The 56,404-nt window shown below is 73.5% G+C and carries 53 protein-coding genes (2 of these 53 cut by a window edge); 23 read left to right on the top strand and 30 right to left on the bottom strand.

Annotated features, from left to right (window positions below; translation table 11 throughout):
* The 3 genes from ACSNN8_RS41485 to ACSNN8_RS41495 all read right to left on the bottom strand — a co-directional run.
* A protein-coding gene (locus ACSNN8_RS41485; protein WP_436656621.1) for an N-acetylmuramoyl-L-alanine amidase crosses the window boundary here: on the bottom strand, positions 1-819 show its 5' end (the start). It extends 1,428 nt beyond the left edge of the window; 819 of the gene's 2,247 nt are visible here — the first part of the coding sequence; its start codon is at positions 817-819; its stop codon lies off the left edge, out of view.
* Positions 820-917: 98 nt separating this feature from the next.
* Positions 918-3,446, bottom strand: a complete 2,529-nt coding sequence (locus tag ACSNN8_RS41490; RefSeq protein ID WP_436656623.1) for an FtsX-like permease family protein — start codon at positions 3,444-3,446, stop codon at positions 918-920.
* Positions 3,443-4,198 carry an ABC transporter ATP-binding protein gene (locus ACSNN8_RS41495; RefSeq protein WP_436656755.1) on the bottom strand — a complete coding sequence of 252 codons (756 nt, stop codon included), beginning with the start codon at positions 4,196-4,198 and terminating at the stop codon, positions 3,443-3,445. Before ACSNN8_RS41495 ends, ACSNN8_RS41490 begins: the two co-directional genes overlap by 4 nt.
* 148 nt (positions 4,199-4,346) lie before the next feature.
* Here ACSNN8_RS41495 and ACSNN8_RS41500 point away from each other — a divergent pair, with 148 nt between their 5' ends.
* From ACSNN8_RS41500 to ACSNN8_RS41525, 6 genes are read left to right on the top strand one after another with little or no spacing between them, the layout of a single operon-like run.
* Positions 4,347-5,519, top strand: coding sequence for a sensor histidine kinase (locus ACSNN8_RS41500; RefSeq protein WP_436656625.1), 1,173 nt, complete (start codon positions 4,347-4,349; stop codon positions 5,517-5,519).
* Positions 5,516-6,154, top strand: a complete 639-nt coding sequence (locus ACSNN8_RS41505; RefSeq protein ID WP_436656627.1) for a response regulator — start codon at positions 5,516-5,518, stop codon at positions 6,152-6,154. Before ACSNN8_RS41500 ends, ACSNN8_RS41505 begins: the two co-directional genes overlap by 4 nt.
* A 48-nt stretch (positions 6,155-6,202) precedes the next feature.
* Complete coding sequence (locus tag ACSNN8_RS41510; RefSeq protein ID WP_436656629.1) at positions 6,203-7,000, top strand: alpha/beta fold hydrolase; 798 nt, start codon at positions 6,203-6,205, stop codon at positions 6,998-7,000.
* 1 nt (position 7,001) lies between these two features.
* Positions 7,002-8,069, top strand: a complete 1,068-nt coding sequence (locus ACSNN8_RS41515; RefSeq protein ID WP_436656631.1) for an SDR family oxidoreductase — start codon at positions 7,002-7,004, stop codon at positions 8,067-8,069.
* 18 nt (positions 8,070-8,087) lie between these two features.
* Positions 8,088-9,170 carry a DICT sensory domain-containing protein gene (locus ACSNN8_RS41520; RefSeq protein WP_436656633.1) on the top strand — a complete coding sequence of 361 codons (1,083 nt, stop codon included), beginning with the start codon at positions 8,088-8,090 and terminating at the stop codon, positions 9,168-9,170.
* Between the two features lie 2 nt (positions 9,171-9,172).
* Positions 9,173-10,135: an NAD(P)H-dependent flavin oxidoreductase gene (locus ACSNN8_RS41525; protein WP_436656635.1), complete on the top strand. Its 963-nt coding sequence runs from the start codon at positions 9,173-9,175 to the stop codon at positions 10,133-10,135.
* Positions 10,136-10,190: 55 nt separating this feature from the next.
* Here ACSNN8_RS41525 and ACSNN8_RS41530 read toward each other — a convergent pair whose 3' ends face one another.
* Positions 10,191-10,487 (bottom strand): hypothetical protein, encoded by a 297-nt coding sequence (locus tag ACSNN8_RS41530; RefSeq protein WP_436656637.1) that lies wholly within the window; start codon positions 10,485-10,487, stop codon positions 10,191-10,193.
* Between the two features lie 183 nt (positions 10,488-10,670).
* On the opposite strand from ACSNN8_RS41530, the gene ACSNN8_RS41535 reads away from it, so the two are divergent.
* Positions 10,671-10,874 carry a hypothetical protein gene (locus ACSNN8_RS41535; protein ID WP_436656639.1) on the top strand — a complete coding sequence of 68 codons (204 nt, stop codon included), beginning with the start codon at positions 10,671-10,673 and terminating at the stop codon, positions 10,872-10,874.
* Positions 10,875-11,072: 198 nt separating this feature from the next.
* On the opposite strand, the gene ACSNN8_RS41540 is transcribed toward ACSNN8_RS41535, so the two are convergent.
* Both ACSNN8_RS41540 and ACSNN8_RS41545 read right to left on the bottom strand, forming a co-directional pair.
* Positions 11,073-13,028 carry a GTP-binding protein gene (locus ACSNN8_RS41540; RefSeq protein ID WP_436656641.1) on the bottom strand — a complete coding sequence of 652 codons (1,956 nt, stop codon included), beginning with the start codon at positions 13,026-13,028 and terminating at the stop codon, positions 11,073-11,075.
* Positions 13,029-13,148: 120 nt separating this feature from the next.
* Positions 13,149-13,952 (bottom strand): helix-turn-helix domain-containing protein, encoded by an 804-nt coding sequence (locus tag ACSNN8_RS41545; protein ID WP_436656643.1) that lies wholly within the window; start codon positions 13,950-13,952, stop codon positions 13,149-13,151.
* Positions 13,953-13,996: 44 nt separating this feature from the next.
* On the opposite strand from ACSNN8_RS41545, the gene ACSNN8_RS41550 reads away from it, so the two are divergent.
* Positions 13,997-14,389 (top strand): nuclear transport factor 2 family protein, encoded by a 393-nt coding sequence (locus tag ACSNN8_RS41550; RefSeq protein ID WP_436656645.1) that lies wholly within the window; start codon positions 13,997-13,999, stop codon positions 14,387-14,389.
* On the opposite strand, the gene ACSNN8_RS41555 is transcribed toward ACSNN8_RS41550, so the two are convergent.
* The gene (locus ACSNN8_RS41555; RefSeq protein WP_436656647.1) at positions 14,386-15,564 is read right to left on the bottom strand and encodes an MFS transporter; all 1,179 of its coding nucleotides are present in this window, start codon (positions 15,562-15,564) and stop codon (positions 14,386-14,388) included. The two genes, ACSNN8_RS41550 and ACSNN8_RS41555, sit on opposite strands and share 4 nt — an antisense overlap.
* 49 nt (positions 15,565-15,613) lie before the next feature.
* On the opposite strand from ACSNN8_RS41555, the gene ACSNN8_RS41560 reads away from it, so the two are divergent.
* Positions 15,614-16,012 (top strand): MerR family transcriptional regulator, encoded by a 399-nt coding sequence (locus ACSNN8_RS41560; protein WP_436656649.1) that lies wholly within the window; start codon positions 15,614-15,616, stop codon positions 16,010-16,012.
* Here the strand turns inward: ACSNN8_RS41560 and aceB are convergent.
* Positions 15,983-17,596, bottom strand: a complete 1,614-nt coding sequence (aceB, locus tag ACSNN8_RS41565) for a malate synthase A (protein ID WP_436656651.1) — start codon at positions 17,594-17,596, stop codon at positions 15,983-15,985. The genes ACSNN8_RS41560 and aceB overlap by 30 nt on opposite strands.
* A complete protein-coding gene (aceA, locus tag ACSNN8_RS41570) occupies positions 17,596-18,885 on the bottom strand; it encodes an isocitrate lyase (protein ID WP_436656653.1) in 1,290 nt (429 codons plus the stop codon). The genes aceB and aceA overlap by 1 nt, the downstream gene beginning before the upstream one ends.
* 111 nt (positions 18,886-18,996) lie before the next feature.
* Between aceA and ACSNN8_RS41575 the strand changes: the two genes are divergently transcribed.
* On the top strand, positions 18,997-20,445 hold the full coding sequence (locus ACSNN8_RS41575) for a helix-turn-helix domain-containing protein (protein WP_436656655.1): 1,449 nt from the start codon (positions 18,997-18,999) through the stop codon (positions 20,443-20,445).
* 1 nt (position 20,446) lies between these two features.
* On the opposite strand, the gene ACSNN8_RS41580 is transcribed toward ACSNN8_RS41575, so the two are convergent.
* The 4 genes from ACSNN8_RS41580 to ACSNN8_RS41595 form a co-directional block, all read right to left on the bottom strand.
* Complete coding sequence (locus ACSNN8_RS41580) at positions 20,447-21,148, bottom strand: NUDIX hydrolase (RefSeq protein ID WP_436656657.1); 702 nt, start codon at positions 21,146-21,148, stop codon at positions 20,447-20,449.
* Complete coding sequence (locus tag ACSNN8_RS41585; protein WP_436656659.1) at positions 21,145-21,666, bottom strand: hypothetical protein; 522 nt, start codon at positions 21,664-21,666, stop codon at positions 21,145-21,147. Before ACSNN8_RS41585 ends, ACSNN8_RS41580 begins: the two co-directional genes overlap by 4 nt.
* Positions 21,663-23,174: a hypothetical protein gene (locus ACSNN8_RS41590; RefSeq protein WP_436656661.1), complete on the bottom strand. Its 1,512-nt coding sequence runs from the start codon at positions 23,172-23,174 to the stop codon at positions 21,663-21,665. Before ACSNN8_RS41590 ends, ACSNN8_RS41585 begins: the two co-directional genes overlap by 4 nt.
* 64 nt (positions 23,175-23,238) lie before the next feature.
* Positions 23,239-24,207: a helix-turn-helix domain-containing protein gene (locus ACSNN8_RS41595; RefSeq protein WP_436656663.1), complete on the bottom strand. Its 969-nt coding sequence runs from the start codon at positions 24,205-24,207 to the stop codon at positions 23,239-23,241.
* Positions 24,208-24,325: 118 nt separating this feature from the next.
* On the opposite strand from ACSNN8_RS41595, the gene ACSNN8_RS41600 reads away from it, so the two are divergent.
* Complete coding sequence (locus ACSNN8_RS41600) at positions 24,326-25,441, top strand: FAD-dependent monooxygenase (protein WP_436656665.1); 1,116 nt, start codon at positions 24,326-24,328, stop codon at positions 25,439-25,441.
* A 60-nt stretch (positions 25,442-25,501) separates the two neighbouring features.
* The gene (locus ACSNN8_RS41605) at positions 25,502-26,386 is read left to right on the top strand and encodes an SMP-30/gluconolactonase/LRE family protein (RefSeq protein ID WP_436656667.1); all 885 of its coding nucleotides are present in this window, start codon (positions 25,502-25,504) and stop codon (positions 26,384-26,386) included.
* 4 nt (positions 26,387-26,390) lie between these two features.
* Here the strand turns inward: ACSNN8_RS41605 and ACSNN8_RS41610 are convergent, their stop codons facing one another.
* The gene (locus ACSNN8_RS41610) at positions 26,391-27,638 is read right to left on the bottom strand and encodes a sensor domain-containing phosphodiesterase (RefSeq protein ID WP_436656669.1); all 1,248 of its coding nucleotides are present in this window, start codon (positions 27,636-27,638) and stop codon (positions 26,391-26,393) included.
* A gap of 136 nt (positions 27,639-27,774) precedes the next feature.
* Here ACSNN8_RS41610 and ACSNN8_RS41615 point away from each other — a divergent pair, with 136 nt between their 5' ends.
* The 3 genes from ACSNN8_RS41615 to ACSNN8_RS41625 are packed head-to-tail and all read left to right on the top strand — an operon-like array spanning position 27,775 to position 29,619.
* Positions 27,775-28,548, top strand: a complete 774-nt coding sequence (locus tag ACSNN8_RS41615) for a lytic polysaccharide monooxygenase (RefSeq protein ID WP_436656671.1) — start codon at positions 27,775-27,777, stop codon at positions 28,546-28,548.
* Entirely contained in the window at positions 28,533-29,087 is a 555-nt protein-coding gene (locus ACSNN8_RS41620) for a DUF305 domain-containing protein (protein ID WP_436656673.1), read from the top strand. Before ACSNN8_RS41615 ends, ACSNN8_RS41620 begins: the two co-directional genes overlap by 16 nt.
* 16 nt (positions 29,088-29,103) lie before the next feature.
* On the top strand, positions 29,104-29,619 hold the full coding sequence (locus tag ACSNN8_RS41625) for a GNAT family N-acetyltransferase (RefSeq protein WP_436656675.1): 516 nt from the start codon (positions 29,104-29,106) through the stop codon (positions 29,617-29,619).
* Here the strand turns inward: ACSNN8_RS41625 and ACSNN8_RS41630 are convergent.
* Positions 29,598-30,479, bottom strand: coding sequence for an alpha/beta hydrolase family esterase (locus ACSNN8_RS41630; protein ID WP_436656677.1), 882 nt, complete (start codon positions 30,477-30,479; stop codon positions 29,598-29,600). The two genes, ACSNN8_RS41625 and ACSNN8_RS41630, sit on opposite strands and share 22 nt — an antisense overlap.
* A 75-nt stretch (positions 30,480-30,554) precedes the next feature.
* On the opposite strand from ACSNN8_RS41630, the gene ACSNN8_RS41635 reads away from it, so the two are divergent.
* The 4 genes from ACSNN8_RS41635 to ACSNN8_RS41650 all read left to right on the top strand — a co-directional run bounded on the left by ACSNN8_RS41635 (position 30,555) and on the right by ACSNN8_RS41650 (position 35,339).
* Positions 30,555-31,127, top strand: a complete 573-nt coding sequence (locus ACSNN8_RS41635) for a TetR/AcrR family transcriptional regulator (RefSeq protein ID WP_436656679.1) — start codon at positions 30,555-30,557, stop codon at positions 31,125-31,127.
* A gap of 478 nt (positions 31,128-31,605) precedes the next feature.
* A complete protein-coding gene (locus ACSNN8_RS41640) occupies positions 31,606-32,730 on the top strand; it encodes an SCO6745 family protein (RefSeq protein ID WP_436656681.1) in 1,125 nt (374 codons plus the stop codon).
* 182 nt (positions 32,731-32,912) lie between these two features.
* Positions 32,913-34,394, top strand: a complete 1,482-nt coding sequence (locus tag ACSNN8_RS41645) for a mannitol dehydrogenase family protein (protein WP_436656683.1) — start codon at positions 32,913-32,915, stop codon at positions 34,392-34,394.
* Between the two features lie 222 nt (positions 34,395-34,616).
* On the top strand, positions 34,617-35,339 hold the full coding sequence (locus ACSNN8_RS41650) for a hypothetical protein (RefSeq protein ID WP_436656685.1): 723 nt from the start codon (positions 34,617-34,619) through the stop codon (positions 35,337-35,339).
* Positions 35,340-35,343: 4 nt separating this feature from the next.
* Here ACSNN8_RS41650 and ACSNN8_RS41655 read toward each other — a convergent pair whose 3' ends face one another.
* The 4 genes from ACSNN8_RS41655 to ACSNN8_RS41670 form a co-directional block, all read right to left on the bottom strand.
* Positions 35,344-36,033, bottom strand: coding sequence for a phosphatase PAP2 family protein (locus tag ACSNN8_RS41655; protein WP_436656687.1), 690 nt, complete (start codon positions 36,031-36,033; stop codon positions 35,344-35,346).
* Positions 36,034-36,063: 30 nt separating this feature from the next.
* Complete coding sequence (locus tag ACSNN8_RS41660) at positions 36,064-36,765, bottom strand: phosphatase PAP2 family protein (RefSeq protein ID WP_436656689.1); 702 nt, start codon at positions 36,763-36,765, stop codon at positions 36,064-36,066.
* A 67-nt stretch (positions 36,766-36,832) separates the two neighbouring features.
* On the bottom strand, positions 36,833-37,402 hold the full coding sequence (locus tag ACSNN8_RS41665; protein ID WP_436656691.1) for a redoxin domain-containing protein: 570 nt from the start codon (positions 37,400-37,402) through the stop codon (positions 36,833-36,835).
* An 88-nt stretch (positions 37,403-37,490) separates the two neighbouring features.
* The gene (locus ACSNN8_RS41670) at positions 37,491-39,002 is read right to left on the bottom strand and encodes an MFS transporter (protein WP_436656693.1); all 1,512 of its coding nucleotides are present in this window, start codon (positions 39,000-39,002) and stop codon (positions 37,491-37,493) included.
* Between the two features lie 101 nt (positions 39,003-39,103).
* On the opposite strand from ACSNN8_RS41670, the gene ACSNN8_RS41675 reads away from it, so the two are divergent.
* A complete protein-coding gene (locus ACSNN8_RS41675; RefSeq protein WP_436656695.1) occupies positions 39,104-39,592 on the top strand; it encodes a CGNR zinc finger domain-containing protein in 489 nt (162 codons plus the stop codon).
* Here ACSNN8_RS41675 and ACSNN8_RS41680 read toward each other — a convergent pair.
* The 8 genes from ACSNN8_RS41680 to ACSNN8_RS41715 all read right to left on the bottom strand — a co-directional run bounded on the left by ACSNN8_RS41680 (position 39,563) and on the right by ACSNN8_RS41715 (position 49,223).
* The gene (locus tag ACSNN8_RS41680) at positions 39,563-40,810 is read right to left on the bottom strand and encodes an RNA polymerase sigma factor (RefSeq protein WP_436656696.1); all 1,248 of its coding nucleotides are present in this window, start codon (positions 40,808-40,810) and stop codon (positions 39,563-39,565) included. The genes ACSNN8_RS41675 and ACSNN8_RS41680 overlap by 30 nt on opposite strands.
* 4 nt (positions 40,811-40,814) lie before the next feature.
* Entirely contained in the window at positions 40,815-41,231 is a 417-nt protein-coding gene (locus ACSNN8_RS41685) for a YciI family protein (RefSeq protein ID WP_436656697.1), read from the bottom strand.
* Between the two features lie 167 nt (positions 41,232-41,398).
* The gene (locus ACSNN8_RS41690) at positions 41,399-42,721 is read right to left on the bottom strand and encodes a 6-phospho-beta-glucosidase (protein ID WP_436656698.1); all 1,323 of its coding nucleotides are present in this window, start codon (positions 42,719-42,721) and stop codon (positions 41,399-41,401) included.
* A complete protein-coding gene (locus ACSNN8_RS41695) occupies positions 42,711-43,727 on the bottom strand; it encodes a carbohydrate kinase family protein (RefSeq protein ID WP_436656700.1) in 1,017 nt (338 codons plus the stop codon). Before ACSNN8_RS41695 ends, ACSNN8_RS41690 begins: the two co-directional genes overlap by 11 nt.
* A gap of 69 nt (positions 43,728-43,796) precedes the next feature.
* Positions 43,797-46,067, bottom strand: coding sequence for an alpha-xylosidase (yicI, locus tag ACSNN8_RS41700; protein ID WP_436656702.1), 2,271 nt, complete (start codon positions 46,065-46,067; stop codon positions 43,797-43,799).
* Positions 46,068-46,076: 9 nt separating this feature from the next.
* Positions 46,077-46,961, bottom strand: a complete 885-nt coding sequence (locus ACSNN8_RS41705; RefSeq protein ID WP_436656704.1) for a carbohydrate ABC transporter permease — start codon at positions 46,959-46,961, stop codon at positions 46,077-46,079.
* Positions 46,958-47,848, bottom strand: a complete 891-nt coding sequence (locus tag ACSNN8_RS41710; RefSeq protein ID WP_436656706.1) for a carbohydrate ABC transporter permease — start codon at positions 47,846-47,848, stop codon at positions 46,958-46,960. Before ACSNN8_RS41710 ends, ACSNN8_RS41705 begins: the two co-directional genes overlap by 4 nt.
* A 58-nt stretch (positions 47,849-47,906) precedes the next feature.
* Positions 47,907-49,223 carry an ABC transporter substrate-binding protein gene (locus ACSNN8_RS41715; protein ID WP_436656708.1) on the bottom strand — a complete coding sequence of 439 codons (1,317 nt, stop codon included), beginning with the start codon at positions 49,221-49,223 and terminating at the stop codon, positions 47,907-47,909.
* Between the two features lie 306 nt (positions 49,224-49,529).
* On the opposite strand from ACSNN8_RS41715, the gene ACSNN8_RS41720 reads away from it, so the two are divergent.
* The gene (locus ACSNN8_RS41720; protein ID WP_436656710.1) at positions 49,530-49,976 is read left to right on the top strand and encodes a DUF4362 domain-containing protein; all 447 of its coding nucleotides are present in this window, start codon (positions 49,530-49,532) and stop codon (positions 49,974-49,976) included.
* Here ACSNN8_RS41720 and helR read toward each other — a convergent pair.
* Positions 49,966-52,107 (bottom strand): RNA polymerase recycling motor ATPase HelR, encoded by a 2,142-nt coding sequence (gene helR / locus ACSNN8_RS41725; RefSeq protein ID WP_436656712.1) that lies wholly within the window; start codon positions 52,105-52,107, stop codon positions 49,966-49,968. The two genes, ACSNN8_RS41720 and helR, sit on opposite strands and share 11 nt — an antisense overlap.
* Positions 52,108-52,172: 65 nt before the next feature.
* Here helR and ACSNN8_RS41730 point away from each other — a divergent pair, with 65 nt between their 5' ends.
* Entirely contained in the window at positions 52,173-52,616 is a 444-nt protein-coding gene (locus tag ACSNN8_RS41730) for a helix-turn-helix transcriptional regulator (protein WP_436656714.1), read from the top strand.
* A gap of 10 nt (positions 52,617-52,626) precedes the next feature.
* On the top strand, positions 52,627-53,037 hold the full coding sequence (locus ACSNN8_RS41735; protein WP_436656716.1) for a VOC family protein: 411 nt from the start codon (positions 52,627-52,629) through the stop codon (positions 53,035-53,037).
* On the opposite strand, the gene ACSNN8_RS41740 is transcribed toward ACSNN8_RS41735, so the two are convergent.
* Together ACSNN8_RS41740 and ACSNN8_RS41745 are read right to left on the bottom strand one after the other, a co-directional pair.
* Entirely contained in the window at positions 53,034-54,044 is a 1,011-nt protein-coding gene (locus tag ACSNN8_RS41740; protein WP_436656718.1) for a LacI family DNA-binding transcriptional regulator, read from the bottom strand. The two genes, ACSNN8_RS41735 and ACSNN8_RS41740, sit on opposite strands and share 4 nt — an antisense overlap.
* 1,661 nt (positions 54,045-55,705) lie before the next feature.
* Positions 55,706-56,404: the end of a glycoside hydrolase family 3 C-terminal domain-containing protein gene (locus tag ACSNN8_RS41745; RefSeq protein ID WP_436656720.1), read on the bottom strand. It continues 2,202 nt past the right edge of the window; 699 of the gene's 2,901 nt are visible here — the last part of the coding sequence; the start codon falls outside the window, past its right edge; it ends in the stop codon at positions 55,706-55,708.

Here is a 56,404-nt window from a genome sequence, read left to right on the forward strand (position 1 = left end):
GGTCGCCGGCGCCTTGACCAGCTTCTCGTCGGCGCCCCACTGGGCCCGGGTGACCATCTTGGGCAGGACCGCGAGCTTGCCGCTCTCCATCGGCTTCTCGATGGGCCTCGGGGTGGCCGAGGGCGCCGGGCTGCGCGTCGCGGACGAGGGCGTGAGCTGCGCGGGCGCGGTGGCGCCCGGGGACAGGGCGGGCGGCGCCCCGGCCGGGCCCTCGGGAGCGGGCGTGGTCGGCTCGGCCAGCATGCCGCCGCCCGCGCCGCCGGTCGTCACCGGCGCGTCCGGGTCGATGAGCGTCAGCCGCAGCCCCGCAGGCAGGGCCTTCGCGCCGGCGCCGGCCCCGGCGAGGCGGGCGGCCACGCCGTTCGACGGTCCCGCCCAGAGCGGCTCGGTCCGGCCGCGGACGCCCGCCTGCTCGCCCTTGTCGGCCGCGTCCTCGGCGACGGCAAGCGACTTCCACCCGCTCCAGGCGCCGGTCCGCGCGCTGCGGGTGCGCACCTGCACGGTGCCGGCGGGCTCGTCCGCGGGGTTCTGCCAGCTGACGCTCACCATGCTGAACCGCTTGGTGGCGCGCTGCGGCAGCGAGGCCGACGCGAGGGCGATCCGGTTGACGGCGGTGCTGACGGCCGGCGCCTTGACCGGGCTCGTGCCCGTGCCCGTGCCCGGGGCGCCGGCCGAGGCCGAGGCCGGCGGCGCGGACGGGACGGTGGCCGGCAGCGACACGGGAACCGGGTCGTCGGGCCAGCTCAGCACGGCGATGCCGCCCGCCGCCGCGAGCACCGCGACAGCGGCGCCCGCTCCTACGACCGCACGACGTCCCACGTGATCCCCCCGTTGATCTTCTTGCGAGCCGCGCGTGAGGGTAGCGGATGGACGGTCGCCCGGCCACCCCGTGATCGGCGAGGGTGGCCGGGAGCCGCCTACTCGGCGCCCAGGGCCGCCACCGGGCTGACCTTGGCGGCGCGGCGGGCGGGCAGCACGCCGGCCAGCGCGGTCAGCGCGACGAGGATCGCGAACACCGCCGCGAGCTGGCCCACGGGCACGGCCAGCGGGGCGTTGACGCCCAGCGCCTTGACCGCCATCCACGCGTACGGCACCCCGAGCACCAGCCCGAGCGCGGCGCCGATCACCCCGTACAGCGCGGACTCGGTCGTCAGCATCGTCCGCAGGCCGCGCCGCGAGAGGCCGACCGCGCGCAGCACGCCGGACTCGCGGACCCGCTCCACCACCGACAGCGCGGTCGTGGTGCCCACGCCGACCACGGCGATCACGACCGTGAGCCCGACCAGGCCCACCGCGATGACCAGCAGCAGCGTCACGTTGTCGTTGATCTGGTCGCGCTGGTCGGCGAGCACGTCGACCTTCCACCTGCCACCGGCGGCGGCCTGCGTCTCGTTGATCGCCCGGTTGCCGGCGGTGCGCGCCTGTTCCCCGCTCGCGGCGGCGTCGGCCAGCACCCCGGAGTACGTCGCCGGGGCGCCCAGCCGGGTCAGGTCGGCCGGGTCGAGCATCGCGGCGGCGTGCAGCGGAGCGTCGCCGTTGAGCTGCGCGACGACGGTCAGCCGTACGGTCCGCTTGCCCGCGGTCAGCTCGAGCTGATCACCGACGTGCTTGCCCGTGAGGTCCGACGCGAAGCCCGAGATCGCCACCTTGCCCGGCCCGACGTCCCCCAGCGAGCCGGCGCTCAGGTCCAGCTTCGCCAGCTGGGGCAGCGCCCGCGCCGCCAGGTCGGTGGCGGCCAGCCCCTCGGTGCCGCCGATCGTGATCTCCATCCGCCGGTACGGGGTGACGTGAGTCAGCTCGTCGCGCGCCCGCAGCTGCTCGGCCAGCGCGACCGGCACCGGGTCGAGGTCGACGCCGGTCAGCTCGTAGTCGGCGGGCGACGACGCGGCCATCTCCCGGTCGGCGAGGACCCGGAACGACGCGCCGCCGACCAGGGCCCCGGCGATGAGCGTGACGCCCAGCGCGACCACGACCGAGACCGCGGCGGCGCGGCGCGGGGCGGCGCCCACTCCCCCGGCGGCCAGCCGGCCCACCGGCCCGGAGCGGCGGATCGGCCAGCCCAGCAGCGCCAGCACCGGGCGCACCAGCACCGGGCCGAGCGCCACCAGCGCGAAGAACGCGAACGCGCCGGACGCGACGGTGGCGAACAGCATCGGCTGCGGGTCGTAGTTCTCCGGGTCGCGGCCGGGGAAGTTGGCGACGACGTACGCGGCGAGCAGCACCGCGCCGGCCGTGAGCAGGATGCCGGTGGCCCAGCGCAGCCGGCCGATGTCGCGGCGCGCGCCGGTGGTGCCCGCCCCGCGCAGCGCCTCCAGCGGCGACACCCGCGCGGCCGACGCCGCCGGGGCGAGGACCGCGAGCACGGTCAGGACGACGGCGAGCAGGATCGTGCCGAGCGCGGCGGGCACCGGCAGGCCGGGCGACGCGATGTGCGCGCCGGACCAGCCGGCCACCAGCGGGACCAGGTGGCCGGCGCCCAGCGCGAGCAGCACGCCCGCTGTGCCGGTGGCCAGCCCGGTCAGCGCGCCCTCGGCGGCCAGCGCGCCGGTGATCGAGCGGCGGCCGGCGCCGACCGCGCGCAGCAGCGCGAGCTGGCGCATCCGCTGGGCGAAGACGATGCGGAAGGTGGAGGTGGCGACCAGGCCGGCGGCGACCACGGCGATCGCGACGAACATGGCGATCACCGCGAAGACCGCGTTGACGTCGGACACCTTCTCCTCGGCCTCGTCGTGCCGCACGGTCGCGCCGTCGAGCACCTCGGGACGCTGGTCGGCGGGGACCTTCGGCGCTGCCACCACGGCGGTGATCCGCTGCTGCACCGCGGCGGGGTCGGCGCCGGGCGCGAGCCGTACGTCGATCCGGTTGAGGAAATCGGCGCGGGTCAGCTGCGCCAGCGCGCCCGCCGGGGCGTACGCCTGGAAACCGTAGTCGTCGCGGGCCGAGACGATGCCGACCACGGTGAGCGGCGACGGCGCCAGCGGCTTGCCGTCGTCGGCGTAGTTGAGCTGCGCCTTGACCTGGGCGCCGAGCTTCAGGCCCATCCGCTCGACCGTGCGCGGGGTGACCGCGACCTCGCCCGGCTTCGACGGGTAGCGGCCCTGGGTCACCGAGGCGAGGGCGAGCGGGCCGGAACCCGGGTCGGCGAGCAGCTGCAGGTACTCGCCGCCGACCTGCCCGCCGTACTCCATGCGGCCGGCCGCCTCGGCGACGCCCGGCACCCGGCGCACCGCGGCGAGCTCGGCCGAGGTCATGGCGCCGTCGCGCACCACCACGTCGACGCTCTCCGGGGTGCCGCTCAGCCCGTCGAGGAGGCTACGCTCGGTGATCTGCTGGGCGAGCACGGTGGCGTACACGACGAACGAGACGACAAGCACGGCCAGGCCGGTCAGCAGCAGGCGCGCGGGGCGGCGGGCCACGCCGCGCAGCTGGGTGCGCAGCACGCTCATCGGGCGACCGCCAGGCTCTGCAGGGCGTCGGTGACCGACGCGATGTCGGGGCGCTCGAGCTCGCCGGCGACGCGGCCGTCGGCGAGCAGCACCACCCGGTCCGCGTACGCGGCGGCGCCGGGGTCGTGGGTGACCATGACGATCGTCTGGCCGAGCTCGCGCACGGAGTTGCGCAGGAACAGCAGCACCTCGGCGCCCGAGCGCGAGTCCAGGTTGCCGGTGGGCTCGTCGGCGAACACCACCTCGGGCCGCGACACCAGCGCGCGGGCGAGCGCGACCCGCTGCTGCTGGCCGCCGGAGAGCTCGCCCGGCCGGTGGTCGAGCCGCGCCACGATGCCCAGTGTCTCGGTCAGGTGGGCGTACAGGTGCGGGTCGGGACGCCGGCCGGCGAGCTCCAGCGGCAGCGCGATGTTCTGCGCGGCGGTCAGCTGCGGCAGCAGGTTGAACGCCTGGAACACGAAGCCGATCCGCTCGCGGCGCACCTTGGTGAGCACCTTGTCGCTCTGCCTGGTCAGGTCGGTGCCGCCGAGCAGGGCCTGCCCCGAGGTCGCCGTGTCCAGGCCGGCCAGGCAGTGCATCAGGGTCGACTTGCCGGAGCCGGACGGGCCCATGATGGCGGTGAACTGGGCGCGGGCGAAGCCGACGGTCACGCCGTCCAGCGCCCGCACCGCGGTGTCCCCGCTGCCGTAGACCTTGACCAGGTCGACGGCGGCGACCGCGGCCAACGTGTCCACGCTCTGCGTCTGCATGATTTCTCCACTCGATGGCGATCTCGTCGCCGCAGATTCTGGGCGGAGCCGGCCGACCGGCACATCGGCCGCGGGCCGGGGCGGCCGATCACGGCGGATCTGTCTTTCGGCCGATGAGGGGCCCGGTACCAGCGCATACGCTGGGGTCACGATGCAGAACACGATTCTTCGCCGTGCGGCCCAACTGCTCGCGCTGTTCGCGATGGCGGTGCTCGGCCTGTTCGACGTCGCCCAGGGGCTGCTGTCGCGCTCCGAGCCGCTGGGCCTGGCGCAGATCGCGCTGGCGATGGCCGCGGCCGCCGTCTGGCTGCCCGCGCACCGCTCCGGGTCGACCCGGCTGCCCAACGCCGCGCTGGTGCTGGGCGGCTTCTCGCTGCTGGCCACCTTCGTGATCGCGGCCTCCCCGACGAACGGCTTCGCCGGCGGCACGAGCTGGGGTCTCGCCGAGTCGGCCGCGCTGCTGGGCGTCTGCTACGTGCTGGCCCGGCACGCCCCGGCCGGGCGGGCCGCCACCGCGCTGCTGGTGGTCGGCGCGGCGGTGTCGTTCATGCCGCTGCGCGCCGGGCAGACGTACGTCTACGTGATCTTCGGGCTGATCCAGGCCCTCGCGGCGGCCGCGGCCATCGGGCTCGGCATCTACCTGCGCATCGTGGAGGGCTCGCGGCAGCGGGCGGTCGACGCCGTCCGCGCGGAACAGCGCGCCGAGTTCGCGCGGGACCTGCACGACTTCATCGCCCACCACGTCACCGGCATCGTCGTGCAGGCGCAGGGCGCCAAGTTCATCGCCGAGCAGGACCCGCAGCGGGTGCTGCACGCGCTCGACCAGATCGAGCGGGCCGGCGCCGAGACCATGGCCTCGATGCGCCGCATGGTCGGCGTGCTGCGCGACCCCGACTCGAAGCCGGACGCGCCGCTGGCCCCGGTCGCCGGCGTGCACGACCTCGCCGCGCTGCTCGACCAGTTCAACTCCGCCGGCGGCGCCAAGGCCCGGATGCACCTCGACGGCGAGCTCGACGGGCTGCCGGTGGAGGTGTCGACCTCGGCCTACCGGGTGGTGATGGAGGCGCTGACCAACGTGCGCCAGCACGCGCCCGCGGCCACCGCCGCCGACGTGTGGATCCGGCGCACGCCCGAGTGGCTGCTGGTGCGGGTGGCCAACGACGGCGAGGTTCCGACCACGCCGCGCGACCGCCCGGGGTACGGTCTCGTGGGCCTGACCGAGCGGGTCCGCGCGGTCGGCGGCCGCATCACCGCCATGCCGGGCATCGAGGGCGGCTGGGTGGTCGACGCCGCGTTCCCGATCGATCCGAGGACGAGCGAATGATCCGCGTACTGATCGCCGACGACCAGGCCATGGTCCGCACCGGCTTCGGCATGATCATCGGTGCGCAGCCCGACATGGAGGTCGTCGGGGAGGCCAGCGACGGCGTCGAGGCCGTGGCCCTGGCCCGCAAGCTGCGGCCCGACGTGGCCCTGCTCGACATCCGCATGCCCAAGATGGACGGTCTGGAGGCGCTGCGGCTGCTGTCCGGCCCCGGCGTGAGCGACCCCGTCAAGGTCGTCGTGGTCACCACCTTCGACCTCGACGAGTACGTGCACCAGGCGCTGCGCAACGGCGCCGCCGGCTTCCTGCTCAAGGACTCCGGCCCGGCCCTGCTGGTCGAGGCGGTCCGCGCCGCGGTCTCCGGCGACGCGCTGATCAGCCCCTCCATCACCGTACGGCTGCTCGAGCACCTCTCTCCCCCGGCGCCCGCCGGCGACGACGGCGGGCTGTCCCCGCGCGAGCTCGACGTCGTGCGGCTGGCCGCCAAGGGCCTGACCAACGCCGAGATCGCCGCCCAGCTGTTCATCTCGATCGGCACGGTCAAGACCCACGTCGGCAGCGTCATGACCAAGCTCGGCGCCCGCAACCGCGTCGAGATCGCCGCCTGGGCCTGGGAGCGCCGCCTGCTCGGCTGAGCGCCGGACGGCACGTGTACCCCGCGGCGCAGGGGGTAGGCGGCCCCGGTGACGGCGACGACGATGGCCTGGGAGCGCGCCGGTCTGGGCGACCCACTGGTGCTGCTGCACGGCATCGGCACCACGCACGACGACTTCGCCGCGGTGCGCGCGCAGCTCGCGGCGGACTACGAGGTCCTCGCCCCCGACCTGCCCGGGCACGGCCAGTCGCCGCCGCTGCGGACGCGGCCGACCGTGGCCGCGCTCACCGACGTGGTCGCGGCCGACCTCGACGCGCTCGGCCTCGAGCGGGTGCACCTGCTGGGCAACTCGCTGGGCGCGCGGATCGCGCTGGAGCTGGCGTGGCGCGGGCGGGCCCGGTCGGTGGTGGCGATCGCCCCGTCCGGGATGCAGTTCCCGCTCGAGCGGGCCTATCAGGGCCTGGTGATGGGGGCCACCCGGGCGAACCTGCGGGTCTTCCGGCGCTGGATCACCCCGCTGGCCGGGGTGCCGTGGGGCCGCACGCCGCTGCTCGCGACGCTGCGCGCCCGGCCGTGGGACGCCTCCGAGACCGAGGCCCGCGCGGTGCAGCCCGGGTTCGCCGAGGCGCGCCGGTTCTGGGCGACGCTGTGGTGGGCCGTGCTGGCCGACGTGCCGACCGGTCTCGGCGACATCGACTGCCCGGTCGTGCTGGCCCAGGGCACGGCCGACTGGATCTCCGGCGGGCAGACGCCCCGCTTCCTCGCGGCCGTCCCGGGCTCGGTGTTCCGGCCGCTGTTCGGCGCCGGGCACGCTCCGCAGTCGGACGCGCCCGCGACCATCGTGAGCCTCGTGCACGAGGCGACCTCCAGGGCGAAGGAGCAGTGACATGAGTGGACGCCGGCACGTCAAGGACCAGGTGGTGGTCGTGGCGGGCGCCTCGAGCGGCATCGGGCGGGCCGCGGCGCTGCGGTTCGCCGCCGAGGGCGCCCGGGTGGTGGTCTCGGCCCGCAGCCTCGACGGGCTCGACTCGCTGGTGCGCGAGATCAAGGACACCGGCGGGGAGGGCACCGCGGTGGTGGCGGACGTGACCGACCCCGCCGCGATGCGGGCCGTGGCCGACCAGGCCGTCGCGACGTACGGCCGGCTCGACACCTGGGTGCACGTGGCCGGGGTGCTGCTGGTCGCCGCGCTCGAGGACACCACCCCCGAGGAGTTCGCCCGGGTGATCGACGTGAACCTGCTGGGTCAGGTGCACGGCGCGATGGCGGCGCTGCCGCACCTGCGGCGCGACGGCGGCGGGGCGCTCATCCACGTGTCCTCGATGGGCGCCAAGCGCGGCATCCCGCTGCAGAGCGCGTACACCGCCTCCAAGCACGGCGTCGACGGCTTCCTCGAGGCGATCCGCGTCGAGTTCCGGCACGACAAGGTGCCGGTCACCGTCACCAACGTGATGCCCGCGACCATCAACACCCCGCTGTTCGACAACGCCCGCACCAAGCTGGGGGTCAAGCCGATCGCGCCGCCGCCGGTCTATCCGCCCGAGCTGGTGGCCGACGCCATCCTGTTCGCCGCGAGGCATCCGGTGCGCGACATCGTGGTCGGCGGCGCGGCCAAGACGCTGATCACCGCCCAGGCGGCGGCGCCGCGGCTGGTCGACGCGGTCATGCGGCGGGCCGGCTACCGCGTGCACTTCACCGACGACCCCAAGCCGGAGGACGCGCCCGACAACCTGTTCGCGCCGCTGCCCGCGCACGACACGGTGACCGGCACCGTCGGCGACCACGCCCGGCAGCACAGCGTGTGGACGGCGATCGAGACCCGCCCGGCGCTGCGGTATGCGATGCCGCTCGCCGGCGGAGCGGCCGTCACCGCCGCGGTGCTCACCCGGCTGCGCGCCCGCCGCGGCCGCGCCCGGGGAAACCGTCCGCTGAACAGGCTTCTCCGCCGGAGGTGAAACCCCTAAGCTGCCCCGGTGCCCCCATCGAAGAGTGCCGCTCTGCTCACCAAGAGCACGCTGGTGACCGTCTCCCACGCCATCGAACGGGCGGCCCTCGCCGCGGCCGAGGACGGGCCGATGGCGGTGGTGGCGCTCTTCCAGCGGCTGCCCTATTTCGAACGCGAACGGCAGGTGTACGAGCGGATCGCCCGCGCGGCCGCGGTCACGGTCGTGGGGCTGGTCGGCGACCAGGCGCTGGACCTGCCGGCCGGGTCGCACCTGGTGGCGCTGGACGAGCAGGAGCCGTACGCCCGGGAATGGACGGTCGTGGTGCTGACCCCGCGCTTCGGCGCCGTCCTGGAGGCGCGCGACCGCGAGGAGGTGTCCGGTTCGGCGGCGACGCTGGAGGCGGGCCGGCTCTTCGACGGGTGGTGCAGCCTGCGCCGCGACGACGCGCTGCACAAGCTGCTCGAGCTGCAGCAGGCGTTCGCGCAGCGGATGCCGCCGGAGGCGCGGGCGGGCATCGACAAGGTCCTCGCGTACGTCCGGGACGTGCCCGCGGGCGCCGGTGAGAGCCGCGCCGACGCGGTGCTCGACCTGCTCGTCGGGCGGACCGAGCGCGCCGGCACCGAGCTGGCGCGGCTGCGCCGGCAGACCTCCGCGACCGAGACGGTGGCGCCCGAGGAGGAGATCAGCCGCTGGGCGGGCGCCGGCGGCGTGACGGCCTCGGGCACCCTGCCGGTCTCGCTGCTGGCCGTGCGCGTGCCGCCGCCGCACCAGCTGCCCGAACAGGCGGGCCGCCGCACCGGGGCGCTGCGCAACGAGAGCCTCATCGCGGTGTTCTCCGGGGTGCTGCGCGACGCCGACCGGATCACCCGGCTCGGCGAGAACGACTTCCTGCTGATGCTGCCCGCGCTGGCCTTCGACGACGCCGTCAAGACGGCCCAGCACCTGCACGCGGAACTGCAGGCCGCGGGCGCGCAGAACCCGTTCCTGCCGGGCGCCGCGCACATGGTGGTCATGACGACCCGGCAACGCCCGTTCCCGCACGAGCGCATCGTGCAGGCGCTGAGCTGGGCCGAGGGCGAGCAGATCCCGATCGCCCGGCTGGACGACTGACGATGGCGCTGGCCACGGCGTTCACCCGGCTTCTCGGCGTACGGCACCCGATCGCGCTCGCCCCGATGGGCGGCTCGGCCGGAGGCGCACTGGCGGCGGCGGTCTCCCGTGGCGGTGGCCTCGGCATGCTCGGCTCCGGCGACGGCGACGCGCAGTGGCTGGCCCGCGAGGTGCCGCTGCTGACCGCGGGCACCGACCGGCCCTGGGGCGTCGGCTTCCTGACCTGGGCGCTGCGCCCGGGCGTGGTGGAAAAGGCCCTGGAGTACGGTCCCCGGGCCGTCATGCTGTCGTTCGGCGACCCCGGCCCGTACGCGGCGGCGGTCCACCGGGCGGGGGCGAAGCTCATCCTGCAGGTGACCGGCCTCGACGAGGCACGAAAGGCCCTCGACCTGGGCGCCGACGTCATCGTCGCCCAAGGTACCGAGGCCGGCGGTCACGGCGCGCGGCGTGGCCGCTCCACGCTGTCGTTCGTGCCCACCGTCGTGGACCTGGCCGGTCCCGTGCCCGTGCTGGCCGCGGGCGGGATCGCAGACGGCCGGGGCATCGCGGCCGCGCTGACCCTGGGCGCGGCCGGCGCCCTGCTGGGCACCCGCTTCCAGGCGACCGCCGAGTCGCTGGCCGACCCCGCGACCGTCGCGGCCATCCTGGCCGGGCGCGGCGAGGACACCGAGCGCAACAGCGTGCTGGACATCGTGCGCGGCTCCCCCTGGCCCTCGGCGTACACGGCCCGCACGCTCGGCCATCCCCACCTCGAACGCTGGCAGGGCCGCGAGGCCGACGCCGCCGCCGACCCGCAGGCCCGCCGCGACTACGACGACGACCTGGCGCGCGGCGTCATCCCGCCGCTGCCCGTGTGGGCCGGCGAGGCCGTCGACCTGATCGGCGACCGCCCGCCCGCGGCCGGCCTGGTCGAGGCGCTGGCCGGCCAGGCCGAGCAGGCCCTGGCGCGGGCGGGAAGGGGCTGATCCCGGCGGGCCGTGCGGAGACGGCCGGCCCGCCGGGAGCTCGGCGACCGCCGCGTCAGTGGGTGCGCGGGTCGTGGTCGGTCGTGCGGCTGCCGGCCTTGGCCAGGCCACGGCTGATCATGTAACCGATGGTGAGCAGCGTGATGTAGAACCACGCCTTGTCGGCGGCGAAGTAGTCGCTGCCGTTCTCGGCCGCGCCGTCGCCCACGACGTTCGAGGCGACCAGCACGCCGATGACCGAGAGCACGTAGGCGACGAGCTCGCTGGTCTTGAACGACGGCTTGGTCTCTTCACCACGAAGGTGGCGCCGCGAGACGTCGAGGCTGCTCGGGGTGTGGGTGACGCTGGCCATGGGGGGCCTCCTCATTTCAGTCGATGATCATCCCGTGTCCGGGTGCTGAGTCCGAATTACCCGGTTGATCCGCGGGACCCACCCGTTCCCCCGTCGCTCGTTCCGGTGGTTTGAGATCTCGCAGCACCGCTACTTCCGACGCCCGCGGACTCGGCGTGGAGCCTCGCCCACCTCCGACTGGCCATGCCCGAGCTGGTCGGCCGCTTGCTCGAACGCTGCGACGAGACGGCCCGCGAGCTGTCCGCCGCGCCGTGGACCCTGCCGCCCGGCACCGTCCACCCCGGCAACCTGCTGCGTACCTCCGCTGGCCGGGTCGTGCTGTGCGACCTCCAGCTGGCCTCCTACCTGCTGCTCCGCCCACCCGCCGGCCCGCCGCCGCCGAGCTAGCCCACCGCCTCCACACGGTCCTGACCCGCGACGACGACGCCCGCTGGCACCGCTACGAGTCATTCGTCCAGCCGTGACCGCCCACCGGCCTCCGCACGACAAGCGGCTCGCTCGGACACCTTGCCGGCGAGTCGGCGGGGCCGGTCGCGGGTGGCAGCGTCCGAGCGATTCACCGCAGCGTCCGCGGGCAGCACGCCCCTAGCGCGGCACGGCGCGGAACCAGGCGTCGCGGTCGGCGGGGTCGGGGCCGCGCCGGCGCTGGGTGGGTGGCTGTGCGCCGGCCAGTGGGGCGTGGTGGTCGAAGCGGGTCACCAGGACGGCCTCGCCGCCGGTCAGGTCGGGTAGCGCGGCGGCGAGCGCAGGCACCTGGGCGGACGGCAGGTGGCCGGCCAGCCGCACGTACCCGCCGGTGGTTGCGACGTCGAGCACGAGCGCGCCCAGGCGGCCGAGCAGCGCGGTCACCGGGCCGTGCGCGGGGCGCGGCAGGTCCAGCTCGAACCGGTTGACGGGCTGGCACACCCGGGTGCCGGCGCGGCGCAGGATTTCGGCGACCACGACGGGGGCGAGGTTGCGGAAGTCCGCCGCCACGCTGGAGATGGACTTGTCGAACTTCTGGTGCGGCCTGCTCTGCCGCGGCCAGTACTGCGACGACGTCATCGTGACCACGCAGTCGGTGACCGGCCAGCCGTGCGGGCCCTGGCGCAGCGCCGCGCGGACGCCCTCCTCGGTGGCGGCCACGAAGGCGGGCGGCAGCCGTCCCGGTTCGATGCCGGCGGAGAACTCGATGCCGTGCCCGACCGGCGCGGCCTCGACGCGCAGACCGATCCCGGCCAGGTACGGGTTGCCGCGCTCCTTGACCCGTTCGTGCGCCGCGCCCGTGCCGGCCACCCGCTCGATGCACGCGACGGTGGTGCCGGAGAAGCGCGCCTCGACCCCGTACCGGTCCTGCAGCAGCGCGGCGAGGACCTCCTTCTGCACCTCGCCGTGCAGGCTGACCATCGCCTCGCCCGCCTGCTCGTCGAGCCGCAGGTCGATCAGCGGGTCCTCGTCGGCGAGCTCGGCCAGGCCGGCGAACAGGGCGGTCCGCCGTGCCGGGTCGGCCGGTTCCACGAGCGCCTGCAACGTGGCGGGCGGGAAGCGGTGCGTACGCCGCTCGGGCAGCACGCCGAGGGTCTCGCCGATCCGCGCCGACGTGCCGCGCAGCGCGGCGATCTGGCCCGCGCCGGCCGCCCGGTCCACCAGGACCCCGCCGTGCCGGCTGACCGCGACCTCGGTGATCCGCTCGGGCCGGCGGCCGTCGAAGGCGACCCGGTCCCGTACGCGCAGCTCGCCCGCCCACAGCCGCACCCAGGCGCGCCGGCCGTGCTCGTCGCGGTCGACGGCGAACACGCTGCCGGCGGGCGGGCCGTGCTGGTCGCGGGCACGCGGCAGCAGACCGGCCAGGACCCGGCGCAGCTGCGGCACCCCGGCCCCGGTCAGCGCCGAGCCGTGCACGACGGGCGTGAGCGCGCCCCGGCGTACGCCCTGCCGGATGGCCCGCCGCAGCGTGGCGCGCCGGGACCGCTCGCCGTCGACCCACGCGGCGAGGATCCGGTCGTCCACCTCCGCGACCGCCTCCACGACCGGTGGGGCGTTGAGCGGGAGCGCGTTCACCTGGGCGTCGCGCCGGCCCTCGCCGTCGACCGCCGTGAGCGCGACCAGGTGCGGGGTGAGCCGGTGCCGCGCCTGCGCCTCGACCCGCCGTACGTCCGCTCCGGCCCGGTCGACCTTGTTGACGAACAGCACGGTGGGCACGCCGATGCGGCGCAGCGCCCGCCAGATGACGACGGTCTGCGGCTGCACCCCCTCGACGCCGGAGACCACGAGCACCGCCGCGTCGAGCACGGCGAGCGAGCGTTCCACCTCGGCGATGAAGTCGGGGTGGCCCGGGGTGTCGAGCAGGTTGACGGTGAGGTCGCCGATCGCGAACGAGGTCACCGCCGCGCGGATCGTGATGCCGCGCCGGCGCTCGAGCTCCATCGCGTCGGTGCGGGTGGTGCCGGCGTCGACGCTGCCGGGCTCGGCGAGCACGCCCGCCTCGAACAGCAGGCGCTCGGTCAGGCTGGTTTTGCCGGCGTCAACGTGGGCGACGACTCCGAGGTTGAGAAAGGCCAAAACGCATCTCCACGGCAGGACGGTCAGGGGTCCGGGGCGTGGAAGCTGCGCGCATGGTCGTTCTCCTCTCGGCGGTTTGCGGTCCGATGCTGACACGGGCGCGGAGCCCGGTCCACCGATTTATCCGGTGAAGTAGGCGGCGCTCTCGGCGTCGGCCGGGTAGTACGACTCGATCGCGAGCTCCTCGACCGTGATGTCGGCCGGGGTGCCGAACGTGGTGATGGTCGAGAACAGCCGCAGCTCGCGGCCGTCGAGGCGCACGACCATCGGCATCACGACCTCGGCGTCGATCGGCAGGCCAGGCCCGTCGTCGGAGCCGGGCGTGAACAGTTCCTCGTACAGCGCGGTCAGCTCCGGGTCGGGGGCGGCCGCGAGCTGCCGGGCGAGCCGGGTGCGGAACATCGCGCGTACGTCGGCCCGGTTGACCACCAGGCCGCCGAGCCCGCGCGGGTCGAGCCCCAGCCGCACCAGGTTGACCGGCGGCCGCAACAGGACCGGGTCCACCCGCGCGAAGAACGGTTCGACCGCCCGGTTGGTCAGGACGATGTTCCACCGGCGGTCGAAGACCACAGCCGGGTACGGCTCGTGGGCGCGCAGGATCCGGGCGACGGCGTCGCGGACGGCCGCCAGCGCGTCGTCGCCGAGCGGGCGCTCGGCGTACCGAGGGGCGTAGCCCCCGGCGAGCAGCAGCCGGTTGCGCTCGCGCAGCGGCACCCGCAGCTGGCCGGCGAGCCGGAGGATCATGTCGGCGCTCGGCCGCGACCGGCCGGTCTCCACCAGGCTGACGTGCCGGGCGGAGACGTCCGCGGCGATCGCCAGGTCCAGCTGGCTGAGTCCGCGGCGGTGCCGCCATTGCCGCAGAAGCTCCCCGACCGTGTGCACGATCGTGCAGCGTACGCATCGTCGCGCCGGACGCCATGACATGCGGTTTCATCGACACCCCGCGGGGCCGCCGCGACACTGCCTCCATGACCACGGACAACAACAAGGACCTCGTCCGCCGCGCGCTGGCCGGGCTGATCGAGACCGGCGACGTCGAGGCGCTCGCGAGCGTGCTGAGCGACGACTTCGTGCACCGCAGGCCCGACGGCGCCACCTCGACCAGGGCGGAGTGGCTCGCCGCCGTCGGCGCCGCGCTGGGGCCGCTCGCGGGCATGCAGGTCGAGATCCTGCACCTGCTGGCCGACGGCGACCACGTCGTCGTGCACTCGCGGCGCCGGCTGCCCGGCCGCGGCGCGGAGATCGCGGTCGTCGACCTCTGGCGGATCCACGACGGACGGATCGCCGAGGGCTGGGAGATCATCGAGCCGGCGTCCCGCGCGGCCGCCAACCTGACGTGGTGGGAGCCCGCCGGCCTCTAAGGCCGGCGTGGCGCTGCGGGGACGGCGCGGCGGCCCCGGAGCTCGGCCGCCACCAGACCCGCGGCGGCGACGGCGATGACGACGGCGGCGACGGCGGGCAGGGCGGCGGCCTGCCACCGCTGCAGCACCACGCCGCCCAGCAGCGCGCCCGCGGCGATGCCGAGGTTGAGCACGGTGATGCCGATCGCGCTCGCGGTGGCCTCGCGGCCGGGCGGGGCGATGCGCAGCAGGTGGGTCTGGTAGACCGGCGGCAGCACGCCGATCAGCACGCCCCAGCCGGCGATCACGACGGCCGCCGCGGCGACGCCCCGGTCGAGCAGCACCAGCGAGCCCGCTCCGGCGGCGAACGCGACGCTGACCCAGCCCAGCGCCTGCCGGGGGAAGCGGTCGGAGAGCCGGCCGGCGAGCGCGGTGCCGAGCACCCCGGCGGCGCCGAAGACGAACAGCAGCACGCCGCTGGTGGGGGCGTCGTAGCCGCCGAAGTCCTGCAACAGCGGGGCGACGTACGTGTAGAGCAGGAAGTGGCCGGTCAGCACGAGACCCGCGGCGAGCGCGACGCCGAGCACCGTCCACAGTGCCGTGCCGTCGCCCCGGGAACGTGCGGCCGGCTGCGGCGCCTCGGGGAGCCGCAGCGCGCGGATGACCAGCGCCGCGAGCGCCAGCAGCACGGCGAGCACGACGAAGCAGGCCCGCCAGCCGAGGGCGGCCCCGGCCGTGGCGCCCAGCGGGATGCCGACGATGCCCGCGACGGCCGGGCCGGCCAGCACCACCGAGACGGCCCGGCCGATCGAGCCGGGCGCGACGAGCGTGGCCACCGTCGGCACGAGCAGCGACCAGAACAGGCCGTGCCCCGCGGCGGCGACGGTCCGGCCGGCGAGCGCCCAGCCGTACGAGGGAGCGAGCGCGGTGCCGGCGGTGGCCCCGGCGATCACCAGCAGGACGGCCGGGATGAGTACGCGGCGCGGCACGCGCGCGGTGAGGCGGGTCAGCGGGACGCTGGTGGCGGCGATGGTCAGCGCCCACGCGGCGACGAGCCCGCCGGCGGTCGCCGCCGAGACGTGCAGGTCGTGGCCGATCCGCAGCAGCAGGCTTGCCGGCAGCAGCTCGGCGGTGACGGTGGCGAACGCCGCGCCGGAGAGCACGAGCAGGGCGCGCCAGGGCAGTTGAGCGGTCATGCTCAGGACCGTAAAGTCTCACACAGATGTGAGAGTCAAGGAGCGATTCGTGCGCATCGGCGAGCTGTCCAGACGCACGCAGATCCCGGTCCGGATGCTGCGGTACTACGAGGAGCGCGGGCTGCTGACGCCGCAGCGCACGCCGAGCGGCTACCGCTCGTACGAGGAGACCCACGTCGAGCAGGCCGCGCTGATCAGCAGCCTGATCCGGTCGGGCCTGCCCACCAGGCTCATCATCCCGCTGCTGCGCCGCGACCACCCCGGACCGGCGGACGACGGCGAGCTCGCCGGGCTGTTCGCGGCCGAGCTCGAGCGGCTCAACAGCCGCATCGAGTGCATGACGCTGAGCCGCGACGCCGTCCGCAAGCACCTCGACGGCCTGCGGCGCGGCCCCGGCGCACCGGGGCCGCGCCGGAGGTCAGGCGGCGACGGGCGCCGCGACCGGTGAGCCGGCCGACAGGTGCCGCAGGTACGCCGGCAGCGTCAGGAACTCCGGGCAGGTCCGCTCGGTCAGCAGCACGGTCAGCAGCGTGCGGGCCTGGCTGAAGCGCCGCGCGGCGTCCTCGTCGAGGGCGCCGGTCTCGCTGAGCACGTCGAGCTCCTCGCGCAGCATCCGGGTGACCAGCGCGGCGCTGACCGGGATGCCGTAGTCGGTCGGCGTGCCGTTGCGGATCCACTGCCAGAGCTGCGCGCGGCAGATCTCGGCGGTGGCCGCGTCCTCCATGAGCCCGCCCAGAGCGACCGCGCCGCGGCCGTCCAGCCAGGCCGCGACGTAGCGCAGCGCCACGCTGACGTTGGTGCGCAGCGCGACCTCGCTGACCTGCACGCCCACCGCGCGCACGTCGAGCAGGTCCTCGGCGGTGACGCGGACGTCGTCGCGCTTGCGGACGATCTGGTGCGGCTCGTCGCCGAGCCACTGGTCGAACACCTCACGGCAGGTGGCGACCAGGCCGGGGTGCGCGACCCACGAGCCGTCGAAGCCGTCACCGACCTCGCGCCGCTTGTCCTGGCGCACCTGGTTGAGGGCGCGCTTGGCGGCGACCGGGTCGCGGCTGGGCACGACCGCGGCCATGCCGCCGATGGCGTGGGCGTTGCGGCGGTGGCAGGTGCGGACCAGCAGTTCGGTGTACGCCCGCATGAACGGCGCGGTCATGGTGACCTGCGAGCGTTCCGGCAGCACCACGTCGGGCCGGTTCTTGATCATGCTGAACAGGTAGTCCCAGCGGCCCGCGTTCAGCCCGGCCGAGTGCTCGCGCAGCTCGTACAGGATCTCGTCCATCTCGAACGCGGCGGTGATCGTCTCGATGAGCACGGTGGCCCGGATCGTGCCGCGCGGGATGCCGAGCTGCTCCTGGGCGAACACGAACACGTCGTTCCACAGCCGGGCCTCGAGGTGCGACTCGAGCTTGGGCAGGTAGAAGTACGGGCCGCTGCCGCGGTCGAGCTGCCGCTGCGCGCAGTGGAACAGGTAGAGCCCGAAGTCGAACAGCGCGGCCGACACGGCCCGCCCGCCGATGCGCAGGTGACACTCGGGCAGGTGCCAGCCGCGCGGGCGCACCATGATGGTCGGCAGCCGGTCGCCGAGGGAGTACCGGCGGCCGTCGCGCGCGGTGAAGTCCAGCTTGTTGTCGAGCGCGTCGCGCAGGTTGAGCTGGCCGGTCACCACGTTGTCCCAGGTGGGCGACGTGGCGTCCTCGAAGTCGGCCATCCACACCTGCGCGCCGGAGTTCAGCGCGTTGATGGTCATCTTGCGCTCGGGCGGCCCGGTGATCTCCACGCGCCGGTCGAGCAGGCCGGGTGCGGGCGGCGCCACGGTCCACGACGGATCGTCGCGGATGGCGGCCGTCGAGGGCAGGAAGTCCAGCTCGTCGGTGCGGGTGGCGCGCCGGCGGCGGCGCCGCTCGAGCAGCTGCACGCGGCGGGCGCCGAACTCCCGGTCCAGCGCCACGACGAACGCGATCGCCTCGGGGGTGAGGATCTCGGAGTAGCGGCCGTCCTGCGTGCCCGTGATCGTGATCTCCTCGGAGGCCATCAGAACTGCTCCGTCTCGGTCGAGCCCTTGAGGGCAGTCGTGGACGAGGAAGGGTTGAGCGCGGTCGCCACGGCGTCGAAGTAGCCGGTGCCGACCTCCGCCTGGTGCTTGGTCGCCGTGTAGCCGTCGGCCTCCGCGGCGAACTCGGCCTCCTGAAGCTTCACGTACGCGGTCATGCCCGTCTCGGCGTAGCCGCGGGCCAGCTCGAACATCGAGTGGTTGAGCGCGTGGAAACCGGCCAGCGTGACGAACTGGAACTTGTAGCCCATCGCGCCGAGCTCCTTCTGGAACCGGGCGATGTCGGCGTCGTCGAGGTTGCGCTTCCAGTTGAACGACGGCGAGCAGTTGTAGGCCAGCATCTTGCCGGGGTGCTCGCGGTGCACCGCCTCGGCGAACAGCTTCGCGAACTCCAGGTCCGGCTTGCCGGTCTCCACCCACAGCAGGTCGGCGTAGTCGGCGTACGCGATGCCGCGCGCGATCGCCGCCTCGGGTCCGCTGCGGACCCGGAAGAAGCCCTCCGCCGTCCGCTCTCCCGTGAGGAACCGCTGGTCACGCTCGTCGACGTCGGTGGTGAGCAGGTCGGCGGCCAGCGAGTCGGTCCGCGCGATGATCAGCGACGGGACGCCGAGCACGTCCGCCGCCAGGCGCGCCGCGTTGAGCGTACGGATGTGCTGGCCCGTCGGGATCAGCACCTTGCCGCCCAGGTGGCCGCACTTCTTCTCGCTGGCGAGCTGGTCCTCCCAGTGCACGCCCGCCGCACCCGCGACGATCATGGCCTTCATCAGCTCGAACGCGTTGAGCGGCCCGCCGAAGCCGGCCTCCGCGTCGGCCACGATCGGAGCCAGCCAGTCGCGTTCATGCTTGCCGGCCGCGGTGTCGATCTGGTCGGCGCGCATGAGGGCGTTGTTGATGCGGCGCACCACCGCGGGCACCGAGTTCGCCGGGTACAGCGACTGGTCGGGGTAGGTGGCGCCGGCCAGGTTCGCGTCGGCGGCGACCTGCCAGCCGCTCAGGTAGATGGCCTTGAGCCCGGCCCGCACCTGCTGCACGGCCTGACCGCCGGTGAGCGCGCCCAGCGCGTTGATGTAGTCCTCGCTGTGCAGCAGCTCCCACAGCCGCTGCGCGCCGCGCTCGGCGAGCGTGTGCCGCTCCTGCACCGTGCCGCGGAGCTTGACCACGTCGTGCGCGGTGTAGGTGCGCTTGATGCCCAGCCACCGCGGATCGCCGGCCCACGTCCTGGTGAGGTCCGCAGCGGTACCGCCCCTGACTTCGGTCAGCTGATCAGTCATTGCCAGCCCTCCTTGTTGCTTGGGTTGAATTTGACTCTGTCCGAAGCGCCAAGGTCGTTTGAAGGCTTCTGTGAACAGAAGAAATGAAGAATTTCTGCTAGCGTCAAACCCGTGACCGCTTCGCCTTTCTCGCCGGACGTCGATCTCGTGACGCTCGGGCAGCGCCTGCGTCACCTGCGCAAATCGAAGAACCTGACGCTCGAGCAGCTCGGCGAGGCCGTCGGCCGGGCGCCGTCGCAGCTCTCGCTCATCGAGAACGGCAAGCGCGAGCCCAAGCTGTCGGTGCTGCAGGCGATCGCGGGCGCGCTCGGCGTACCGCTGCAAGATCTACTCCGGCCGGAGGCGCCCAGCCGCCGGGCCGGGCTCGAGATCGAGCTGGCCCACTTCCAGCAGTCCCCCGCGTACGCCGGCCTGGGGCTGCCCGCGGTCAAGGGCGGGCGGCGGCTGCCGGCCGACGCGCTCGAGTCGCTCGTCGGTCTGCACCGCGAGCTCAACCGGCTGCTCACCGAGCAGAGCGCGACCCCCGAGGTGGCCCGCCGGGCCAACGCGCAGCTGCGCGCCGACATGCGCGAGCGCGACAACTACTTCGCCGAGATCGAGCAGGCGGCCGCGGAGGTGCTGCGCTCGGTGCGCAACACCACCGGCCCGCTGTCGCAGCGCGGCATCCTCGACATCGCAGCGCAACTGGGCTTCACGTTGCACTACGTGAACGACCTGCCCGGCTCGACACGGTCGGTGACCGACCTGGCGAACCGGCGCATCTACCTGCCGCAGATCGCCAGCGGCAAGGGCCACGACCCGCGCGCGGTGGTGCTGCAGACGCTGGGCCACTTCGTGCTCGGGCACCCCGAGCCGGCCGGCTACGGCGACTTCCTGCGCCAGCGGGTGGAGGCCAACTACTTCGCGGCGGCGCTGCTGATGCCCGAGCACTTCGCCGTCGGCTTCCTGCGCGAGGCCAAGGCCGACCGGGCACTGGCGATCGACGACTTCCGCGACGCGTTCGGGGTGTCCTACGAGACCGCGGCGCACCGGTTCACCAACCTGGCGACCCACCACTTCGGCATCCCCGTGCACTTCACCCGCGTGCACGAGAGCGGCATCGTCTACAAGGCCTACGAGAACGACGGCGTACGGTTCCCGGCCGACGTCACCGGCGCCATCGAGGGCCAGCCCATCTGCCGCCGCTGGGCCTCCCGCACGATCTTCCAGGCCGACGACCCGTACTCGTCGTTCTACCAGTTCACCGACACGTCCGCGGGCACGTACTGGTGCACCGTCCACATCGAGTCGACGCGCTCCGGCGAGTTCTCGGTCACGGTCGGCACGCCGTACGAGCACGCGCGCTGGTTCCGCGGCGGCGACACCACCCGGCGCACGGTCTCGCGCTGCCCCGACCCCGCCTGCTGCCGCCGCCCGCCCGCCGCGCTGGTCGACCGCTGGGCGGGCAACGCCTGGCCGAGCGCGCGGGTGCACTCGCACCTGCTGGCCGCCCTGCCACCGGGCACGTTCCCCGGCGTCGACGCCCAGGACGTCTACGAGTTCCTCGACCGCCGCGCCTGACTCACAGCAGCCCCCGGGCCGTCGCCATCGCGTACGCGGCGAGCAGGAACCCGTCGGTGACCTGCCCGCCGGCGATCAGGCCGGCGAGCTCGGCGGCGGTGACGGGCCGGATCTCGTCCAGCCCCTCCTCGACGGCGTCCGCGGTCAGGCGCGCCCCGTCGATGCGCCCGAGATAGATCTCATCCTGGCCGAGCCGGCCGAGCGGCTGGAGCTCGCGCGCGGTGACGCCCAGCTCCTCGCTCAGCTCGCGCGCCGCGGTTGCCGGGCCGTCCTCGCCGGGCTCCGGGAAGCCGCGCGGCACCTCCCACACCCAGTCGCGCGCCTCGTGCCGGAAGTGGCGCACCAGCACGATCCGGCCGTCGGCGAGGACCGGCAGCACGGCCGCGCCCGGGCCGTCCACCGCGCCGACCACCCGGAGGTACGGCCCCAGCGAGCCGTCGCGGAACCGGACCGCGTCGCGCAGGACGATGAAGTAGCTGTCCTCGTAGACGACGCCCACGTCGGCGTACTCGGCGGGCAGGCCGCGCTGCCGCGCGCGGCCGGCCCAGTCCTCGGCGCAGGCCAGCTGCGTCTCGCGGTCGACCACGATCTCGTACGCGGCCCCCGGCGGGTTGGCGAACAGCCGGGGCCGCTCGGCGCGCAGCCGGTCGTAGCGGTCGAGCCGCCGTTCCCGTCGCTGCCGCTCGTCGTCGTGCGCGGTCACGGGCCCAGCTCCTTGCCGTCGGCTCCCAGCCGCCGCGGGGGGCCGTTGTCGGTGCGGCGCCACAGCCGGCCGTTGACGTCGCGGAACTCGACGCGCCCGGCGACGAACGGCTCCTCGCCGTACGGGGCGTTCATGGTGACCGGCCGCGACTCCTGCGGCTCGAGCACCACGTGACGCGTGACGTCGGTGTCGCGCCCGTCGGTCAGCTCGACCGGGCGGCCGTCGCGGATCAGCTGGACCCGGACGTCGAAGACCGGCCGCGACCCGAAGTTCGTCAGCTTCAGGGTGGCCTTGCCCGAGTTGAGCGCACCCTCGGCGCCGCCGAAGATCACCAGCCCGGCCGCGGCGGCCTCGTCCTCCTGCCGGTGCCGGTCCAGCCGCGCGACGTCCTCGCGGCGGGCCCGCGACTCGCGGCGCAACGCCGACCACGTGACCATCAGCGCGACCAGGGTGGCGGTGGCGCCGGCCGCGGTGGCGATCGCCTCCACCGCGTCCCAGGAGACCGCGGCCACGGTCATACCGACTCGTCCTCGAGGTCCCGCTCCAGCCCGCCGTCGCGGGTGCCCGGCCCCGCGTCGACCCGGCGCGCGCCGGCCTCCTCCAGCCGGCGGACCGCCTCGCGGAGGAACTCCCGGGGGTCCTCGACGTGGAACGGCTTGAGGTCCACGGCCACGATGTGTCCCCCGCGCCGGGCGTCCTGGGTCTCGATGTCGTCGCCGGCGACCACCACCCGCGACATCCCGCGGGTGGGCCGCGGCTCGGACGGTGGCACGCCGACCTGGCGGTAGAGCAGCTGCCCGCCGAAGTACCGGGCCTTGAGCAGCACGCCCGCGAAGTCGAGGTTGAAGCCGAACCCGGTGGAGAAGCGCAGGCTGCGCCGGTGGGCGCCGGCGATCCGGGTCAGCTGCCGCAGCAGGGCGTCGTACGCCTGCCGGAGCGCCTGCGCGCCGCTCTCGAACGTCTCCGGGTGCCCCACCACGTCGGCCAGCGCTGCCATGTAGGCGTGCCACTCGTCGGTGCGCCGGGCCCGGGTGATGTCCGCCAGGCCGAGATCGCCCAGCGGCGGGACGGCGAGCCGGTCGGTCGCGACGTCGAACGCGACCCGGCGCACGACGAGCTGCTCGAGCAACCGGTCCTCTCCGACCACGTCCTCGCGGCGCTCCGTGCGCGGCGTCCACTCCTGCAGCGCCGAGCGGTTGAGCGAGTCCTCCGGGCGCAGCGGGTACCGGTCGAGGGTCTCGGGCAGCGACGTGTTGTACGCCAGGTCGATCAGCAGCTTCAGCTCGGCGGCGAACTTCTTGGACGACGAGTAGCGGCCCTCGGCCGGCTTGCCGTCGACGACGAACTCGGCGTAGAACTCCTCGCGCATGACCCGGTGGCCCGCGGAGAAGGCCCACGCCGCCGCCTCGGTGAGCCGCGAGCCCAGCTCGCGGGCGCGCTCCGGCGGCAGGCCGAGATGGCTGGCGAAGACCTCGTCGCCGCCGTCGTAGCACTTCGAGCGCAGCGACAGGACGAACTCGTGGAACCGCTCGTTGAGGCCCCGCACGATCGCCGCGCGGTTGGCCTCGCTCGACTTCCACGCGAGCCGGACGCAGGACATCTCGGTCTCCCGCGCCACGTCGAGCCACGGCTGCCAGCCGGCCATGCCGGAGATGCGCGGGCCGGCGTCGTCGTCGACCGGCGATTCCTCCCCGTACAGGAAGGGCACCAGGACCGCGGACTCGAGCAGGTCGCGGAACGCGTCGCGGTCGGGTCCCGGCCGGGCGAAGTCGCGGACGAGGACCGGGTTGTTGAAGAAGTACATCCGGTTGACGACGAGCTGCTCGGCGTTGAGGACCGCCCGCAGGTACTCGGTCCGGACGACGGCGTCGCGTTCGGCCCGCACGTCGGCCAGGCTCAGCCCCTGGTCGATCATCCTGGTGAGAAGCCGTCGCGGCACCCACTGATTGTCCAGCGTCTGGGCGACCGCGGCGAACTTGCGCAGGTCGTGCGGCAGCAGCTTCCTGAACGTGACAACCTCGGTCACTGACATCTCCCCGTCGCAGCCTCGGATTCCGGCTGCTCGATTGTCACAACCGAGCACAATGGAGTCAGCCCCCGGCGCGGGCCGCCGCCTCGCGGACCTCCGAGGGCGTGACGCCGTAGCGGTGACGGAAGGCCCGGTTGAAGCCGGACAGGTCGCCGAATCCCGAGTCGTGGGCGATGGCGCTGACGGTCCGGCCGGCCCACCGGGGGTCGCCCAGCCGCCGGTGCGCCAGCTCCAGGCGGCGACCGAGGACGAACTGCGCAAAGGTCTGCGGCTCCCGCTCGAACAGCTTGTGGAGGTACCGCACCGTGATCCCCTGACGGCCGGCCACCCGCGCGGCGCTCAGCCCGGCATCGGTCAGCTGCCGGGCGACGTCGGCCTTGACGGCGGACAACCGGGCGGCCCGCAGGCTGGGCGCGCCGGCCTGCCGGGCGTCCCCGTCGTCCGGGCGCAGGGCGAGGCCGATCAGCTCGCCCACGTGCCCGGCGAACGCGTCCGCCAGCGGGCCGGCGCGGGGCATCGGGTCGTCGCGCACGGCCAGCAGGTACCGGCGCAGCAGGCCGAGGGCCGGGCGGGACGGGGGCACGAGCCGCGGCCCCGCGCTCGCGGCGTCGGCCCCGAGGCCGGCGCGCGGCACGCGCAGGCCGATCAACCGGGTGGGCTCCGGGCGCAGCACCGTGAACGGGCCGCCGTCCACTTCGATCAGAACCGCCTCGCCGGCGCCGACCGCGACCTCCCGTCCCCGCTGGCGGACCAGGCCGGCGCCGCTGAGGTTGACGGCGAAGAACAGGTCGCCGGGCGGGCCGGCGGTCGCCGGATCGCCGCGCTGGCGTACCCCGGCGAAGCTCGCCCACAGCACGGAGGCCCCGGGCAGGCGCCACTTGGTCAGCTCCACCGCCGGAGTCCGCCCCGGCAACGGCTCGACCGGCAGGAGCCCGCGCTCCAGCAGCGCGCACAGCACCGGGCCCCGCGACGCCACCGCCAGCCCTCGCGTGGTGAACGTCAGCGCCGTGGCCCCGGATGCGTCGATCACGGCTGCTCCCTCGCGGTCGCCCCCGGAGTTCACAATAGTCCCGCCGCGTGTTCGCCGGGGTCCGCGCCGGTGACCGCCGCCGCGGCTAGCGTCTGCGGCGAGTGATCGGAGGACGGCCGTGCAGCAGCTGCGCATCCTCATCGCCGGCGGCGGCATCGCCGGACGCACCCTCGACCGGGCGCTGGCGCGCAGCGGGTGGCGGGTGGACCTGGCCGAGCGCGACGGACGCGGCGCACGGCTCGGAGCGGGAATCGCCGTCCAGCCCAACGCCGTGCGGGCGATGCGGCGCCTGGGTGTGGCGGGCGAGGTCGAGCGGGCCGGGGTGGTCGTCGAGCGTTTCCAGTACCGCGACCGCAGCGGCACGCTGCTCTGCGACATCGACCTCGGCGAGCTGTGGGCAGGCGTGGGTCCGTTCGTGGGCATCACCAGGCAGGCCCTGCACGAGGCCCTCGCCCTTCCGGGCAGCGGCCGCCTCCGATCTGGAGTCGCGACGGTCGAGGCCGCCGGGGATGGCGCCCGGGTCAGGTTCGCCGACGGCACCGCCGGCGAGTACGACCTGGTGGTCGGCGCCGACGGCCTGCACTCGGTGGTCCGCCGGTGCGTCGACGGCGTGCTGCGCCCGGTGCACGGCGGGCAGACGGCGTGGCGCAGCCTGGCGCCGGTACGCCCCGACGGGCCCGGCGCCGTGCAGTTCTGGCTCGGCGAGGACCGGTTCTTCGGCCTGTGCCCGGTCGCGCCCGGCCTGACCTACGGCTTCGGCACCCTGGCCGGCCCGCCGCGGCGGGACCCCGTTCCGGGTCGCCGGCAACGGCTGCTCGACCGTTTCGCCGGTTTCGGAGCGCCGGTAACGCGGTACCTGGCCGCCGTGCGAAGCGACGCGGACATCCATTGCGGGCCGGTCGAGTGGCTGCCCGGCGTCGCCTGGCACGCCGGACCGGTGGTTCTCGTCGGCGACGCTGCGCACGCCGCGTCCCCGATGATGGGCCAGGGCGGCTGCCTCGCGGTCGAGGACGCCGTCGTCCTCGCCGAGGAGCTCACCCGGGCCACGAGCGTCCCTGACGCCCTGACGGCGTACGCCCGGCGTCGCGCGCCCCGGGTGGCGTGGGTCCGGGAGCAGAGCGCGGCCCTGGCCGAGTTGATCAGGCTGCCGGCGGCCGCCCGCGACCGGCTGCTGCGCGAACGCGGGGTGGCGGCCTTCCACGACCGGTACCGGCCGCTGACCGAACCGGCGTGACCGGCCCGCGGCTGCCACACTGCAGGACATGGTTGTCATGGACCCGCCCGGCGGTGCGCCGTGAAGGCCGAGGTGGTTCTCGCCGGCCTGCACGTGCCCGAGGGTCCCGCGGTGCTGCCCGACGGCCGGATCGCCTTCACCGAGCAGACCGCCGGCCGGATCTCGGTTCTCGAGGGCGCGGCCGCCGTCCCGCTGGTGCACACGGGCGGCGCGGCGAACTCGTGCGCCGTCGGCGCCGACGGGCTGCTTTACGTGTGCCAGAACGGGGGCGTGGTCGGTGACTGGCGGTCGCCGCACCCGGTCACCCCGGCCATCCAGCGGGCCCGGCCCGGTGCGGCCGACCGGCCGGTGGAGACGCTCGCGGTCGAGGCCGCCGGGATGCCGCTGGTCGCGCCGAACGACCTGGCGTTCGGCCCGGACGGCCGGCTGTTCTTCACCGATCCGGCGCAGCCGTTCCGTCCCGCACAGCCGGCGCCGGCCGGCCGGATCTTCGCGCTGGATCCGGGCCGGGACGACCCCTCGGAACTCGTGGCCGACGTCGGCGGGGTGTACTGCAACGGCATCGGCTTCACCGGTGACGGGCGGCTGCTGTGGGTGGAGTCGTACACCCGGCGGGTCTGCACGCTGCGGCCGGACGGTCCCCGGGTGCTGGCCACGCTGCCGCAGGGGCACGTTCCGGACGGCTTCGCGGTCGCCGCGGACGGCCGGATCTTCATCGCTTCCTGCGAGTCCCACGGGATCACCGTGCTCGGCCCCGACGGCCGGTACCTGGGCCTGATCCCGCTGGACGCCGGGGCGAACCCGACCAACTGCTGCTTCCAGGGGTCGTCGCTGTGGGTGACCGACTTCGGGATGGACTGGGCGACCCGGCCGGGCGCCGGCCGGCTGTGGCGGATCGAGACCGACGCCGTCGGAGCCCCCGGCGCCCCGGGCGCCCTCGGCTGAGGCGTCAGCCGGCGATGAGCTCCGGCACGCGGGCCGGGGCGAGCCAGCCCAGCAGCGAGCGCGCCGCCTCGACGACCAGCGCGCGGTCGTGGGTGATGGCGAAGTCGAAGCGCCGTTCGGGGTCCGGCCCCGAGTCGCCCAGGTCGTGCGCGACCAGCGCGGCAGCGCGGTGCGGGCCGACCACGATGACGTTCCACTCGCCGCGCAGCACGTCGGCGTCGCCCAGGCAGGCGCCGCGCACGCCGGGAACCGGCTCGTCGCTCAGCCCCGCGCCCAGCGCGGCCACCAGCGGGCTGGACGTCGCGAAACGGCGGAAGCGGCGGGCCGTGGCCGGGGTGAAGTGCCGGGCCTCCTGGAAGCAGGCGAGCAGCACCGACGGCTCGCCGCCGTCGCCGACCAGCGCCTCGAGGTGGCGGCTCATCGGCATGAGCTGCGCCTTCGTCGCGCGGGTGAGCGGGCGGCGGCCGGCCACGATGCCGAACGGCGTGCCGGTGGCGTGGCGCGGCGGCGCGATGAACGGCAGCGTGAGCGCGGGCGCGGCGGCCGCCGGCAGCGGCGCCGGGCGGCCGAACAGCCAGCCCTGGCCCACGGTGGCGCCCATGGTGCGGGCGACTGCCAGGTGCTCCTCGGTCTCGATGCCCTCGGCCAGCACGACCGCGCCGGACGACTCGGCGTACGCGGCGACCGCGGCGACGACACGGGCGGTGTGGGGATCGCCGGGCGCGCGCAGCATCTGCATGTCGAGCTTGACGACCTCGGGGTGCACGAACGGCATCAGCGCGAGCGACATGGGGTCGGCGCCCACGTCGTCGAGCGCCACGCCCCAGCCCGCGGCCCGGCAGTCGGCCGACGCGGCGAGCAGGCCCGACGGGTCGCCGGCGATCGCGCGCTCGGTCATCTCGGTGACCACCCGCAGGCGCCGGTGGGCGCGCTCGACGACCGGTGCCAGATCGGCCGGGCACGGGGTCCGCGACGCGGCCGGCTCCATGTTGACGAACCAGGTCAGGCCCGGGTCGAGGTTCGCGGCGAGCGCGGCCTCGTAGGCGCGCGCCCGGCAGATCCAGTCCAGCTCGGTCTCGCGGCCGACCTGGCGGGCGGCGGCGAACAGTGCGGCGGGCGACTCCCACGGGCTGCCGGCCGGGCCGCGGCTGAGCGCCTCGTAGCCCAGCACCCGTCCGCTGGAGATGTCGACCAGCGGCTGGAACAGCGTGGTCACCGCTCGGTTGTCGAGGACTTCGTGGATATCGCGCACGGATCTCCTCATCGGCCGGAAGTGCGCCGACTTAATAAAAGTTCGGACTCCGTAACACTCTTTACTGTTAAGAAGCTTTAAATTATGTTGGTCGATACCTGACCGTCCTCGAGCCCCCCACTCGGAGGAGTCCATCATGAAGCGCAGGTTCACCCTTCCCGCACTGACCGTCGCCGCGACCGCGGCCGCCCTCACCGTCGGCGTCTCCCCGGCCTCGGCGCACGGCTACATCTCCAACCCGCCCAGCCGGCAGGCGCAGTGCGCCGGTGGCGCCGTCTCCGGCTGCGGCGACATCGTCTACGAGCCGCAGAGCGTCGAGGCGCCCAAGGGCTCGATGCAGTGCAACGGCGGCGGCAGCCGGTTCGCCGTGCTCAACGACAACAACAAGGGCTGGCGTGCCACGTCGGTCGGGCAGTCGGTCACCTTCAACTGGGTGCTCACCGCCCGTCACTCCACCAGCACGTGGGAGTACTTCATCGGCAACACCCAGCTCGCCTCGTTCAACGACGGCGGCGCGCAGCCCGGCGCCACCAAGTCCCACACGGTGAGCATGCGCGGCTTCACCGGCCGCCAGACCGTGCTCGCCCGCTGGAACGTCGCCGACACGGCCATGGCGTTCTACGCCTGCGTCGACGTGAACATCGGCGGCGGCACCACCACCCCGCCGACCACCCCGCCCACCACGCCGCCGACGAACCCGCCGACCACGCCGCCGACGAACCCGCCGACCACGCCGCCCACCACCCCGCCGACCAACCCGCCCGCGAGCGGCACGTGGCGCGCCGGCGTCGCCTACCAGCCCGGCAACGTCGTCACGTACAACGGCCGCTCCTACACCTGCCGCCAGGCGCACACCTCGCTGACCGGCTGGGAGCCGCCGAACGTGCCCGCCCTGTGGGCCGCCAACTAGCCGCGGCCGTCCTGGCTGTCCTGCTGCTGGTCTCCGGCTGCTCCGCGCAGCGGCCGGAGACCCCCGCTCCCGCCTTCGGCGACACGGACGTCATGTTCCTGCAGATGGCGCTGGAGCAGGTGCGCGAGGGCGACCAGGTGGCCGCGCTGACCGAGCAACGCGCCGGTTCCGCCACGCTGCGGGCGCTGGCCGCCGAGCTGCGCGCCCAGTGGCGCGAGGAGTCCGCCACCATGCAGCGCTGGCTGCTGGGCTGGCAGCGCCCGCTCACCGCCGACCCGTCGTCCGGCGCCCACGCCGGGCACGGCGACCTGCACATGCTGCGCCCGTCCGACATCGGCGAGCTCCGCGCCGCGACGGGCAAGGCCTTCGACCGTACGGCGGTGAGCCTGCTGCTGGGTCACCTCGGCAACTGCGTCGAGACCGCCCGCATGGAGACCGCCGGCGGCGCCTATCCACCCGCCCGCGCCCTGGGCGAGACGGTCACCACCCGCCGCCGGTCGCAGATCCAGCGTCTGCTGCAGCTGGCCGCGCAGCCCTGACGCTAGGGTCGGGCGCATGCCCGAGCTGATCGCGCCCACGACCCGCCTGCACGCCTCGTGGCTCGAGGCCCGCGCCGAGTGGCCCCCGGACGCCCACCTGGACGGCCACGGCCTGCACCCCGGCGACGACGTCGCGTCGGCCGCCGGGTTCGCCGCCCTGGTGGCCCGCCTGCACGCCGAGGCCGACCCGTTCGTCGAGCCCGCCGCCGGCTGGGTCCACTGCACGTACCGCTGGATCGTCGAGGACGACCGCTTCCTCGGTTCCGTCTCGCTGCGGCACCGCCTCAACGACGCCCTGTTCGAGCGGGGCGGCCACATCGGCTACGGCGTACGCCCCTCCGCCCGCCGCCGCGGCCTGGCCGGGTGGGCCCTCGGCGGGACGCTCCCGCTCGCCCGGTCCCTGGGCCTCGACCGCGTGCTGGTCACCTGCACCGAGGACAACGTCGCCTCGGCCCGCACGATCGAGCGCAACGGCGGCGTGCTCGAGGACGTCCGCGAGGGCTACCGGCGCTACTGGATCGAGCTCGCCTGACCCTCCCGCGCGGAGTCGAGAAAGAACGTCCTGACCAGCTCCGCGGTGTTGACGTCGTGGTTGGTGCGGCCCACCACCGCCGGCGCGCTGCCGGGTCCCGGAACGGTGTGGCCGCCGCCGTGCACGGTGTAGAGCTGCACGGACGGGTGCCCCGGCTGGCGGTACTCGGTGCGCTCGACCCACGTCCGGCCGCGCGCCGGCAGCCGCGTGGACACCGGTGCGGCGTCGATGCCGTTGCGGGCCGCGAAGTACGCCGCCGTCGCGGGCATCGACAGGCTCTCGCCGCCGACCTTGAACGCCTTGCGCGCCCACCAGCTCATCGTCCCTCCCTCGTACGGGACGATCCGGTCCCGGGTGCCGTGGATCAGCAGCATCGGCAGCGGCGCCGCCGGCCGTCCGGCGTCCAGGAAGCTGCCCGGCGCCGGCATGGTCGCGGCGATCACCACCGCGCCCGCGAGCAGCTCGGGCGTCTCGTGGGCCAGCCGCATCACCATCTGCCCGCCGTTCGAGTAGCCCACCGCGACCACCCGCGTGCGGTCGATCCGGTGGCCGGCGGCCAGCTGCTCGATCACCGCGCGGGCGAAGCCGACGTCGTCGATGTCGTCACGACGGGCGGGAAAGCGGCTCTCCCGGCGGGCGTCGTTCCAGTTGCCGCGATAGCCGTCGAGGTAGGCGACCACCGCCGAGCCGTCCTGCGCGAGCGCGTCGAACGCCCGCCCGGTGAAGCGGCGATGCTTCTCGCCGGTCTGCCGGGACCCGTGAAAAATCAGGATCAAGGGCTTGCCGTACGCGTCCCCGGCCACGGTGTAGGTCCGCGCCCGGCCGTCCAGGTCCACGCTGCCCCTGCGTACTGCGGTCATCGCCACCTCCGAAACGGATGAGCCATCCGCTTCACCGTAGCAAAGTGGATGGCCTATCCGGTTATGCTGGTGACCATGACCACCGTCCCGGCCCGCAAGGACGCGGCCCGCAACCGGCGCCGCATCGTCGAGGTCGGCCGCCGCCTGGTCGACGAGGGCGTGCCGATCCAGCTCAACGAGGTCGCCCGGGCCGCCACGGTCGGGGTGGCCACGGTCTACCGCCACTTCCCCACCCCCGAGGCGCTGCTCGAGACGGTCGCCGCCCCGGGCCTGCAGGCCCTGGCCGAGCACGCCGAGCGGGCCCTGGCGCGTCCCGACGCCTGGCCGGCGCTGCACGACTTCCTCGCCGCCGCGGTCGACGCCCAGCTCACCGACGCGGCGCTCCCACCCGTGCTGGCCGCCGAGACACACGCGCTGCCGCGCACCACCGAGCTGCGGCAGCGCCTCATCGCGATGTTCGGTGAGCTGCTCGCCCACGCGCACGCCGCGGGCGACGCCGACCCGGCCGTGACCGAGGCCGACCTGGTCCCCCTGCTGTGCGGCGTCGTTTTCGCCGCCCGCGTCCACCCCGCCGCCGACCCGCGGGCGCGGGCCGGGACCGCCCGCCGCTACCTCGGCGTCCTCCTCGACGGCGTCCGCACCCGCTGACCGTCCACCCGCCGACCCGCGGGCCCGCGCCGCGACCGCCCGCCGCCACCTCAGCGCCCTGCCCGACGGCGCCCACCTGCTGACCGTCCACCCCGCGCCACCTCGGCGCCCTGCCCGACGGCGCCCGCACCCGCTAACCGTCTGCCCACCGCCGACCCGCGGGCCCGCGCGCGACCGCCCGCCGCCACCTCTGCGTCCTGCCCGACAGCGCTCGTACCCGCTGACCGTCTACCCACCGCCGACCCGCGGCGCGGGCCGCGACCGCCTGCCGCCACCTCAGCGTCCTGCCCGACAGCGCCCGCACCCCTGCTGACGGTCCTCCCCGCCGCCCTGCCCGACGACGCCTACCCCGCTGACCGTCCACCCCGCCGCCACCTCGGCGCCCTGTCCGACAGCGCTCGAACCCGCTGACCGCCCAGGGGCCACCGCTTGCGGTGCGGCCCTTGCCCGGCCGCCGCGCGCGCTCTGGGATACGGACATGACCGAGCCGACCGTCGCGCGCCGCCTGTGGGCGCTGTTCGAGCCGCTGCACGCCGTCACCTACTTCGCGCCCCAGGCCGCCGCCGCCGCCTTCGCGGACGCCGGGCTGACCGGCTTCTGGCGCGGCTACTTCGCCGGCCGCAGCGCCGCCCTGGGACCGGTCGGGCCTGAGCCGGTGACCGCCGCGTTCTTCGGCTTCGCGCCCGCCATGGTGGCGCGGGCGCTGCCGGACGTGTGGTCGCGGATCAGCCCGTCCGCCGCCATTGCTGCCCGCCGCGCCGGGGCGAGCGCTGCGCTGAACGACCTGTTCACCGAGCCGCCTGCTTCTCCGGATCGGCCGCGTGACCAGGCTCCGCGGACCGCGCCGGCCACCGCACTGCTCGAGCCGGCAGATCAGGCCGCCGACCCGCTCGAGACAGCAGGTCAGACCGCCGACCCGCTCCAGACGGCCGGCCAGGGCCCCGACCCGATCCAGACGGCCGGCCAGGGCCCCGACCCGATCCAGACGGCCGGCCAGGGCCCCGACCCGATCCAGACGGCCGGTCAGACCGCCGACCCGCTCCAGACGGCCGGCCAGGCCGCCGACCTGCTCCAGACGGTGGGTGAGGCGGCCGAGCTGCTCGAACAGGCCGCCCGCGCCGCCGAGCTGCCGGGGCGGGTGCTGGCCGCGGCGCACGCCGGGCTGCCGTGGCCGGAGGAACCCGTGGCCCGGCTCTGGCACGCGGCCACCGTGCTGCGCGAGCACCGCGGCGACGGGCACGTCGCGGCGCTGCTCACCGCGGGCGTCGACGGCTGCGAGTCGCTGGTGTGGCGGGTGAGCCTGGACGGCGGCCGGCTGCGCGAGGTCACCCAGCCGGCGCGCGGGTGGACCGACGAGCAGTGGCGCGACGCCGGGCGGCGGCTGCGCGAGCGCGGGTGGATCGACGCCGACGGGACGGCCACGGCTGCGGGGCGGGACGCGTACGCCCAGGTCGAGGAACTCACCGACCGGCTGGCGGCGGGCCCGTGGCGCCGGCTGGGCGGAGCCGCGACGCAACGCTGCGCCCGCCTGCTCACGCCGCTCGCCGAACGGGCGTGGCGGGTCGTGCCGGACGACAACCCGATCCCGCTGCGCCGCGGCTGAGACCGGCGGCGGGCGTACGCGCGGGGCAAGCGGGCACGGCGGAACGGCGTGGCCTGCCCGGCGGCGGGTAAAGGATGACCGGGGTCGTCACAAGATTCTGTGGAGCCGGTCGGCGGTGACCCGGGCGAACCAGTGCGATGCTGTGGGTGATCCCCGAACCACGGCCGGGAGGAAGTGCCATCATGCTGCCCCTCAACGCTGAGACGCTGAGCGAGCTGTCCGCCGAGCTCGCCGTCCCCACCTACGACCGGGGCGCGCTGCGCACCGGGATCGTCCACTTCGGGGTCGGCGGCTTCCATCGCGCCCACCAGGCGATGTACCTGGACCGGCTGATGAACGCCGGCCAGGCGCTGGACTGGGCGATCTGCGGGGTCGGGGTGATGCCGGGCGACCGGCGCATGCAGCAGGTGCTCGACGCGCAGGACGGCCTCTACACGCTGGTGGTCAAGGCGCCGGACGGCACGCTCGAGGCGCGGGTGATCGGCTCGATCAAGGAGTACCTGTTCGCGCCCGACGACCCCGGCGCGGTGATCGAGAAGATGGCGTCGGAGGACGTCCGGATCGTGTCGCTGACGGTCACCGAGGGCGGCTACAACTTCAACGCGGTGACCGGCGAGTTCATGGCCAACACCAAGGACGTGCAGCACGACCTGTCGCTGCCGAACGAGCCGCGTACGACGTTCGGCCTGATCACCGCCGCGATCGAGCGCCGCCGCGACCGCGGGCTGCCGCCCTTCACGATCATGAGCTGCGACAACATCCAGGGCAACGGCGACGCCGCCCGGCGCTCGTTCGTCGCGTTCGCCTCGCTGCGCGACCCGGCCCTCGCCTCGTACGTCGAAGCGAACGTCCGCTTCCCCAACAGCATGGTCGACCGGATCACGCCGGTCACGACCGACGACGACCGCGACGAAGTGCGCAAGCAGTTCGGCGTCGACGACGGCTGGCCGGTGGTGTGCGAGCCGTTCACGCAGTGGGCGCTGGAGGACAAGTTCGGCTCCGGGCGCCCGCGCTGGGAGGACGCGGGCGTGCAGGTGGTGCCGGACGTCGAGCCGTACGAGCTGATGAAGCTGCGGCTGCTCAACGCCTCGCACCAGGCGCTGTGCTACTTCGGCTACCTGTCCGGCTACCGCTTCGTGCACGACGTGGCCGGCGACCCGCTGTTCGCGAAGTTCCTGCTCACCTACATGGAGCGCGAGGCCGAGCCGACCCTGGCCGCGGTGCCCGGCATCGACCTGCGGGAATATCAGCACCAGCTGATCGACCGTTTCTCCAACGCCCAGGTCCGCGACACGGTCGCCCGGCTGTGCGCGGAGAGCTCCGACCGCATCCCCAAGTGGCTGCTGCCGGTGGTCCGCCGCAACCTCGAGACCGGTGGGGAGATCCTGCTCTCCACCGCCGTCGTCGCCTCGTGGGCCCGCTACGACGAGGGCGTCGACGAACAGGGCGAGCCCATCGAGATCGTCGACCGCCTGCGCGACGAGCTCAACGCCGCCGCCCTGCGCCAGCGCGAGGACCCGCTGGCCTTCATCCGCAACCGCGACCTGTTCGGCGACCTCGTCGACGACGAGCGTTTCGTCTCCGCCTACACCGCGGTCCTGTCCTCCCTGCACACCCGCGGCGCGCGGGCAACCCTCGAGGGCCTGATGTCGGGAAGTCTCTGAAGGACCGAGCCCGGCGGAGGACGGCGCGACATCTCGCGGTAGTCCCGACCGCCGTGGCCGGTCGGGTGCGGCATGAGGCAACGCCACCGCGCGTGTGCTCCCATGCCGCGCCCGCCGACCCGCGCCTCTCGACCGGATCCCGCACCTGGCTGCTGCCGCTGTCGCCCAAGTGCAAGCCGAGCGATCGATGAGCGACCGGTATGGCTGTTGATCTGGGGCGCGGTGCTCCTGACCGCAGCTCCCGGATTTCCCCTGATCTTCTGGAACGTCTTCGGCGAGATGAAAGAGGACTTTGTCTACGCCGGTGCGCTTGTCACCGCGCTGGTGGGTCTCATCGCCCTCCTGGTCGATCTCTGGTCGGACGGCAAGGACCGGGTCTCCACCGAGACCGCGATCCTGGTCATCAACGACGCGCTACGCATCGAGGACAAGGCGTCCAATGCTCCGCTGGTCCCCGCGGAGCTGCTGTGCGTCAACGCGAAGCGCCTCGACGCCTGCCAGTCCCTCCAGTGGCCCAGCGTGCTGGACGGCGGGTGGATGCCCCACTTCGTGCCTCGCACGAAACTCCTTCTGGTCGAGGCGCTGCTCAACATGACGATCAACTCGAATCCGAGCGAGAACGCGCTGCGATCGGTCGCGGTCCGGCTGTACGGCATCTGGGACAGCGACCCGAAGCTCCGCGACGAAGGCTGCATCGCCACGTTGCTCGCCGCGATCGTTCCCAGCCTGCACAGATTCGGCTACACGGACTTCATCCAGGGCGACCGGGAGGTGCACCTGGCGCAACTCGACGAGGCCGCGCGGACGGCGCACTCGAAGAACAACCTGTTCCTCGCGAAGCTGGTCGACCGGGAGGCCGCCCGGCTCAAGGAATGGGCCGGGCGGTGCGGGGAGGTCGACGAGTTCCCCGGGTGCCTCGCAGCCGCCGTGCAGAGGGTGGGCTGAGCGGTCAGTGGGCGATCCGGCGGTTGCCGGTTCGCAGCCGCTGGGGCACCGCCCACTGCACGGCCCGGTTGAGGATTTCGCGGCTCATGATGAGCACGCACGTGACGCCGTTGAGGAACGACGCGGTGACGTCGCTGGGATGGTGCATGCCGCGGTACATGCGGGCGAACGCCACCGCGACCGGGACGAGCACGAGCAGCCAGGCCAACCGCTTGGCCCAGGTGCGGCGCAGCAGCGTGAACAGCAGCAGCGCCAGGCCGACGTACAGGGCGACGGCGGCGGAGGTGTGCCCGGAGGGGAAGCTCGAGGTGGGCGGCGAGTCGTCCATGCGGTGCACGGTGGGGCGCTGCCGGTCGATGACCAGGGTGGTGAACAGGAACACCAGGGCCTGCGCGCTGACGGCCGCGCACAGGTACAGCGGCTCGCGCCAGGTGCGCAGCTTGAGGTGCAGCAGGAAGGCGGCCACCCCGGTCACGGCGATGATGACCGGCGTGCTGCCGATCAGGCTGAGGATCTCGCTGATGACGTTGAGCGGGGCCTCGCGGTGCGCCTCGAGGCCGCGGTTGAGGTCGTCCTCGACGGTGAACGGCCACGTGTGGTCCAGCACCCTGGTCACCAGCAGCCCGAGGCCGACCATGACTCCGAAGAGGACGGCCACCGGCAGCAGCAGGCGTTTCGCGATCTGCGCTATCACGGCCGGGCTTCTACCCGAATCGGCGACCGGCTATTCCTGAGCGCCGATCAAGGCATGGTCGGCGGCGGGCCGGCGGCCGCGCCGCGCGGCGAACGCCGCGGCCGTCGTGGCGACCACGGCCAGCCCGAACAGCCATCCGGCCAGCACGTCGCTCAGCCAGTGCACGCCCAGCCCGATCCGGAAGGCGCCGGTCAGGACCGGAACGGCGATGCCGCCGATCAGCAGCCAGCGGTGCAGCGCGGGCCGGTGCCGCACCCGGGGCAGCAGGACCATCAGCACCACCGCGGCGCCGAGCGCGTTGTTCAGCGCGTGGCCCGACGGGAACGAGTACCCGACGGCCGTCGCCACCGGATCGAGGAACGAGGGCCGCTGCCTTTCGAAGAGCAGTTTCAGCAGGACGCCGAGCAGCCCGCCCGCGGTCATCGTGATGCCCACCCACCAGGCCAGCGCGCGCTCCCCGCGCCGCGCGAGCCAGATCACCAGGGCGAGAGCCGCGAGCCGCCAGGTCCACGGGTCGAACACGAGGCACCAGGCCTGCATGAAGCGGGCCCAGTCGGGGTGCGCGGCCGAGAACTCGTGCACCGGGACGCTCACGTCGTGGTCGAGCGCGTGCAGCCACCCGACGTTGCCGACGATCAGCGCCGCGATCACCGCGAACGGCACGAGCAGCGCAACGGCCCCGGCGGCAGCCGCCGCCAGGCGAACCTCGAGCGCGTGGTCCTGATCTCGCATCGGGCTAGCTATACCCGGGAATCCACGCCCGATACACGTCCCGTTCACCGGCTGCGGGCCGCGCGCCTCAGGGCAGCCGGGCGACCGCGGCGAGGATCTCGGCCGGCTCGGGATAGGCCGCGCCGTCGGGGCGTACGTCGGCGTGCCGTACCGTGCCCGCCCGGTCGGCCACGATCACGGCCGGGAACGGCAGGATCGAGCGGCCCGCGCCGAGCAGCACGTCGGCGCCGGGGGCGGGGAAGCCGACGTTGAACGCGTCGATGAGCTGGTGGCGGGGGTCGGCGGCCACGAAGAAGCTGAGCTCGTGCCGGCGCTTCACCTCGGCGAGCCGGGCGGGGATCTGCGGGCTGACGGCCACCAGGTGCGCGTCCGTCGCGGCGAGCGCCGGGTGCAGGCGGTGCTCGTAGTCCGCGAGCGCGGCGCCGGCGCGCGCCGAGGACGCGTACGGGAAGAAGACGAACACGATCGGGCCGGTCATCCGGAGCCGGTCGAGGTGGATGGGGCCGAGGTCGGCCTCGAGCAGCACCGCGGAGGGCAGCCGGTCGCCCGGGCGCACCATGCGGTCCCAGATGTCGCCGCGGTCGAACGCGAAGCCGGCGTCCCCGACGGGCCTCACCCGGTGTGCGGCCGTGGTCATCGCGCCTCCCAAAGGCTATTTAACAGATAGGAGATGTAGCTTACTCGATCGACGGGACGCCGACCATCACGTGTGCCGGGGACGTCGGTCACGAGCGGGCGCCGGGCACGGACGCGGCGCCGGTCGAGCACGCGACGGGCTCGACCATATCGGACGGATCGGCCGGCGCCGGAGCCGGGCGCAGCACCCGGAAGGCCAGCACCGCGGCGCCGGCCACGAGCGCGGCGGCCACCAGGGAGACAAGGGCGAAGGCGTTCCCGTACGCCGGTCCGGCCGCGCGGATCGCGTCGTCGCCCGCGGCCACCGCGTCCATCAGCGTGCCGTCGGCGGGCAGGCCCGGCACACCCGACATGCCGTACCGGTAGGCCGCGACCACCACCGAGCCGAGCACCGCGATGCCCACCGCGCCGCCCAGCTCGGCCCCCGTCTCGGTGACCGCCGCCGCCATGCCCGCGCGCGAGGATCGTACGGAGGAGACGACGAGATCCGTGGTCAGCGTGTAGACGGGCGCCAGCCCGAGGCCGCCGATCACCATCCCGGTCACCAGCGCCGCGAGCCCGCCGCCGAACGGGGCGAACGCCATCAGCGCGTGCCCGGCGGCCAGCACGACGGCGCCCGCGGCCACGACCCGGCCGGTCGGGAACCAGCGGGTCAGCACCGGGCCGGCCAGCGAGGAGACGAGGAACGCGACCACCGACGGCATCGCCCACAGCCCGGCGCGCAGCGGCGACAGGCCGAGCACGATCTGCAGGTACTGCACGATGGCGAGCTGGGTGCCGTAGAGCACGAAGAACGACAGCGCGTTGGTGGCCAGCGCCACCCGCACCCGGGCGTCGCGGAACATGCCGAGCTCGAGCAGCGGCTGCGGGATGCGGCGCTGCCGGCGCAGGAACAGCGCGCCCAGGCCGCCCGCGGCCAGGATCGCCAGGAACGGCACCGCCGGCCGGCCCTCGGCCGCGAGCCGCTTGAGTCCGTACACGAAGATCAGGACGGCCGCGAGGCTCAGCACGGCGCCGCCCAGGTCGAAGCCCTTCGCGCCGCCGTCGCGCGCCTCCGGCAGCAGCGCCGGCCCGAGCACGATCAGCAGCAGCGTCGCCGGCACGGCCAGCAGGAACACCGAGCCCCACCAGAAGTGCTCGAGCATCACCCCGCCGATCAGCGGCGCGGCGAGCCCGCCCAGCGAGAACGAGGCGCTCCAGACCCCCAGCGCGATCCCCCGGCGCCGCGCGTCGGTGAACATCGCCCGGATCAGCGCCAGCGTGGAGGGCATCAGCGAGGCGCCCGCCAGCCCCATCAGCACCCGCGCCGCGATCAGCAGCTCCGGGCTGCGCGCGAACGCCGCCAGCAGCGACGACAGCGCGAACGCCGTCGCCCCCGCGAGCAGCAGCCGCCGCCGCCCGATGCGGTCGCCGAGCACCCCCATGGCGATCAGGGCGCCCGCCACCACGAACACGTAGCTGTCCATGATCCAGAGCAGCTGCACCGCGCTGGGACGCAGGTCGGCCGTCAGCTGCGGCGCGGCCATGTTGAGCACCTCGGCGTCCAGCGACACGAGCAGACAGGGCAGCGCGAGCACGCCGAGACCGGCCCAGGAACGCATCCTTCTCTCCGTCCGTCACGCGATGAGTTCATTCATGACGTTACGAGGAGTGCCCGCGGTTCGCAACGCGTAAACCGCACTCATGGCGTTACGCTGTCCGTGTGCACGTGGACCCGATGCCGATCGACGAGCTCGTGACCCTGGTCAACGAGTGGGGCACCCTGCCGTGCCGGGTGGACGGTCGCGCTCCCCGCCCGGGCGCCGCCTCGACCGTCCTGGCCGACGAGCTGCACCCGGTCTTCGCCGCCCCCGACGCGGCCACCCGCGCGACGCTGGTCACCGCGTTGCTGCGGGCCACCGACGTACGGCCGACGCTAGGCCTGGACCTGACCGAGGCGTGGACCGTTGCGGAGCCTGCCGAGGCGCCCCGCGCCGCGGCCGCGCTGACGCTGCGCCACCACCTCGCCGAGCATCCGGGCCGCCTGGGCGTCTGCGCCGACGACCAGTGCGCGGACGTCTATGTGGACGCCTCCCCCGCCGGCAAGCGCCGCTTCTGCTGCCTCACCTGCCAGAACCGGGCCCGCGCCGCCGCCTTCCGCCGCCGCAGGGCCGCGCAGCGGCTACCCGCAGGCGGCGGCCCGGCTGACTAGCAGGGTCCGCTCCCGCTCGTTGCGGGTCAGCGACGCCGCCCGCTCGAACTCCGCGCGCGCCTCGTCCGTGCGCCCCAGCCGGGACAGCAGGTCACCGCGGACGCTGGGCAGCAGGTGGTAGTTCCGCAGGGCCGGCAACGCGGTCAGCTGGTCGAGCAGCGCCAGCCCCGCCTCGGGCCCGAACGCCATCGACACCGCCACCGCCCGGTTGAGCTCGACCACCGGGGACGGCATCGCCTCGGCCAGCCGCTCGTAGAGCCCGGCGATGCGCCGCCAGTCGGTGTCCTCGAAGCGCCAGGCCCGCGCGTGGCAGGCCGCGATGGCCGCCTGCAGCACGTACGGCCCCGCGCCGCCCAGCGCCTCGGCCCGCTCCAGCGCCGCCAGGCCGCGCCGGATCAGCAGCCGGTCCCAGCGGGCCCGGTTCTGATCGGCCAGCAGGATCGGCTCGCCGCCCGGCCCGGTGCGCGCGCCCGCCCGCGAGGCCTGGATCTCCATGAGCGCCACCAGGCCGTGCACCTCGGGCTCGCGCGGCGTCAGCCGGGCCAGCACCCGGCCCAGCCGCAGCGCGTCCGCGCACAGCTGCGGACGCATCCAGTCGTCGCCCGCGGTGGCCGAGTAACCCTCGTTGAAGATCAGGTAGACGACCTCGAGCACCGAGGAGAGCCGGGCCGCCAGCTCGTCGCCCCGCGGCACCTCGAACGGCACCCGCGCGGCGGCCAGCGCCTTCTTGGCCCGCGAGATCCGTTGCGCCACGGTCGGCTCCGGCACCAGGAACGCCCGGGCGATCTCGCCGGTGGTCAGCCCGCCGAGCAGCCGCAGGGTCAGCGCCACGCGCGCCTCGGCCGACAGCACCGGATGGCACGCCACGAACACCAGCCGCAGCCGGTCGTCGCCGATGCCGTCGTCCTCGGCGACCAGCGCCGCGACGTCCGGCACGTGCTCGGCGAGGCCGCGGCCGACCTCCTCCAGCTTGCGCCGGTACGTCTCGTCGCGCCGGATCCGGTCGACGGCCCGGCGCTTCGCGGTGGTCATCAGCCACGCGCCCGGGTTGCGCGGCACGCCCTCGCCCGGCCACTGCTCCAGCGCCGCGACCAGGGCGTCCTGCGCCAGCTCCTCGGCCACGCCCACATCCCGGACGAGGCCGGCCAGCCCCGCGATCAGCCGGGGCGCCTCGATGCGCCAGACCGTCTCGATCGCGCGGTGGGTCTCGGTGCTCACCTGGTCAGTTGTACCTGGCGCCCTCGTCGCGCCGCTGCACGGCCGCCCGCTGCTCGCCGGTCATCACGTCCGCGAAGTCCTCCGCCTGGATGACCCGCCGGATCTCGAGGTCACCCCCGTCGGCCATCGGGTAGCGCTTGAACCACTCCACGCACTCCGCCATCGACTTCATCTCGACCAGGAAGAACCCGGCGATCAGCTCCTTGGTCTCGGTGAACGGCCCGTCCACCACGGTCCGCTTCCCGCCGTCGAAGTGGATCCGCGCCCCCTGGCTGCTCGGGTGCAGCCCGTCCGCGGCCAGCAACACACCGGCGTCCATCATCTCCTCGATGAACTTCCCCATCGTGTCGAAGTCCTCGGTCGCCGGCGGCCGGCCGGCCTCGCTGTCCGCCGTGGCCTTCGTGATCACCATGAATCGCATCGCCGTCTCCTTGAGCCCAGGTGTCCTCTTCGCGGACGCGTTCTCTCCCGCATCCCGCAGACGCGTCGATCGGCGACCGGCCCACTCGACACGCCCGCCACAACTTTTTCCGCCGGCGCGATCACCGCCTTCGCGCGGGCCCGGAACGACCGGTGACGCGCCGAGGGTCAGGTCAGGTAGGCGAGCTCGGGCAGCCGCTGCTGGTACGCGGTGATCAGCCGGCGGGCGGCCGGCACCGAGTCGATCAGCGGGTGCGACGCGAAGGCGCGCACGGCGACCGCGCGTGCGCCCGTGGCGGCCGCCTCCAGCACGGCGCGGTCGGTGGCCTTGACCCGCTGCACCAGACCCACCCCGGGCGGGAACAGCCGGGCGGGCAGTGCCCGCACCCCGGACCCGTCGACCACGCAGGGCACCTCCACCACCGCGTCGTCGTCGAGGTCGGCGAGCGTGCCGCGGTTGCGGACGTTGAGGATCAGCGTCGCGGGCCGGTCCCGGGCGATCGCCGACATCAGAGCGAGCGCCACGGCCTCGTACCCGCCGCCCTCGACGTCCTCGGCGTCGCGCTCGCCGAGACCCTCCTGGGCCATGTAGGTGGCGTTGCGCCGGCCGAGCGCGGCCTCCCACGCGGCGAGCGGATCGCCGCCGGGGGCGACCAGCCGGGCGTAGCACTCGTGTTGCTGCCGCACGAGGTATTCGCCGCGGGTCTGCTCGGCGGCGAGCGCGGACTGCAGGACGGCGTCGTGGTCGTAGTAGTAGTGCAGGTACTCGTTGGGCACCGCGCCGAGCGAACGCAGCCGCTGAGCCCCGAACAGCCGTCCCTCCTCGAAGGTGGCCAGTCGCGCCGGGTCCGCCAGGAGCGAAGGGAGCAGGTCACGGCCGTCGACCCGGACGGCGGTGAGCCAGCCGAGGTGGTTGAGCCCGGCGTACTCGACCTCGGCGGACGGCGCGCCCAGCGCCCGGGTCACGCGCCGGGCCAGGGCGGACGGCGAGTCGCAGATGCCGATCACGCGGTCGCCGAGGAAGGCCGCCATCGCCTCGGTGACCAGGCCGGCCGGGTTGGTGAAGTTGATGACCCAGGCGTCGGGCGCCACCAGGCTGATCCGGCGCGCGATCGCCCGGGCGACGGGCACGGTCCGCAGGCCGTACGCGATGCCGCCCGCGCCGACCGTCTCCTGCCCGAGCACGCCCTCGGCCAGGGCGACCCGCTCGTCGATCACACGGCCCTCGAGCCCGTGCACGCGGATCGCGCTGAACACGAAGTCCGCGCCGGTCAGCGCCTCGGTCAGGTCGGTCGTCGCCTCCAGGCGCGGGGCGTGCGCGACCCGGTCGGCCTGGGCCCGCAGCACCCGGACGATCGCGGACAGCCGGGCGGCGTCGACGTCGTGCAGCACCACCTCGTCGACGGGCGAGTCCGCGCCGAGCAGGGCGCCGTGCACGAGCGGCACCCGGAACCCGCCGCCGCCGAGGATCACCAGCCGCCTACGAGACATGGGCGTCCGACAGCCGGGCGATCGTCGCTCCCGCGCGCCGCACGGTGCGCTGCTCGACGGTGGGGATGACGTCGTCGAGGAAGCTGTACGCCTCCGACGGGGCCGACTGGCGCCACCAGTCCGCGATGTCGCCCCAGCCGGGCGCCGACAGCGACCCGCCGAAGTGCTGCACCGACAGCGCGGCGATCAGGTTGGCGAACGCGAGGCTCTGCCGCAGCGGCCAGTCGCGCAGGGTGCCGAGGATGAACCCGGCGGTGAAGACGTCGCCGGCGCCGGTCGGGTCGAGGGCGGGCACCGGCACGGCGGGCACGTGCACGGTCTCGCCGGTGCGGGCGTCGTGCGCGAGCACCCCGTCGCCGCCGCAGGTCACGACCACGACCGGGGCCAGCCCGGCGAGCCGGCGCAGCGCCTGCTCGGGGGTGCTGGTGCGGGTGTACTGCATCGCCTCCACCGCGTTGGGCACGAACGCGTGGCAGTCCTCGAGCATGTCGAGCACCTCGGCGGGCCACTCGGCGCTCGCGTCCCAGCCGACGTCCGCGAACACCAGCGTCCCCGCCTGCGACGCCTGCCGTACCCAGGGAAGCCGGTCCTTGGTCAGCGAGACCGATGCCGCCCGGCACGAGGGCAGCGAACCGACGAGCCCGTCGGCGCCCACCGGCAGCGGGTGCCCGTGGGTGATCATGCTGCGGTCCCGGTCGTACGCGAGCGACACCGTGACCGGCGAGTGCCCGTCGATGCGGCGCGATGCGTCGAGGTTGATGCCCTCCTGCTCGCACAGGATCTGCGCGCAGAAGTCGCCGTACGCGTCGGTGGCCAGCGCGGTGCCCAGACCGGTGTGCAGCCCGAGGCGCGCGGCCGCCACGGCCAGGTTCGCGATGCCGCCGGGGCACGAGCCCATGCCGGAGGCCCAAACCTCGGTGCCGGGTTCGGGAAGGCCTTCCAGACCGGTGAAGATGATGTCGAGGTACACGACGCCTGGGACGAACAGGTCCAGTGCCGGGGTCATCCTTAAGATCCTATGCGAGGTCACAGGCGGTGGGGCCGCGGTGTGGGCGCGACCCCACCGATCGTCGGGTCAGTCCGCGACCCAGACCGCGTCCGTCGCGGCCAGCGAGGCGGAGGGGCCCCCGGCGATCTCCACCCGCCACGGCAGCTCGGCGCCGTCGCGCTCGACGCGGATCGCCGTGCCGTCGCGGGTCACCGTGAACGTGCTGTCGCCGGCCCGGACGACCGTGCTGCCCTCGGCCGGCTCGAACACGCGCAGCGTCACGCCGTCGGCGTAGTCGTAGTCGGGCCGGTCGGTGCGGTTGCCGACCGGGATCACCGCGCCGGGACGGGCCAGCAGCGGCACGCTGCCGAAGCCGTGGGTCTCGTGCACCCAGCCCGGGCCCTCGACGACCTCTCCCGTCCGGAACCGGGTCCACCGGCCGGCGGGCACGTAGTAGCCGACCTCGCCGCCCTCGCTGAACACCGGCGCGACGAGCAGGTCGCCGCCCAGCAGGTACTGCCGGTCCAGGTGCGTCACGCCCGGGTCGTCCGGGAAACCGACGATCATCGGGCGCATCACGGGCAGCCCCTGCTCGTGGGCCTGCCGGGCGGCTTCGAACAGGTACGGCATGAGGCTGTACTTGAGGTGCGTGAACGAGCGCAGCACCTCGACCGACTCCTCGTCGAACAGCCACGGCACCCGGTACGAGTGGTTGCCGTGCAGCCGGCTGTGTGACGACAGCAGCCCGAACGCGATCCACCGCTTGAACACGGCCGGGTCGGGACGGCCCTCGAACCCGCCGATGTCGTGGCTCCAGAACCCGAAGCCCGAGCTCATCAGCGACAGCCCGCCGCGCAGGCTCTCGGCCATCGACTCGTACGTCGCGGAGTTGTCGCCGCCCCAGTGCACCGGGAACTGCTGGCCGCCCACGGTCGCCGACCGCGCGAACAGCACCGCCTCGCCCTCGCCTCGGTGCTCGCGGAGCACGTCGAAGACGACCTGGTTGTAGAGCTGCGTGTAGTAGTTGTGCATCCGCTCGGGGTCGGAGCCGTCGTGCCAGACCACGTCGGTCGGGATCCGCTCGCCGAAGTCCGACTTGAACGCGTCCACCCCCATCTCGACCAGCGCCGCGAGCTTGCCGGCGTACCAGGCCCGCGCGTCCGGGTTGGTGAAGTCGACCAGCGCCATCCCGGCCTGCCAGCGGTCCCACTGCCACACGTCGCCGTCGGCCTTGCGCACCAGGTAGCCGTTCGCGAGGCCCTCGGCGAACATCGCCGACCGCTGCGCGATGTACGGGTTGATCCACAGGCACGTCCGCAGGCCGCGGTCGTGCAGCCGCTTGAGCATGCCCGGCGGGTCCGGGAAGATCGCCGGGTCCCACTCGAAGTCGCACCAGTGGAACTCGCGCATCCAGAACGTGTCGAAGTGGAACACGCTCAGCGGCAGGTCCCGCTCGGCCATCCCGTCCACGAACGACGTGACGGTCTCCTCGTCGTACGGCGTGGTGAAGCTCGTCGTCAGCCACAGCCCGAACGACCAGGCCGGCGGCAGCGCGGGCCGGCCGGTCAGCGCGGTGTACCTGCGCAGCACCTCGGCGGGAGTGGGTCCGTAGATGACCAGGTACGAAAGGGTCTGCCCGGCCACGCTGAACTGCGTGCGCGACACCATCTCGCTGGCGACCTCGAACGACACCTTGCCCGGGTGGTCGACCAGCACGCCGTACCCGCGGTTGGTCAGGTAGAACGGCACGTTCTTGTACGCCAGCTCGCTGCTGGTGCCGCCGTCCTCGTTCCAGATGTCGACGCTCTGGCCGTTCTTGACGAACGGGCCGAACCGCTCCCCCAGCCCGTACACGGCCTCCCCGACGCCCAGGTCGAGCTGCTCGTGCACGTAGTGCTCGCCGTCGGCGGTGTCCACGATGCCCATGCCGCGCCAGCCGGTGCCGGTGAGCCGCCGGCCCTCCGCCTCGAAGTCCAGCCCCCAATGTTCGCCTCCCCCATTGCCCGGGTTCTGCGGCGAAGCCGCCTCGGAGGCTCTGAACCGGGCCGTGAGCCGGCCCGAGGTCAGCGACGTGCCCGTGACGGTCACCTCGTGCTCCTCGCCGGTGATCGCGAAGTTCGGGCCCTTGGGCACGCCGCCCAGGAAGTGCCCGAGCGTCACCCGCAGCACGTCCGGCGCCGGCGCCTCGACCCGGATCGTGACCAGCGGCGTGTCCAGGGTGTCCGACCGGCTGCGCACCGGCTTCGTGGCGGCGTACGCGGTCAGGCTCTTCTCGTCCGCCTGGGTGTCGCGCAGCTGGGACGGATGCAGGACCGTGAGGCCCTTGCGCTTGAGCCAGTACCCGTCGGTGAACTTCATGGGCATCCCTTACTTGATGGCGCCGGCAGTGATGCCGCGGGTGAGCGTGCGCTGGAAGACGAGGAAGAAGATCATCGCCGGAAGGATGCCGATCAGCCCCGAGGCGCTGGTCATGGTGGCGTCCATCAGCCGGTCGCCCTGCAGCACCCCGAGGGCCACCGGCACGGTCTGGTTCTCGTTGGAGACCAGGAAGACCAGCGGCAGGAAGAACTCGTTCCAGGTCCAGATGAAGAAGAACGTGAACAGCACGCCGAGGGTGGGGCGGCTGACCGGGATGACGACGCTCCACAGCGTGCGCCACCTGCCGGCGCCGTCGACGTCGGCGGCGTCCAGCAGCTCGGTGGGGAACTCCTGGTAGACCGAGGTCAGCAGGTACGTCCCGAACGCCGCCTGGATGACCGTGAAGATGATGACGATCGAGATCAGGCTGTCGTACAGGTGCACCTGCTTGGACAGGAAGTACAGCGGGTAGACCAGCACCTCCTGCGGCAGCAGGTTCGCCACCAGGAAGAACACGAGGAACCAGAGCCGGCCCTTGACCTTGCCGATGCCCAGGGCGTACGCGTTGAGGATCGACAGCAGCACGCCGAGCACGGCCACGAGCAGGCTCGTGATGAAGCTGTTCCACAGCTTCTCGCCGAAGCTCACCCGGTTCCAGAAGTCGACGATGCCGTCCCAGTACAGGTGCAGCGGCAGCGACAGCGGGCCGCCGCTCGCGTAGTCGGCCGGGCTCTTCACCGCGTTGATCGTGATGATCAGCAGCGGTGCGATGACGATCAGCAGCAACGCCAGCAGCGCGGCAAGGATGACGAAGCGCACCGGGTTGCTGCGCTTGGCCGCCTTGACCGGCGGGGCTGCTTTCGTCGTGGTGGCCGGAGCCGCGGTGACGGTCATCGGACCCTCCCGTTCTCGGCGCGGTTCTGCAGGCGCAGGAACACGAACGACAGCACGACGATGAGCACGGTCAGCACCGTGGAGATCGCCGAGCCGTACCCGACCTGGGCCTTCTCGAAGAAGTTCTTGTACGCGAAGTACGACGGCACCAGCGTGGCGTTGCTCGGGCCGCCGCCGGTCAGCACGAAGATCGGGCCGAAGATCTTGAGCGCGGCGATCGTGGTCGTCACCAGCACGACGTAGAACTCGGGCCGGATCAGGTAGACCGTGATTTTGCGGAACCGCTGCCACCAGCTCGCCCCGTCGAGGTCGGCCGCCTCGTACAGCTCGGGGTCGACCCGCTGCAGGCCGGCCATGAACATGACGATCGGATAGCCCAGCTGGACCCAGATCATGATGCCCATGACGCTGTAGAGCGCCGAGCCGGGCTCACCGAGCCAGTTGTGCGCCAGCCCGCCCAGCCCGATCTTGCCGAGGATGCTGTTGAGCGCGCCGTACTCCGGGTGCAGAATCCAGCCCCACACGATGCCGGTGACCGCCACCGGGATCACCTGCGGCAGATAGAACCCCGACCGGAACAGCGACGCCCACCGGTCGCTGAACTTCTTGGCCACGTAGTCGAACAGCAGCGCGGCCAGGAACAGCCCCAGCAGCGTCGGCACCACGGCCATCGCCAGGATCAGCAGCAGGATGTTGCCGAACGACGACCAGAAAAGCGAGTCCTCGAAGAGCCGGGTGTAGTTGTCGAAGCCGATCCAGCGCTGCTCGCCGACCCCGTTCCACTTGGTGAAGCTCGTGTAGACGGTCATCACCAGCGGCACGACGATCACGAGCAGCGAGAGCAGCACACCCGGGATCAGGAAGACCCCGTACCCCTTGCGCCTCATGCTTTCCCTCTTTCTGCACGCGGACGGGGGCCCTGCGAGCCCCCGTCCGCGTCCGGGGTCACTTGCCGAGGTCGGCGAGGTTCTCGTTGTACGGCTTGGCGAGCTCGTCGAGCACCTGGTCGGGCGTCTTCGAGCCGTTGATCAGGCTCTGCGTGCCGGCGACCATCACGTCGTAGTAGCCGGGGGCCGGCCAGTCCGGGTAGAACGCGAGCCCGTCCTCCGACGAGATCTTGTTGAAGTTCTCGATCAGTTCCTTGTTCTTCGGGTCGGTGATCTGCGCCGGGTCGGCCGCGACGGGGACGCCGCCGTTGTTGCCCAGCAGCGCCTGGATCTCCGGCTTCATGGTGATGTCGATGAAGTCGTACGCCAACGCCTTGGCCTTGCTCTTCTCCGGCACGACCCACAGGTTGCCGCTCGAGCCCGGGTGCAGCTTGTTGCCGGGGAACAGGAACGTGCCCCACTCGAAGTTCTTGATCTCCTTGACGAACCGGCCGTACCACCAGCTGCCCGAAATCATGATCGGGAACTTGCCCTGCGAGAACGAGACGCCCATGTCCTCGGCCTTGATGCCGGCCGAGCTCTTGGCGATGTAGCCCTTGTCGACCCACTGCTTGAACGTGTCCGCGCCGTACTTGAGCTGCGGGCCCTTGAAGTCGACCTTGTTCTTGTAGAGCTGGTAGTCGTCCACCCACGCGCGGTCGGCCTTGGACAGCGCCAGCGAGTAGAGGATCTGCTGGGCCGGGTACTCCGCGCCGCCGACCGCCAGCGGGGTGACCTTGTTCTGGACGAACGTGTCCATCACCTTGGTGAACTCGTCGAGGGTGGTCGGGACCTGCAGGTTGTACTTCTTGAACAGGTCCTTGTTGTAGAAGACCTCGACGTACTCGCCGTAGTTCGGGATGCCGTACGTCTTGCCCGAGCCCATGATGCCGTCGTCGTCGTACTTCGTGGTCGTCTGCAGGCTGGCGCTGAGCGCCTTGTCCCAGCCGCGCTTGCCCGACTCCTCGGTCAGGTCGGTGAGCAGGCCCTGCTTGCTCAGCAGCCCGGCGGTGGCGTTGCCCTTGTTGTACTCCATGATGTCCGGCGCGCTGTCGGAGTTGAGGATCATCTGGGCGTTCTGCTGGATCTGCTCGAAGCCCTTCTCCTCGAACTTCACCTCGACGCCCGGGTGCGCGGTCTTGAACATCTCGATGGCCTTGTTCCAGGCGATGCCCATCGCGCTGGTCGGGCCCTCGTAGTGCCACAGGGTGAGGGTCTTCGCGTCGGCGCCCTCCTGCGAGCCTCCGTCGTCGCCGCCGCCCCCGCAGGCGGTGAGGGCGAGCGAGGTGGCCATCAAGAGTGCACCGGCGGCGAGGCCGGCTCGCGATCGAATCATGTCTGTTCGTCCTCCGGGAGGGGTCCGTCGAAGCGCTTCGACAATGCGCGGCCGTCTCGGCTTCTGCCGCGGAACCGACCGCCTGTCGAAGCGCTTCGACGCGGGACTTTGGGAGGACGCTAGGCTCCGCCGCCCACACATGTCAACGGTGTGACAAGGACATTTCCAAGACCGTGACCGGCCGCTTTCCCGACGACCCCAGCCACGCCCGGTAGGCATCCTAGGAGGCTAGGCTTCGCCTGCCTCCCGGCTGCAACCGATGCAGGCAGCGGCGCGTCCAAGGCGCAACTCCGCGAAAGGTGCCCGATGAAGCGCATGCCCGCCCTCGTACCGCTGCTGCTCCTCGTGACCGCCTGTGACTCGCCGGGCGGCGAGGCACGGGCCGCGCGTCCGAGTGGCGGCACCGCGGCGCCCGGCACGACGGTCACCCGCGGTCAAGCCACGGTCGACTGCGGCACGTTCGTGCTCGGCCAGGGCGAGGACCTCGCGGACTCGGCGGCCCGGTGCTTCGTCGACGCGGTGGCGGCGGGCCGCCCGGCACGGCTGAAGGTCACCCGGCCGACGGTCGAGGGCCAGCCGATCCCGATCACCTACACCGCGGGTGCCGGCGGGCGTACCCAGGTGCTCGTCGACCACCGCCAGGACGGCTACAGCACCCCGGCCCTCTACCGGCAAACCTGCTGGGGGCCGTCCGCCGGCGAGCACGGCATCGACTTCGAACGGTGCACCCCGCTCACCCCGGTCACGAAGTGAGGATCACCAGCTGCTGCGTCGCCCGGGTCATCGCGACGTAGCGGTCGACCGCGCCCTCGATCCCGTCGCCGAACGACTGCGGGTCGACGAGCACCACCAGGTCGAACTCCAGTCCTTTGGCGAGCGTGGGCGTCAGCGACCGCACCCGCGGCCGCGCGGCGAACGACGGGTCGCCGATGACACACGCGACGCCCTCGCCGGAGGCGGACCGCTCCAGCCACTCACCGACGATCGCCTCGAGCTCCGCGACGGACCCGTGCCGTACGGGAATGCCACCGTCGCGAATGGACACGGGCACGTTGGCGTCGGGCAGCGCGGCCCTGATGACCGGCGCGGCCTCGGCCATGACCTCCGACGGCGTACGGTAATTGATCGTCAGCGAGGCCTGCCGGATCCGCTCGATGCCCACCCGGGTGAGCCGCTCCTGCCACGACTCGGTGAAGCCGTGCCGCGCCTGCGCCCGGTCGCCGACGATCGTGAAGCTGCGCGCCGGGCAGCGCGCCAGGATCATCTGCCACTCAGCGTCGGTCAGCTCCTGCGCCTCGTCGACCACGACGTGCGCGAACGGCCCGGCCAGCCGGTCGGGGGTCGCGCCGTCCAGCGCGGCCTCGTCGACGAGCACCTCGTGCAGGTCGGGCTGGACCAGCATCGGCATCAGGCCCTGGCCGTCGTCGAACTCGTGCGAGGCGAGCAGGTCGTCGATGACCCGCGCCATGCCCGTGCGCTGGGCGGCGACCGCGGCCTCGCGGCGGCGGCGTAGCCGGGACGTGGACGGGTCACCGATCCGGCGCCGCGCCGCGTCCAGCAGCGGCAGATCCGCGACGGTCCACGCCCGCGGGTCGTGGCGCTGCAGCGCGCGGATCTCGTCGGCGCTCAGCCAGGGCGCGCACCTGCGCAGGTACGCCGGGACCGACCAGAGATCGGCGATGACGTCGGCGGGTTCGAGGATCGGCCACGCCCGGTGGAACGCCGTGGCGAGGTCGCGGTTGCGCACGAGCGAGCGGCGCAGCAGCTCCTCGGGCTCGTCGCCGTCGTACTTCTGCACCAGGATCTCCAGCAGCTCCTCCCAGACCTCGTCGCGCCCCTCGTTGTGCGGGGTGCCGGGCCCGAGCACCTCGAACGCCTCGGCCCAGTCCGCGGCGGTGAGCCTCAGCTCGGCGTCGTCGGTCGTCACGACCATGCCCCGGGCCGGCGGCTCCTCGTAGAAGCGCACCGCCGCCTCGACGGCCCGCACCAGCCCGGCGGACGCCTTGAGCCGCGCCACGACCGGGTCGGTCTCGTCGCTCGCGGCCGCACCCTCGGGAACCAGGTCGCGCAGCATGCAGGTCTGCACGTCGTCCTCGCCGAGGCTGGGCAGCACGTCCGAGACGTACGCCAGGTACGGCTCGTGCGGGCCGACGAACAGCACACCGCCGCGGCGGTGCCCGAGTCGCGGGTCGGAGTAGAGCAGATACGCCGTACGGTGCAGGGCGACCACGGTCTTGCCGGTGCCCGGGCCGCCGTCGACCACGAGCGCGCCGCTCGATCCCGCGCGGATGATGGCGTCCTGGTCGGCCTGGATGGTGCCGAGCACGTCGCGCATCCGCGGCGACCGGGTGCCGCCCAGGCTCGCGATGAACGCGGACTGGTCGTCCAGCGCGGCGTGCCCCTCGAGCCCGTCCGCGGTGAACACCTCGTCCCAGTAGTCGGTGACCCGCCCGCCCGTCCACCGGTACCGGCGGCGGCTCACCAGCCCCATCGGGTCGGCGTGGGTGGCCCCGAAGAACGGCTCGGCCGCCGGGGAGCGCCAGTCGACCAGCAGCCGCCGGCCGTCGGTGTCGGTCAGCCCGAACCTCCCGACGTACACCGGCTCCCGCCCGTCCGCGCCTGCCATGCGCCCGAGGCAGATGTCCAGGCTGTAGCGGCGCAGCGCCCGTAGCCGCGAGGTCAGCCGCTGCACCTCCTCGTCGCGGTCCACGGCCTGGCGGCCCTTGCCCGCGGGCGCCTTGCGCACGACGTCGAGGCGTCCGGTCAGGTCGGCCACGGTCCTGCGCAGGCTCGTGGCGATGGCGGCGAAGTGCTTCTCGTCGGCGGCGATCAGCGCCGGGTCGGCCTTGGCGGCGAGGTTGTCGGGCAGGTTGAAGGCGTCCACGAGAAGCGATTCTCGACCGCCACCCGGGTCTTGCGGCAAGAGCCCACTTGTGATATACGGTGAAAGTGGCGGACAAACAGGAACAGCGGCTCAGGGATCTCCGGTCGCTGCGCCGTGTCCGCGACCGCATCGATCGCGACTACGCGCAGCCGCTCGACGTCGAGGCCCTGGCGCGCGGGGTGAACCTCTCCGCCTGCCATCTGAGCCGTGAGTTCCGGGCCGCGTTCGGCGAGTCGCCGTACAGCTATCTGATGACCCGCCGCATCGAGCGCGCCATGGCCCTGCTGCGCCGCGGCGACCTGTCGGTGACCGACGTGTGCTTCGCCGTGGGCTGTTCGTCGCTGGGCACGTTCAGCACCCGCTTCTCCGAGCTGGTCGGCATGTCCCCCAGCGCCTACCGCCGGCTCACCGCCGAGCAGCAGCAGGTCGCCGGTCTGCCGGGCTGTGTCGTCAAGGTGGCCACCAGACCGGTCAGGAATCGAGAAGCGAGCGGCAGCCGGGCCTTCTAGCGTCGAAGGCATGAACCTCACCATCGCGAACGCATTCCTTCCCGCCGACAACCCCGAGAAGTCCCTGGCGTTCTGGCGCGACACCATGGGCTTCGAGGTCCGCCTCGACGTCGGCTACGGCGACATGCGCTGGATCACCGTCGGGCCGCCCGGGCAGCCGCAGACCTCGATCGTGCTGCACCCGCCCGCGGCCGACCCGGGCCTCACCGACCAGGAGAAGCGCACGATCGCCGAGCTGATGGCCAAGGGCAGCTACGCGAGCATCGTGCTGAGCACCCCGAACGTCGACGAGACGTTCGAGCAGGTGCAGAAGAACGGCGGCGACGTGGTCCAGGAGCCCATCGACCAGCCGTACGGCCTGCGGGACTGCGCGTTCCGCGACCCCGCCGGCAACATGGTGCGCATCAACCAGGCGAACTAGCTCCGCACGGGCGGGGCGCAGCTGTCCCGCTCGACCAGCGTCGGCGGCAGCAGGCGTACGGGCTCGGTCGACCGCCCGTCGAGCAGCCGCATGGCCGTCTCCACCGCCAGGGCGCCGACGTCGTGCGCGGGGATGTCCACCGACGTCAGCGGCAACGGCATGTTGAGGGCGACGTCCCGCGGGCACACGGCCACCACCGAGATGTCCGCGGGCACGCGCCGCCCGGTCGCCTGCAGCTCCTCGAGGACCAGGCGCAGCGCCTCCTCGTTGTGCACCACCAGCGCCGTCACGCCCGGAAGCTGCGTGTCGATGTCCGCCAAGCAGGCTCGCACGCCCGCCCGGTCCGGTTCGCACGGGTGCGCCATCGTCTCCAGGCCCAGGGCGGCCGAGCTCTCGGTGAACCCGGTCAGGAACCTTTCGGCGTACGTCGTGCCACGTCGGTAGACCGCCGGGGACGGCCCCACCAGGGCGATCCTGCGGTGCCCGTGCCACGACAGGTGCCGCAGCGTCTCGGCCGCCGCTGCCTCGAAGTCCAGGTCGACGCAGACGATGCCGCCCGGGTCCTCCGGCAGCCCGATCAGCACCGACGGCTGCTTGAGGGTGCGCAGGGCCGGAAGCCGTACGTCGTCGCGTTCCACATCCATCACGATCAGCGCGTCGACCATGGTGCTGTGCGCGACCCGCTCCAGCCCCGCCGTGCCCTCGTCCTTGGTCAGCAGCAGCACATCGTGGTTGTGCGTGCGCGACGCCGTGACCACCGCGGTAGCGAACTGCATGATGACCGGCACGTTGACGTCCACGCGCAGCGGCACCACCAGCGCCAGCACGCTCGTCCTGCTGCTGGCCAGCGCCCGCGCCCCCGCGTGCGGGTGGAAGCCCAGCTCCGCGATCGCCGCCTGCACCCGCTCCCGCGTCCGGGCCGAGATCGGCCGGCGGCCGCTGAGCACGTACGACACCGTGCTCGGCGAGACGCCCGCAGCCCGCGCGACGTCGTTGATCGTCGCCATCCGCGCCTCCCCCACCGTTGCGCTCCAGCATGCGCCCTTCGAGCGGATCCTACTGACCACCATGATCAAAACCTGACACGCGGTCCCTCGCCGACCCCGATGCCTTGGTCCGGCCCTCGCGCGGCGGTGGGCTGTGCGGCCGTCGATCGCCTGGTCCGTCCGTGCGGCGGCGACGGCTGGGCGTGCGTCGTTCGCCTGGCGCGGGCGGCTGTGCGGGCGTCGATGGCCCGCTTCGGCCGCCCGGCTGCGACGGCTGTGCGCGCGTCGCTTGCTGACGCGGGCGGCTGCGCGGGCTTCGACGGCCCGGTCCGGCCGCCCGGCTGCGACAGCTGTGCGCGCGTCGTCCGCTTGCGCGCGGGGGTGTGCGAGCTTCGTCCGCTTGCGCGCGCGGGCCTGTGCGCGCGTCGTCCCCTTGCGCGCGGATGACCGTGCGGGCGTCGTCCCCTGGCGCGCGTCGTCCGCTTACGGGCGCGCATGGCTTTGCAAGTCGCACGGCCAAGGCGCGGCGGGTCACGCCACAGCGGCCACCGCACGGATGCTCGGCTCACGCGCTCCGACGGCACTTGCCGGCATGCCCGCCGGACGCCGCCATCACTCTCCGTTCGGTCGCGTCATGTCACCCCTACCGTTTACCATCCCAAGCCCCCACCCACCCGGGAATGGGGACGACCTTACGCTCCGTCAAGACGCGGACGGTCAGTTGTCCACAGAGCGCTCGAGCACCGCGACGGCATTGGCGCAAGGGCTGTGCACAGTCGGCCCGCAACCGAGACGCCCGGCGTCGCGATCGGACCGCAGGGTCCCTACCCGGCCGACCGTCCGGCACAACCCCGAATTCCAGCCACAACCGTGCTCAGCCGGCCGACGGTCCAGCACGACCCCGCACTCCAGCCACAACCGTGCCCAGCCGACCGACGGTCCGGCACGACCCCGCACTCCAGCCACAACCGCGCCCAGCCGACCGACGGTCCGGCACGACCCCGCACTCCAGCCACAACCGTCCCCAGCCGGCCGACGGTCCAGCACGACCCCGCACTCCAGCCACAACCGTCCCCAGCCGACCGACGGTCCGGCACGACCCCGCACTCCAGCCACAACCGTGCCCAGCCGACCGACGGTCCGGTACCACCCCCGCATTCCAGCCGCGCCCGTGCACAACCGGCCGACGGTCCCGGCAGCACCCGCATTCCAGCCGCGTCCCTGCACAACCGGCCGATCGTCCGGCATCGCCCGGCATTCCGGCCACGGCCGTGCACAACCGGCCGACGGTCCGGCACAACCCCGCATTCCAGCGGTCGGCCGGACGAAACCGAGTTAGGACGTCGACCGCAACGCCCACACCCGAGCCGCGGCGACTCCCCCACATCCGGCGAAATCCGCTATGCCTTCCGGACGATCCCCCACTAGCTTCCGACCATGGTTTCTTCCAGCCGGGGCCGCTACCGCTGGCGCACCAGGCTCCGCCCCCACCTCCCGTGGTTCCTCATCGATCGAGGCGTCGCCGGCAAGGGCAACCACGACTGCGGCAACCACGACTGGTACAAATCGGATGACACGACGGAACACTGCTACCACTGCACCGTTGGCGAGCGACCATACGACCCGGCGCACTTCCGACCATGACGCCGCCCGGCCCCGAAAAAGGGCCGGGCAGCGATCCACTACTTCACGGCAAAAGACGCAAGCCGAACCCCCGCGCTCAGAACCAGGTACACGTCCTGGCGCCCGCTGGTCCGGGCCAGCGTCGCGCGGGCGTCCGCGTACGCATAGACGTCCCCCGTGGCAGGAACGGACGCCGTCCCGAGCAGACGCCCGCGCGGTGAGCCGAGCCGCACCTCGATCGTCCCGCCGCCCACGGAAGCGACCCGCGCCGTGAAAGATCCGCGCAGCTGGGCGTCGCGGTAGGCGACCCACTGCCCGGCGGCGGTGGAGCCGACGACGGTTCCGGCGGCCTTGGTCTCGTCCAGCAGGCGAACCCCGGCGTACGCGTCGAAGGTCGTGGCACGCGTGGGCACGGACAGGTCGCGGGCGGGAACGGTCTCGCCCTTGACCCGCAGCACGGCGCGCTGCCGGATGTCCGCGGAGGAGGCCCCGACGAGGATGTCGTAGTCGGACGTCTCCACGATCCAGCGTTCGCGGGTCTGGTCCCACCGCGCCAGGTCGGCGGGGCGCAGCGGCAGCGTGACGGTTCTGGTCTGTCCGGCCGCGAGCGCCACCCGGGAGAACGCCCGTAGCTGCTTGACGGCGGTCGCGTCGTGGGAGGTGCGCTGATGCGTGTAGAGCTGCACGACCTCGTCGCCGGCGCGCTTGCCGGTGTTGGTGACCGTGACGGTCACGGCGCCGTCGCGTACGCGCAGGGG

Source organism: Actinoplanes sp. URMC 104 (genome assembly GCF_051386375.1).
Classification (GTDB): Bacteria; Actinomycetota; Actinomycetes; order Mycobacteriales; family Micromonosporaceae; genus Actinoplanes.

Coding starts and splice junctions, on each gene's coding strand:
- ACSNN8_RS41490 (WP_436656623.1), bottom strand. CDS start 3,446: ATGAGCGTGCTGCGCACCCAGCTGCGCGGCGTGGCCCGCCGCCCCGCG.
- ACSNN8_RS41500 (WP_436656625.1), top strand. CDS start 4,347: ATGCAGAACACGATTCTTCGCCGTGCGGCCCAACTGCTCGCGCTGTTC.
- ACSNN8_RS41505 (WP_436656627.1), top strand. CDS start 5,516: ATGATCCGCGTACTGATCGCCGACGACCAGGCCATGGTCCGCACCGGC.
- ACSNN8_RS41515 (WP_436656631.1), top strand. CDS start 7,002: ATGAGTGGACGCCGGCACGTCAAGGACCAGGTGGTGGTCGTGGCGGGC.
- ACSNN8_RS41525 (WP_436656635.1), top strand. CDS start 9,173: ATGGCGCTGGCCACGGCGTTCACCCGGCTTCTCGGCGTACGGCACCCG.
- ACSNN8_RS41530 (WP_436656637.1), bottom strand. CDS start 10,487: ATGGCCAGCGTCACCCACACCCCGAGCAGCCTCGACGTCTCGCGGCGC.
- ACSNN8_RS41535 (WP_436656639.1), top strand. CDS start 10,671: ATGCCCGAGCTGGTCGGCCGCTTGCTCGAACGCTGCGACGAGACGGCC.
- ACSNN8_RS41545 (WP_436656643.1), bottom strand. CDS start 13,952: ATGTCATGGCGTCCGGCGCGACGATGCGTACGCTGCACGATCGTGCAC.
- ACSNN8_RS41550 (WP_436656645.1), top strand. CDS start 13,997: ATGACCACGGACAACAACAAGGACCTCGTCCGCCGCGCGCTGGCCGGG.
- ACSNN8_RS41555 (WP_436656647.1), bottom strand. CDS start 15,564: ATGACCGCTCAACTGCCCTGGCGCGCCCTGCTCGTGCTCTCCGGCGCG.
- aceB (WP_436656651.1), bottom strand. CDS start 17,596: ATGGCCTCCGAGGAGATCACGATCACGGGCACGCAGGACGGCCGCTAC.
- aceA (WP_436656653.1), bottom strand. CDS start 18,885: ATGACTGATCAGCTGACCGAAGTCAGGGGCGGTACCGCTGCGGACCTC.
- ACSNN8_RS41585 (WP_436656659.1), bottom strand. CDS start 21,666: ATGACCGTGGCCGCGGTCTCCTGGGACGCGGTGGAGGCGATCGCCACC.
- ACSNN8_RS41615 (WP_436656671.1), top strand. CDS start 27,775: ATGAAGCGCAGGTTCACCCTTCCCGCACTGACCGTCGCCGCGACCGCG.
- ACSNN8_RS41625 (WP_436656675.1), top strand. CDS start 29,104: ATGCCCGAGCTGATCGCGCCCACGACCCGCCTGCACGCCTCGTGGCTC.
- ACSNN8_RS41630 (WP_436656677.1), bottom strand. CDS start 30,479: ATGACCGCAGTACGCAGGGGCAGCGTGGACCTGGACGGCCGGGCGCGG.
- ACSNN8_RS41635 (WP_436656679.1), top strand. CDS start 30,555: ATGACCACCGTCCCGGCCCGCAAGGACGCGGCCCGCAACCGGCGCCGC.
- ACSNN8_RS41640 (WP_436656681.1), top strand. CDS start 31,606: ATGACCGAGCCGACCGTCGCGCGCCGCCTGTGGGCGCTGTTCGAGCCG.
- ACSNN8_RS41645 (WP_436656683.1), top strand. CDS start 32,913: ATGCTGCCCCTCAACGCTGAGACGCTGAGCGAGCTGTCCGCCGAGCTC.
- ACSNN8_RS41660 (WP_436656689.1), bottom strand. CDS start 36,765: ATGCGAGATCAGGACCACGCGCTCGAGGTTCGCCTGGCGGCGGCTGCC.
- ACSNN8_RS41665 (WP_436656691.1), bottom strand. CDS start 37,402: ATGACCACGGCCGCACACCGGGTGAGGCCCGTCGGGGACGCCGGCTTC.
- ACSNN8_RS41670 (WP_436656693.1), bottom strand. CDS start 39,002: ATGCGTTCCTGGGCCGGTCTCGGCGTGCTCGCGCTGCCCTGTCTGCTC.
- ACSNN8_RS41685 (WP_436656697.1), bottom strand. CDS start 41,231: ATGCGATTCATGGTGATCACGAAGGCCACGGCGGACAGCGAGGCCGGC.
- ACSNN8_RS41690 (WP_436656698.1), bottom strand. CDS start 42,721: ATGTCTCGTAGGCGGCTGGTGATCCTCGGCGGCGGCGGGTTCCGGGTG.
- ACSNN8_RS41695 (WP_436656700.1), bottom strand. CDS start 43,727: ATGACCCCGGCACTGGACCTGTTCGTCCCAGGCGTCGTGTACCTCGAC.
- yicI (WP_436656702.1), bottom strand. CDS start 46,067: ATGAAGTTCACCGACGGGTACTGGCTCAAGCGCAAGGGCCTCACGGTC.
- ACSNN8_RS41705 (WP_436656704.1), bottom strand. CDS start 46,961: ATGACCGTCACCGCGGCTCCGGCCACCACGACGAAAGCAGCCCCGCCG.
- ACSNN8_RS41710 (WP_436656706.1), bottom strand. CDS start 47,848: ATGAGGCGCAAGGGGTACGGGGTCTTCCTGATCCCGGGTGTGCTGCTC.
- ACSNN8_RS41715 (WP_436656708.1), bottom strand. CDS start 49,223: ATGATTCGATCGCGAGCCGGCCTCGCCGCCGGTGCACTCTTGATGGCC.
- ACSNN8_RS41720 (WP_436656710.1), top strand. CDS start 49,530: ATGAAGCGCATGCCCGCCCTCGTACCGCTGCTGCTCCTCGTGACCGCC.
- ACSNN8_RS41735 (WP_436656716.1), top strand. CDS start 52,627: ATGAACCTCACCATCGCGAACGCATTCCTTCCCGCCGACAACCCCGAG.
- ACSNN8_RS41740 (WP_436656718.1), bottom strand. CDS start 54,044: ATGGCGACGATCAACGACGTCGCGCGGGCTGCGGGCGTCTCGCCGAGC.